The organism is Pseudomonas sp. Fl5BN2 (assembly GCF_009908205.1).
In the GTDB taxonomy this organism is placed as follows: domain Bacteria; phylum Pseudomonadota; class Gammaproteobacteria; order Pseudomonadales; family Pseudomonadaceae; genus Aquipseudomonas.
This window is the reverse complement of sequence record NZ_JAAARL010000023.1, coordinates 1-57,671: the sequence shown is the minus strand read 5'-3', so window position 1 is coordinate 57,671 and position 57,671 is coordinate 1. Positions and strand designations below refer to the sequence as shown.

Annotated in this window: 37 protein-coding genes and 2 pseudogenes (1 of these 39 running past the window's edge); 17 read left to right on the top strand and 22 right to left on the bottom strand. The window is 63.4% G+C overall.

The window, feature by feature from the left end:
* Positions 1 to 4,977, top strand: the 3' portion of a protein-coding gene (locus tag GV819_RS26615; RefSeq protein ID WP_434738443.1) for an amino acid adenylation domain-containing protein. 2,820 nt of this gene lie to the left of the window's left edge; 4,977 of the gene's 7,797 nt are visible here — the last part of the coding sequence; its start codon lies off the left edge, out of view; the stop codon is at positions 4,975 to 4,977.
* Between the two features lie 145 nt (positions 4,978 to 5,122).
* Here the strand turns inward: GV819_RS26615 and GV819_RS33330 are convergent.
* From GV819_RS33330 to GV819_RS26600, 3 genes and pseudogenes are all read right to left on the bottom strand, one after another.
* Positions 5,123 to 5,793 (bottom strand): annotated as a pseudogene (locus GV819_RS33330) (transposase); the annotation flags it as partial.
* Complete coding sequence (locus GV819_RS26605) at positions 5,774 to 6,322, bottom strand: N-acetyltransferase (protein ID WP_161759023.1); 549 nt, start codon at positions 6,320 to 6,322, stop codon at positions 5,774 to 5,776. The gene GV819_RS26605 and the pseudogene GV819_RS33330, both read right to left, overlap by 20 nt.
* Before the next feature lie 28 nt (positions 6,323 to 6,350).
* Complete coding sequence (locus GV819_RS26600; RefSeq protein ID WP_161759022.1) at positions 6,351 to 6,719, bottom strand: hypothetical protein; 369 nt, start codon at positions 6,717 to 6,719, stop codon at positions 6,351 to 6,353.
* Between the two features lie 568 nt (positions 6,720 to 7,287).
* Here GV819_RS26600 and GV819_RS26595 point away from each other — a divergent pair.
* Both GV819_RS26595 and GV819_RS26590 read left to right on the top strand, forming a co-directional pair.
* Positions 7,288 to 9,132: an S-type pyocin domain-containing protein gene (locus tag GV819_RS26595; RefSeq protein ID WP_256667604.1), complete on the top strand. Its 1,845-nt coding sequence runs from the start codon at positions 7,288 to 7,290 to the stop codon at positions 9,130 to 9,132.
* An 8-nt stretch (positions 9,133 to 9,140) separates the two neighbouring features.
* Positions 9,141 to 9,416 carry a bacteriocin immunity protein gene (locus GV819_RS26590; protein WP_161759021.1) on the top strand — a complete coding sequence of 92 codons (276 nt, stop codon included), beginning with the start codon at positions 9,141 to 9,143 and terminating at the stop codon, positions 9,414 to 9,416.
* Positions 9,417 to 9,614: 198 nt separating this feature from the next.
* Here the strand turns inward: GV819_RS26590 and GV819_RS26585 are convergent.
* The 3 genes and pseudogenes from GV819_RS26585 to GV819_RS26575 all read right to left on the bottom strand — a co-directional run.
* Positions 9,615 to 10,161, bottom strand: a pseudogene (locus GV819_RS26585) (transposase); the annotation flags it as partial.
* A gap of 166 nt (positions 10,162 to 10,327) precedes the next feature.
* Complete coding sequence (locus tag GV819_RS26580) at positions 10,328 to 12,694, bottom strand: TonB-dependent siderophore receptor (RefSeq protein WP_161759020.1); 2,367 nt, start codon at positions 12,692 to 12,694, stop codon at positions 10,328 to 10,330.
* 153 nt (positions 12,695 to 12,847) lie between these two features.
* Positions 12,848 to 14,506: a cyclic peptide export ABC transporter gene (locus GV819_RS26575; RefSeq protein ID WP_161759019.1), complete on the bottom strand. Its 1,659-nt coding sequence runs from the start codon at positions 14,504 to 14,506 to the stop codon at positions 12,848 to 12,850.
* Between the two features lie 222 nt (positions 14,507 to 14,728).
* Here GV819_RS26575 and GV819_RS26570 point away from each other — a divergent pair, with 222 nt between their 5' ends.
* A complete protein-coding gene (locus tag GV819_RS26570; RefSeq protein WP_161759018.1) occupies positions 14,729 to 15,556 on the top strand; it encodes a N(5)-hydroxyornithine transformylase PvdF in 828 nt (275 codons plus the stop codon).
* Positions 15,557 to 15,598: 42 nt separating this feature from the next.
* Here GV819_RS26570 and pvdO read toward each other — a convergent pair whose 3' ends face one another.
* Genes pvdO through pvdM form a run of 3 tightly spaced genes read right to left on the bottom strand, consistent with a single transcriptional unit; the run spans position 15,599 to position 19,212 of the window.
* Positions 15,599 to 16,489: a dihydropyoverdine dehydrogenase gene (gene pvdO, locus GV819_RS26565; RefSeq protein WP_161759017.1), complete on the bottom strand. Its 891-nt coding sequence runs from the start codon at positions 16,487 to 16,489 to the stop codon at positions 15,599 to 15,601.
* A 47-nt stretch (positions 16,490 to 16,536) separates the two neighbouring features.
* Positions 16,537 to 17,829 carry a pyoverdine-tailoring periplasmic protein PvdN gene (gene pvdN / locus GV819_RS26560; RefSeq protein WP_161759016.1) on the bottom strand — a complete coding sequence of 431 codons (1,293 nt, stop codon included), beginning with the start codon at positions 17,827 to 17,829 and terminating at the stop codon, positions 16,537 to 16,539.
* 33 nt (positions 17,830 to 17,862) lie between these two features.
* Positions 17,863 to 19,212, bottom strand: coding sequence for a pyoverdine-tailoring dipeptidase-like protein PvdM (pvdM, locus tag GV819_RS26555; RefSeq protein ID WP_161759015.1), 1,350 nt, complete (start codon positions 19,210 to 19,212; stop codon positions 17,863 to 17,865).
* Positions 19,213 to 19,386: 174 nt separating this feature from the next.
* On the opposite strand from pvdM, the gene pvdP reads away from it, so the two are divergent.
* Positions 19,387 to 21,018 carry a pyoverdine maturation tyrosinase PvdP gene (gene pvdP / locus GV819_RS26550; protein ID WP_161759014.1) on the top strand — a complete coding sequence of 544 codons (1,632 nt, stop codon included), beginning with the start codon at positions 19,387 to 19,389 and terminating at the stop codon, positions 21,016 to 21,018.
* A 51-nt stretch (positions 21,019 to 21,069) separates the two neighbouring features.
* On the opposite strand, the gene GV819_RS26545 is transcribed toward pvdP, so the two are convergent.
* The 5 genes from GV819_RS26545 to GV819_RS26525 all read right to left on the bottom strand — a co-directional run bounded on the left by GV819_RS26545 (position 21,070) and on the right by GV819_RS26525 (position 26,630).
* Complete coding sequence (locus GV819_RS26545; protein ID WP_161759013.1) at positions 21,070 to 21,507, bottom strand: SMI1/KNR4 family protein; 438 nt, start codon at positions 21,505 to 21,507, stop codon at positions 21,070 to 21,072.
* 133 nt (positions 21,508 to 21,640) lie between these two features.
* Positions 21,641 to 21,979, bottom strand: coding sequence for a DUF7668 domain-containing protein (locus GV819_RS26540; RefSeq protein WP_161759012.1), 339 nt, complete (start codon positions 21,977 to 21,979; stop codon positions 21,641 to 21,643).
* Between the two features lie 75 nt (positions 21,980 to 22,054).
* Positions 22,055 to 23,476 (bottom strand): efflux transporter outer membrane subunit, encoded by a 1,422-nt coding sequence (locus tag GV819_RS26535; protein WP_161759011.1) that lies wholly within the window; start codon positions 23,474 to 23,476, stop codon positions 22,055 to 22,057.
* A gap of 7 nt (positions 23,477 to 23,483) precedes the next feature.
* Positions 23,484 to 25,457, bottom strand: coding sequence for a MacB family efflux pump subunit (locus GV819_RS26530; protein WP_161759010.1), 1,974 nt, complete (start codon positions 25,455 to 25,457; stop codon positions 23,484 to 23,486).
* Positions 25,458 to 26,630, bottom strand: coding sequence for an efflux RND transporter periplasmic adaptor subunit (locus GV819_RS26525; protein ID WP_161759009.1), 1,173 nt, complete (start codon positions 26,628 to 26,630; stop codon positions 25,458 to 25,460).
* A 327-nt stretch (positions 26,631 to 26,957) separates the two neighbouring features.
* Here GV819_RS26525 and GV819_RS26520 point away from each other — a divergent pair, with 327 nt between their 5' ends.
* From GV819_RS26520 to GV819_RS26500, 5 genes are all read left to right on the top strand, one after another.
* Positions 26,958 to 27,440 carry a sigma-70 family RNA polymerase sigma factor gene (locus GV819_RS26520; RefSeq protein WP_161759008.1) on the top strand — a complete coding sequence of 161 codons (483 nt, stop codon included), beginning with the start codon at positions 26,958 to 26,960 and terminating at the stop codon, positions 27,438 to 27,440.
* A gap of 135 nt (positions 27,441 to 27,575) precedes the next feature.
* Positions 27,576 to 28,913, top strand: a complete 1,338-nt coding sequence (locus GV819_RS26515; protein WP_161759007.1) for a lysine N(6)-hydroxylase/L-ornithine N(5)-oxygenase family protein — start codon at positions 27,576 to 27,578, stop codon at positions 28,911 to 28,913.
* A gap of 707 nt (positions 28,914 to 29,620) precedes the next feature.
* Complete coding sequence (gene mgtA / locus GV819_RS26510; protein WP_161759006.1) at positions 29,621 to 32,386, top strand: magnesium-translocating P-type ATPase; 2,766 nt, start codon at positions 29,621 to 29,623, stop codon at positions 32,384 to 32,386.
* A 202-nt stretch (positions 32,387 to 32,588) separates the two neighbouring features.
* Positions 32,589 to 33,305: an MgtC/SapB family protein gene (locus GV819_RS26505; RefSeq protein WP_161759005.1), complete on the top strand. Its 717-nt coding sequence runs from the start codon at positions 32,589 to 32,591 to the stop codon at positions 33,303 to 33,305.
* 405 nt (positions 33,306 to 33,710) lie between these two features.
* A complete protein-coding gene (locus tag GV819_RS26500) occupies positions 33,711 to 34,163 on the top strand; it encodes a response regulator (protein ID WP_161759004.1) in 453 nt (150 codons plus the stop codon).
* A 72-nt stretch (positions 34,164 to 34,235) separates the two neighbouring features.
* Here GV819_RS26500 and dkgB read toward each other — a convergent pair whose 3' ends face one another.
* The gene (gene dkgB / locus GV819_RS26495; protein ID WP_161759003.1) at positions 34,236 to 35,039 is read right to left on the bottom strand and encodes a 2,5-didehydrogluconate reductase DkgB; all 804 of its coding nucleotides are present in this window, start codon (positions 35,037 to 35,039) and stop codon (positions 34,236 to 34,238) included.
* A 196-nt stretch (positions 35,040 to 35,235) separates the two neighbouring features.
* Positions 35,236 to 36,144, bottom strand: a complete 909-nt coding sequence (locus GV819_RS26490) for a LysR family transcriptional regulator (protein ID WP_161759063.1) — start codon at positions 36,142 to 36,144, stop codon at positions 35,236 to 35,238.
* 96 nt (positions 36,145 to 36,240) lie between these two features.
* Here GV819_RS26490 and GV819_RS26485 point away from each other — a divergent pair, with 96 nt between their 5' ends.
* The 4 genes from GV819_RS26485 to GV819_RS26470 all read left to right on the top strand — a co-directional run bounded on the left by GV819_RS26485 (position 36,241) and on the right by GV819_RS26470 (position 40,144).
* A complete protein-coding gene (locus tag GV819_RS26485; protein ID WP_161759002.1) occupies positions 36,241 to 37,116 on the top strand; it encodes a pirin family protein in 876 nt (291 codons plus the stop codon).
* Positions 37,117 to 37,261: 145 nt separating this feature from the next.
* Positions 37,262 to 37,888, top strand: coding sequence for an isochorismate family cysteine hydrolase YcaC (gene ycaC, locus GV819_RS26480; protein WP_161759001.1), 627 nt, complete (start codon positions 37,262 to 37,264; stop codon positions 37,886 to 37,888).
* Positions 37,889 to 38,134: 246 nt separating this feature from the next.
* The gene (locus tag GV819_RS26475; protein WP_161759000.1) at positions 38,135 to 39,577 is read left to right on the top strand and encodes a mechanosensitive ion channel family protein; all 1,443 of its coding nucleotides are present in this window, start codon (positions 38,135 to 38,137) and stop codon (positions 39,575 to 39,577) included.
* Between the two features lie 126 nt (positions 39,578 to 39,703).
* Entirely contained in the window at positions 39,704 to 40,144 is a 441-nt protein-coding gene (locus tag GV819_RS26470; RefSeq protein WP_161758999.1) for a carboxymuconolactone decarboxylase family protein, read from the top strand.
* 12 nt (positions 40,145 to 40,156) lie between these two features.
* On the opposite strand, the gene GV819_RS26465 is transcribed toward GV819_RS26470, so the two are convergent.
* The gene (locus GV819_RS26465) at positions 40,157 to 40,921 is read right to left on the bottom strand and encodes an AraC family transcriptional regulator (protein ID WP_161758998.1); all 765 of its coding nucleotides are present in this window, start codon (positions 40,919 to 40,921) and stop codon (positions 40,157 to 40,159) included.
* A 100-nt stretch (positions 40,922 to 41,021) separates the two neighbouring features.
* On the opposite strand from GV819_RS26465, the gene GV819_RS26460 reads away from it, so the two are divergent.
* From GV819_RS26460 to GV819_RS26450, 3 genes are all read left to right on the top strand, one after another.
* Positions 41,022 to 42,155 (top strand): MFS transporter, encoded by a 1,134-nt coding sequence (locus GV819_RS26460; protein WP_161758997.1) that lies wholly within the window; start codon positions 41,022 to 41,024, stop codon positions 42,153 to 42,155.
* Positions 42,156 to 42,319: 164 nt separating this feature from the next.
* Positions 42,320 to 43,393, top strand: coding sequence for an NAD(P)-dependent alcohol dehydrogenase (locus tag GV819_RS26455; protein WP_161758996.1), 1,074 nt, complete (start codon positions 42,320 to 42,322; stop codon positions 43,391 to 43,393).
* A gap of 91 nt (positions 43,394 to 43,484) precedes the next feature.
* Complete coding sequence (locus GV819_RS26450; protein WP_161758995.1) at positions 43,485 to 44,396, top strand: universal stress protein; 912 nt, start codon at positions 43,485 to 43,487, stop codon at positions 44,394 to 44,396.
* A 37-nt stretch (positions 44,397 to 44,433) separates the two neighbouring features.
* Here the strand turns inward: GV819_RS26450 and GV819_RS26445 are convergent, their stop codons facing one another.
* The 5 genes from GV819_RS26445 to GV819_RS26425 form a co-directional block, all read right to left on the bottom strand.
* Entirely contained in the window at positions 44,434 to 45,834 is a 1,401-nt protein-coding gene (locus GV819_RS26445) for a flavin monoamine oxidase family protein (RefSeq protein ID WP_161758994.1), read from the bottom strand.
* Positions 45,835 to 45,925: 91 nt separating this feature from the next.
* The gene (locus tag GV819_RS26440) at positions 45,926 to 47,167 is read right to left on the bottom strand and encodes an amidase family protein (RefSeq protein WP_218579777.1); all 1,242 of its coding nucleotides are present in this window, start codon (positions 47,165 to 47,167) and stop codon (positions 45,926 to 45,928) included.
* Positions 47,168 to 47,252: 85 nt separating this feature from the next.
* Positions 47,253 to 47,996, bottom strand: a complete 744-nt coding sequence (locus GV819_RS26435; RefSeq protein WP_161758993.1) for a Crp/Fnr family transcriptional regulator — start codon at positions 47,994 to 47,996, stop codon at positions 47,253 to 47,255.
* A 68-nt stretch (positions 47,997 to 48,064) separates the two neighbouring features.
* Positions 48,065 to 56,755 (bottom strand): glycoside hydrolase family 94 protein, encoded by an 8,691-nt coding sequence (locus GV819_RS26430; protein ID WP_161758992.1) that lies wholly within the window; start codon positions 56,753 to 56,755, stop codon positions 48,065 to 48,067.
* Positions 56,756 to 57,054: 299 nt separating this feature from the next.
* The coding region (locus GV819_RS26425) for a T6SS immunity protein Tli4 family protein (RefSeq protein ID WP_256667603.1) at positions 57,055 to 57,671 on the bottom strand (617 nt) is incomplete at its 5' end.

Below are 57,671 nucleotides of genomic sequence, written 5' to 3'. Positions count from 1 at the left end.
AAGCAGCGGGCCCTGGAGGCCCAGGCGCACCAGGACCTGCCTTTCGAACAACTGGTGGAGGCCCTGCAGCCGGAGCGCAGCCTGAGCCTCAACCCGCTGTTCCAGGTGATGTTCAACCACCAGACCGACAACCAGCGCAAGGAGTCCGGGCAACCGCTCAGCGACCTGCGGGTGGAAGGCCTGGAATGGGACAGCCAGACCGTGCACTTCGATCTGGACCTGGATGTACATGAGTCGGCCGATGGTCTCTTGGCTTCGCTGGGCTATGCCACCGATCTGTTCGAGGCCTCGACCATCCAGCGCATGGCCCGTCACTGGCAGAATCTGTTGCAGGCCATGGTGGCCGATCAGCAGCAGAGCATTGGCCAGTTGAACCTGTTGGATGTCGATGAGCAGCAGCACATCCGTCAACTCTGGGACCGCAGCCAGTCGGGCTTCCCGGCCGGGCGCCTGGTGCACCAGCTGGTGGAAGACAGTGCCCGGCGTACCCCGGACGCGGTGGCGGTGATCTTCGATGACCAGCACCTGACCTACGATCAGCTCAACAGCAGCGCCAACCGCCTGGCCCGGGCCCTGATCGCCCGTGGCGTGGGACCGGAAGTGCGGGTGGCGATCGCCATGCCGCGCAGCGCCGAGATCATGGTGGCGTTCCTGGCGGTGCTCAAGGCTGGCGGCGTGTATGTGCCGCTGGACGTGGAATACCCCGAGGACCGCCTGCTGTACATGATGCAGGACAGCCGTGCCCGGCTGCTGCTGACCCATACCGCCGTGGCGCACAAACTGCCGATCCCCGAGGGACTGGCGAGCCTGGCGGTGGATCGCCGCGAGGACTGGGACGGTTACAGCGACACGACCCCGGCAGTGGCCCTGGACGGCGACAACCTGGCCTACGTGATCTACACCTCCGGCTCCACTGGCATGCCCAAGGGCGTGGCGGTGTCCCACGGGCCGCTGGTGGCGCACATCATCGCCACTGGCGAACGCTATGAAATGACCCCGGCGGACTGCGAGCTGCACTTCATGTCCTTCGCCTTCGACGGTTCCCACGAAGGCTGGATGCACCCGCTGATCAACGGTGCGCGGGTGCTGATCCGCGATGACAGCCTGTGGCTGCCGGAATACACCTACGCGCAGATGCACCGTCACGGGGTGACCGTGGGCGTGTTCCCGCCGGTGTACCTGCAACAGCTGGCCGAGCATGCCGAGCGCGACGGCAACCCGCCGGCGGTGCGGGTGTACTGCTTCGGTGGTGATGCGGTGGCGCAATCGAGCTATGACCTGGCTTGGCGCGCCTTGCGTCCGACCTACCTGTTCAACGGCTACGGCCCCACCGAAACCGTGGTCACGCCGCTGTTGTGGAAAGCCCGTGCCGGCGATCGCTGTGGCGCGGTCTACATGCCGATCGGCACCTTGCTGGGCAACCGCAGCGGCTATGTGCTGGACGCCGAACTCAACCTGCAGCCGATTGGCGTGGCCGGCGAGCTGTACCTGGGGGGCGAGGGTGTGGCCCGCGGTTACCTGGAGCGTCCGGCGCTGACTGCCGAGCGTTTTGTGCCCGATCCGCATGGCGCACCGGGCAGCCGCGCCTATCGCAGCGGCGACCTGACCCGTGGCCGTGCCGACGGTGTAGTGGATTACCTGGGCCGGGTCGACCACCAGGTGAAGATCCGCGGTTTCCGCATCGAACTGGGCGAAATCGAAGCCCGTCTGCGTGAGCAGGAATCGGTGCGCGAAGCGGTGGTAGTGGCCCAGGAAGGGCCGAGCGGTAAACAGTTGGTGGCTTACCTGGTGCCCCTGGACCCCACTCAGGTCGATGACCTGCAGGCCCAGGCCGATTGCCGTGAAGTGGTACGCCAGGCATTGAGAGCGCGGCTGCCGGATTACATGGTGCCGGTGCACTTGCTGTTCCTGGCGCAGATGCCGCTGACGCCTAACGGCAAGCTGGACCGCAAGGGCCTGCCGCAGCCGGATGCAAGCCTGATGCAGCAAGCCTATGTGGCGCCGCAGAGCGAGTTGGAGCAGCAGATCGCGGCGATTTGGGCCGAAGTCCTGCGCTTGCCCCAAGTGGGCTTGAACGACAACTTCTTCGAGCTGGGCGGGGACTCGATCATTTCCATCCAGGCGGTCAGCCGGGCTCGTCAGGCGGGTATCCGCTTCAGCCCCAAGGACCTGTTCCAGCACCAGACCGTGCACAGCCTGGCGGCTGTGGCCCGCCAGGGCGAGGAGGGGCTGGTGATCGATCAGTCGCCGTTGAACGGCGAATTGCTGTTGTTGCCGATTCAGCAAGCGTTCTTCGAGGACGATATCGTCGAGCGTCATCACTGGAACCAGTCGGTGGTGCTGCGGGCCCATGAGCGCCTGGACCCGCTGTTGCTGGCGCAGGCACTGCAGGCGTTGATCGTGCACCACGACGCCTTGCGTTCGCAGTACATCCAGCAAGACGGCACCTGGCAGGCCAGTTATCGTCCGGCCCAGCAGCACCAGGCCGAGCAGGTGCTGTGGTGCCGGACATTGGGCGGTGCCGAGGAACTCGCGGTGCTGGGCGAGGCCGCCCAGCGCAGCCTTGATCTTGGCCAGGGCCCGTTGCTGCGGGCGGTCCTGGTGGACCTGGCGGACGGTTCCCAGCGCTTGCTGTTGGCGATTCACCACTTGGTGGTGGATGGCGTGTCCTGGCGGATTCTGCTGGAAGACTTGCAGAGCGCTTATCGCCAACTGGCCCAGAGCCGCCCGGCGGTGTTGCCGGCCAAGACCAGCTCGACCCGGGCCTGGGCCCAGCGCTTGCAGAGCCATGCCCAGGGCGAGGCCCTGCAACGGCAACTGGGGTGGTGGCAAACGCAGCTGCACGGGGCCGAGGCCGATCTGCCGGGAGTCAATCCGGCGGCCAGCCTGAGCAACCGCTACGCCTTGAACGTCACCACGCACCTGGATCAGGCCTATACCCGCAAGTTGCTGCAAGAGGTGCCGGCGGCGTATCGCACGCAGATCAACGATGTGCTGCTGACCGCCCTGGCGCGGGTCATGGGGCGCTGGACCGGCCACGCCTCGACCCTGATTCGCCTGGAAGGCCACGGCCGTGAAGACCTGTTCGATGACGTCGACCTGACTCGCACCGTGGGCTGGTTCACCAGCATCTATCCGGTGCAACTGGTGCCCGCCTCGACGCTGGCGGACTCGCTCAAGGGCATCAAGGAACAGCTGCGCAGGATTCCCGATAAAGGCATCGGCTTTGGCGCCCTGCGCTACCTGGGCAGCGCCGAGATCCGTGAGGCCCTGAGTCGGTTGCCACGTCCGCGTATCACCTTCAACTACCTGGGGCAGTTCGACGGCAGTTTCGACGATGGGCAAAGCGCAGGCTTGTTTGCGCCCTCTGGTGACTACAGCGGGGCGGACCAGAGTCCTGATGCGGACTTGGGCAACTGGCTGGAAATCAACGGCCAGATCTACGCCGGCGAATTGAACCTGAACTGGAGCTTCAGCCAGCAGATGTTCGACGAGGCAAGCATCCAGCACCTGGCCGATGACTACGCCCGGGAACTCAAGTTGCTGATCGAGCACTGCTGCCAACCGCAGCACCACGGTGCGACCCCGTCCGACTTCGCCCTGGCCGGATTGCCTCAGGAACAACTGGATGCCTTGCCGCTGGCGCTGGAGCAGGTCGAGGATCTGTACCCGCTGGCGCCGATGCAGCGGAGCATGCTCAATCAGGTGGTGCACAAACCGCGCGCCGGTGACTACATCAACCAGATGCGCATCGATGTCCAGGGCCTGGACGTCGAGCGTTTTTGCGCGGCCTGGCAGGCCGCCATGGACCAGCATGCAATTCTGCGTACGGGGTTCCTCTGGCAGACCGGCCAGCAGCCGCTGCAAGTGGTCTACAAACATCGGCAACTGCCTTGGGTCGAGCATGACTGGCAGGATCGGGCCGATCAGGTACAAGCCCTGGAAACCCTGGCCCAGGCCACCCGCATCCAGGGCTTCGCGCTCGACCAGGCGCCGCTGTTGAGTCTGGTGGCGGTGCGTACCGGTGCCAACCGCCATCATCTGATCTACACCAGCCACCACTTGCTGCTGGATGGCTGGAGCGGTTCGCAACTGTTTGGCGAGGTGCTGCAGCACTACGCGGGTGAGAGCTTGCCGGCGCGCATCAGCAGCTATCGCGATTACATCGCCTGGCTGCAACGCCAGGACCGTGACGCCAACCAGGCCTTCTGGACCGAGCACCTGGCGCCATTGCACGAGCCGACGCGCTTGCCGGGCAGCGCCGTGGTCGTGCCCGGGCAAGCGCGTGCGGCCAATGCTGATCACCGCTTGACGTTCGACCTCAAGCAGACGGCCTGGCTCAAGGCTTCGGCGCAGCGCCACAAGGTCACCCTCAACACCCTGGTACAGAGTGCCTGGCTGTTGCTGCTGCAGCGCCACAGCGGGCAGGACAGCGTGGCCTTTGGGGCCACTGTGTCGGGTCGCCCGGTGGAGTTGCCAGGGATCGAACAGCAGGTCGGGCTGTTCATCAACACCCTGCCGGTGGTGGCTTCACCCCGTGGGCACATGGCCGTGGGCGACTGGCTGCAGCAGGTACAGGAACAGAACGTACGCTTGCGCGAGCAGGAACAGACTGCGCTCTCGGACATCCAGCGTTGGGCCGGCCGGGCCGGCCAGGAACTGTTCGACAGCGTGCTGGTGTTCGAGAACTACCCGGTGTCCGAAGCGCTGGAGCAAGGGGCACCTTCGGGCCTGCAGTTCGTTGACGTGCAGAGTCTGGAGCAGACCCACTATCCATTGACCGTCATGCTCTGGTCTGCGGACACCCTGCGGCTGGAGTTCAACTATGACCGCGAGGTCTTCACGGCGGCGGACATGGGCTACCTGGCTGGGGATTTCCAGCAGTTGCTGCTGGCCCTGGCCGACGAGACGCTGCAACGCCTTGGCGATCTGCCTGCAGCGGAGAGCGTCGAGCCTGAGCCGCTGCTGCAGGTGTAAGGTCGCAAGCGGCGCCGGCGGATGTTCGCCCGGCGTCGGCTGCGGCGATGATGCACAAGCCCCCGGTCACGGACAGTGACCGGGGGCATAACGAGCAACTGTCTTGCCAGTCAAGCCGTGTGGATGGATTCATCCCACGGCTTTCCTGTTTTGCGACGGCGTTGAGAATGGTCACCAGCTTTCGCATACAGGCAACCAGAACAACTTTGTTCGGCTTACCTGTGGCGACGAGTCGTTGATAGAAGGCCCCGATTACTGGGTTGAAGCGAACAGCCGCTAACGTCGCCATATGCAGCATGCGCCTGACCGCTGCATATCTACCGAAGATCATTCGCTTGCCGCGAAACGTTCCTGAGTCGCGGTTAAAGGGGCTACCCCGATCAACGCATTGACCTTCCGTCGTATCAGTTTGCCAAGCTGCGGCAAGTCGGCGATCTCCGGGCACTTGACACTGTGCACCGGGTTGCCACCGGCGATGGCATTGTTCTCCAGGAGGTGATCGAACACGCTGGCCAGTGCCGCCAGTTTGCGGCGGATGGTGGCCCCGGCCAGGCTGGGGTTTTCGAGCTGGGCGCACCAAGCCAAGACGTGGGCCCGGGTCACGGCACGAAACTCATCGGCGCCGGTGAGCCCGACAAAACCGCAAAAGTCCTCCAGGTCGTTTGGATAGGCGCGCCGAGTGCGCGGGTTGTCGATATTTGCTAACCACTCCACCGCTGCCGGCACGACGGCCAGTTGCTGAAACTGGGCTGCGGTTAGACGGTGCTCAGCGGCGTCGCCTGCGGTATTAGCTGATTCATGATTGCTCCCGGGCAGCCCACGCGCTCTGGATGGCTGGCCATTCGGGTGATGCCTCGATTTCCCGAATCTTGGCCAGGTGTTCGGGCTCGGGAATCAGGTGCCTCCAGCGGTCTTGCTCGGCGTCCTGATCGCCGGTACGGATATCGCGCGTGAGCTCGACGCCGGCGCCGGCGAAGCGCCTGCGGACCTTGTCCCAAAAATCGACCGAGGTAGCAACTTCGTGCATGGGCGTCAGCGGTACCTGGTACAGACACCAGATCCGCCACAGCGCGGCCTGGCCACTGCCCTGCCGGCGCTGTGTGTCGCTGATCTTGAAGTCGCTGATGTAGACCCGATCCTGGAGCGGGCTTTGGCCGTAGCGGATGGAGCCGACAGGTTGGCCATCACGCAGGATCGAAGCGGTAATGGTGGGCCCGGGGAAAAAGAAATTGTCCCGCACTACTGCGTTGTGCTCGATCTGGATCTGCAGGCCCAGGGCGGACTGATCGAGCTTGGCCGCCTTGCGGCGCTGGAAGAAGTCGCGGAGGGGGTCGAACAGGGGCATGGGGCTATCCGTTGGCTGGGTCACGGTGTTAGGGCACGCGGTTGAAATAGCGATCGGGCTCGACGGTCATACTGCCGAAGCCCTGCAGACCCAGGTACCACTTGTTGCCTTTGCCCATGGCTTTGTTGGAGCCCATTACCCGCAGGACGCCGCCGTCCAGGTCATGCTCTTGGTAGATGTAGTCGCCGGGTTCCAGGTGTTGGGCCTGGTAACGCACCACCAGGGCGGTATTGCCGGCGTCGTCGGCCAGAGCGATCAGCACGGGGTGGCCGCAGGCAGAGCACGTCCAGTCGCGTTCGTTGAGGTCCTGGTCGAAATCGAGGTTTTCGGTGTCGCAGGTGCTGCAGGCGTAGGACTGGTCGAATCCGGTGGTGATACGGTGGGGGCGGGGGGCCATCAGTCATCCTTGATAGAACGTGTTGATAACCTATTTTATCGTCACTTTGCTAACAGAGTGAGCAGTGCGTAGCGTTTTGTCATTTAGTGACTAAGAATTCTGATTTGCTCGCAGAGTGAATCAAGGTTGGTGAATACAGGGTTCTAATCATGAACCGCCGAAATTTCCCTCGGCTGACCTGACGATCATCCGGCAGATGGCAGAAAGTCTCGTTTACGGGGCTGAGGTCCAACGGAATGAAAACGTACGTCAAGGTCAGCCTTAACCCCTTTACGCAGCCTGAGTCGCTGCGACTGTTGTCCAAAAAAGTCGCCATTAATAGCAATGTCATATCATCACTGTATGTCGCATTTTATGCATAAATGCATATTTTCTGTTCCTTTTTACACTGGGTTTATATACAGTGTCTGTGCACCTTGATTTCTTTGCTAGGGACTCAGGGACTCAGGGGATCTGGAGGGCTGTTATAGGCACCGAAGCTAGAAGGCCTAGGTACGAGCCTCTGAAGCACAAATATTCACACCTATCATTTGGGTGTGGGCACTATCGAAATTAAAGGATTATTTATATGTCAACTGACTATGCAGGGCCTGGTGATATACAGACGGGGCCCGGCTCTTACGTATTACCGCCATCTACAGTTACGGGTTATCGGCCACAAGAGTTTGGAGCTGGCTCCGGAACGAGTAGCCCGTTTAATCCTGGTATGGCTCAGGAAACGATTAAGTTCATGCAACGACGCAGAGAGTATATTTACCGTTATTATCCTGCTGTTCTGGATCAAGCCGTAAAAACTCAAGAGTTGGCATACTCGGAAAAACGTCAGTCTATACCCGAGAATGTTGGAATAGTTACCATAACTATATTAGGTTCTGGTGCTCCTGATAGTAAAGGCTCGAACCTGGATTCGATAAAGCAAGAGATTTCCAATAAAGAAAATAAAGTGGCGCAAAAAACAATCGAATTGCAGTCGCAAAAAGTTATTGCTAATCGTTTTTATAATGGCGATTTTTTTAGTCGTAAAGTCTATGTCTTTATGTCGTGGGCAGTTGCTTTGGAGGCTGGCAATGATTCTTCTGCCGAAGAAGCTTATGAAAAATGGCAGGAATCGCTACAGGCGGCCTATAAAGCTAAACTCATCAATGATGAAATCCAATTCTTAAATGAACAAATTATTTGGATGAGGGGGCAAGCTACGGCTGCCGCCGAAGCAGAGACCAAACGCATCGCTGCTGAAGTCGAGGCTAAAAGAGTGGCTGAAGCTAAGCGTGTTGCGGAAGAGCAAGTCCGTTTGGCGATGGAGGCTCAAAAAGCGGCCAATACCTTTCGAGCTCAAGGATCAGTCGCAGCAACACAACCTCTGTTTATCGTCTCTTCTGGTGTAATTGCTGTAGCGGAAGCCACTGCAACACTGCTTGCAGCAGCGATCCGTTCGGCGATTGTTGGTCTGGCGAGTGTCGTTGTAGGCTCGGCATCAGCCGTTGCTGTGGGTGTATTCGCGCTTCTGGTTCCATCAAAAATGGGCAATGGTGAACTGCCAAAGCGCTATACCTTTAGCACGCCGCTTTCCGATTTGGCACCGAACCTTAGCTCGCAGGAGCTGCAAGCAGCGGCAGCAGCCGGCAGCACTGTCGATATGCCGTTCCGTTTCAGCTCGAAAGCAGCTGAAGATGGCCAATCCGAGGTTTTTGTTGTTAAAACCGATGGTGTAGCTATTCCTTCCAAGGTCAAGGTGATTGCCGCAACCTACAACGCTGGACAGAACGTCTATACGGCCACCACCGCAGACGTGCCGCCTAGGACCTTGACCTGGACACCTATTGTTTCGCCAGGGAACAGCTCTACGACCTCTCCTGCTGAACAGCCGCAACCACCCATCTACACTGGAGCAACGATTACACCCGTTGAAGGTCGGATCGATACATTCCCTGCTGTAGTCGGAGCCAGTTTTGACGATTGCATTTTGATCTATCCGGTAGGTTCAGGATTTGTTCCTATCTATGTGATGTTCAGGGATCGTCGAGAGGATCCTGGTATTGCAACTGGTGTTGGGCAACCTGTATCGGGGCTCTGGCTGGGGGCCGCTTCGCAAGGCCAAGGGGCGCCCATTCCGTCGCAGATTGCGGACCAGTTGAGAGGGCGGCAGTTCAAGAACTGGCGTGAGTTTCGAGAGGCACTATGGAAGGCTGTAGGTAATGACCCTGAACTCTCTATTCAGTTCATCCCATCAAATCTTACATTAATTAAATCGGGGAACGCTCCGTATGCAGTCCCAAGTGAACATGTAGGTGGGCGAGAAGTATTTGAAATTCATCACGTCATACCTCTCAAAAGCAACGGTGGATTATATGATATTGAAAATATGCGAATCATGACACCTAAGCTGCACATTAAAACTCACGCCAATAAATAGGAAAAAAAATGAAACTGAAAAATAAATATGAGGAATATACTGAGGCCGAATTCTTGGACTTTCTTGATGAGTTCTTTAACAATAAGACAAATCTTGATGGTGAGGCGTTTGGTAAATATCTACGAAAACTTGCTAAGCATTTTGAGGAGATTACGGAACATCCAGAAAAAAAAGGACTCATTTATTATCCTAGTGAAGGAGTAGAGAATAGTCCGGAGGGAGTTTTAAAAGCTGTCAAGGCGTGGCGAGCCGCCAACGGTAAGCCAGGCTTCAAAACAGCGTAATCACGGCCAAAAGGCTCAGTCACCGAAGAACATCGATGGCTGAGTTTTTCGATTTTTGAAGCCCTTGAATACGTCATGATAGATCCCTGTTTTTATGCATAAGTGCATGGTATAGACTTTGTTGGAACGTACGACCGAGACGCACCAGTTGCAACATGACGGTGTCTTTTCAAGGTGGTTGTCGCATCAACCGTCCAACTATGCTGCTCTTTTATCGACCTGTTGCTCTCGATCCGGGTTCAACTGCACGGTGCCCATCGGTCACCTGTTACGTGTTCGACCCGACCACCGTTCTGGCTTTTTCTTTTTGGCTCGTTCGTACAGCTCATGTCGCTGGGCCAAAACCTGGCGGTCCAGTTCTTGATGCCGCTCAGCCGGTGTGACGAAGCGGATCCGGCTATGCCGATGTTCGTTGTTGTACCGGCGCATGAAACCCCTCACCCAAGCCCGTGCGGTGTCCAAACTGGCAAAGCCATCCTGCGGCCATTGTGGGCAGTATTTCAGTGTTCTAAACAGCGACTCCGAGTAGGGATTGTCGTTGCTGATCCGTGGTCGGCCCCGCGAGGGCGTGATGCACAGTTCGTACATCTTGCTCAACAACATTACTGATTTCACCGGCGCTCCGTTGTCCGAGTGCAGCACAGTGGTTCGTGTAAACACTGCTCGCCGATCACGCGGCGTTGCAGCAGCGCGCGGCGGCATTCTCACCGCTTTCCGTGCCGTAGACCTCCCAGCCCACGGCCTTGTAGCCGCCGCACGCCATGGCGAGGCGATGAAAGGGCCCATTCGGATTTGTTTGAGGATGTTGTGCCCGGCTGCAAGGCGCCGGTATCGAGGGGCAGAGAGGAGGGGGGAAACGAGATGCGCCGCTGCACAAGAGCCTTGTCCAGCGGCGCGGGGAGAATCCGGGATCAGAAGTCCCAGCGGGTGGTGACCATGAAGCTGCGGGGTTCGCCGTAATAGGCGGAGTTGAAGAAGCCGGTGTTGGAGTAGTAGGTCTTGTCGAACACGTTGTTGACGTTGAGCGTGGTCGAGACGTTATCGGTGACCTGGTAACGGGCCATCAGGTCCACCACCGAGTAGGGGTCCTGGCTGACCTTGACGTCGTTGCCGTTGACTTTGAGGATGTTCCACGCCGTACCCTGCCAGCGCAGCCCGCCACCCAGGGTCAGGCGGTCCAGATCGCCGGTCAGCTTGTAGCTGGTGTAGAGGCTGACCAGGTCCTGGGGTTCCCAGGTAGAGACCTTGGTTCCGGTTTCGTCACGGATCACCTTGTGGGTGTAGCCGGCCTTCAACTGCCAGCCGGGAGTCAGCTCGCCGGAGATTTCCGCCTCGTAGCCCTTGGTCTTGGCGGTGATGGCCTTGGATGCATAGGCAAACGGATGGATAGCGTTGTAGTCGACATCGTCTACGGCACGGTTTTCCTGGTGCAGTTCGAAGTAGGCCAGGCTGGAGTTCAGGCGGCCTTCAAAGAACTCGCCCTTGATCCCCAGTTCGTAGCTCTTGCCTACATCGGGCTCCAGCACCTTCTTGTCGGCGTCACGAGCGCTCTGTGGATTGAAGATCTCGCTGTAGTTGGCGTAGGCAGAGAAGTGCTCGTCGATGTCGTAGATCAGGCCGGCATAAGGCACGACCTTGCCGGTGTCCTTGAGGTCGCTGGTGCCGGTCAGGCTGTAGTAGACCACACGGCTGCCGAGCAACAGCTTGAGGTCATCCATCAGGCTGAATTGCGCGGTGATATAGCCAGCGTTCTGGCGGGTTGTTTGATCGGTCTTTTCGTCCAGTGGACCCCAGTCCGACGGCTTGCCCGCTTTACCGTCCCAGTTGTAGAAGTCGTAGCGGTTGGTTTCGACGAGGGTCGGCCTCCAGTAGTCGTAGCCCTTTTTGTGGGCGTTGGAGCTAGCCGCACCGATCACCAACTGGTGCTCGCGCCCTAGCAGGCTGAAGGGGCCGCTGACATACATGTCGAGGCTGTCGCTCTTGGTCTCGCCATCGAAGCTGTTGATGTTGATGGTGGTCATGCCGTCCGCGGTCGGCTGCTTGAGGGTGTTCACGTGGGCGTCATAGCCGCTGATCATGTGGCTGTACTGGCCCTTGGCAACCCAGCCGTTGGCAAAGCTGTGCTCCAGGGTGGCGAACACGTTGCGCGTGTACTGCTCCCAGGAAGCCCAGCGGGCGCCGCTGTTGAAGGAGCGCGGAAGATCCATGCGATTGCCGGCCTTGTCGAACAGCGGCGCGGCACCGGCCCAGCTGGAACCCTTGGGAATGCTGTCCTGGTAGTCGACGCCGACGCTCAACTGGGTGTCCGGCGACAGGTCGAAGTCGAGAATGCCGTAGTAGACATTGGTCTTGTTCGAGAAGTTGTCCATGAACGAGTCTTTGTCCTGGTACACCGCCACCGCTCGACCGCGGATGTTGCCGGTTTCGTTCAGGGGACCGCTGACATCGACCTCGGTACGGTAGTTGTTCCAGGAGCCGAACCCCTGGCTGGCATGGCCCTGGAATTGGCTGGTGGGTTTCTTGCGGATCAGGTTGATGGTGCCGCCGGGGTCGCCGGCGCCGGTCAACAGGCCGCTGGCGCCCTTGAGCACTTCCACCCGGTCATAGATCGCCATGTCGCTCAGGGTCTGGCCGCTGGCATAGACCGCGTCGCGGATGGTCGGGATGCCATCGATCTGGAAGTTCTGCACCGAGAAACCACGCGAGTAGTAGTCACTGCGCTGGGTGTCGTAGGCGTTCACGGTGATGCCCGGGGTGTGGCGCATCACGTCGTTGATCGAGGTGAGGTTGAAGTCGTCCATCGCCTGGCGGGTGGTCACCGAGATCGACTGCGGGGTTTCCCGCGGGCTCAGCACCAGGCGCGTGGCGGTGGCGATGGTGCCCGGGGTATAGGAGCCCGAGCCTTCGGTGATGGTGCCCAACTGGTCAGCGCTGACTTTGGTGACACCCAGCTCCACGCCATTGGCGGTCGCGGCATTGATGGTCAGCGAATTGCCGTTGAGGCTGTAGGTGGTGCGGGTGCCATTGAGCAGGGTCTTGATTGCCTGCTGCGGCTCCATCTTGCCCTTCACCGAGGTGCTGCGCTGGCTCTGGATGTCTGTCGGGTTGTAGAGAACCTGCAGGTTGGCCTGGCGACCAAACTCCTGCAAGGCGCTGCCCAAAGGCTGCGCAGGAATGTCCAGCTCGATCTCCTGGGCCTGGACGTAGCCCGCCACCGGTAGCGATACCGCAAGGGCGAGGGCGCTCGGCAGGAGGTTGATGTGCAGGGCCCGTCGCATGGATAGCGCTTTACTCAGGGGACTGAGACCGAGTAGTGCTGACATGGATGCTTTCTCTTCTATGTATTAGGTTGGCTGTTATGGGTATCTATTGCGTTTAATTCTCATTACCACTAGTGAGACGTTCTTCCTTGAACAAACCGGAAAAAAAACTCAGGCCGATTCCAATGCGTGTTCGTGCACGACCTTGCCGGCGCGCAGGCGCACCAGTTGGTCGGCAATGTCGAAATAGCGATCGTCGTGACTGATCACGATGATGGTCTTGCCCAGGCGCTTGAGGTCCGGCAGCAGCTCGGTGTAGAAAATCCGCCGGAAGGCCGGATCCTGGTCCGCGGCCCATTCGTCGAACACCAGCACTGGGCGTCCTTCGAGCCAGGCGTTGACCAGGGCCAGGCGCTTGCGTTGCCCGGTGGACAGGTCGGTGGTGCTGAAGGCGCCGTCCTTGATGCTGACCTTGTGGGCGATTTCCAGGCGGTCCAGGTATTGCGCGGCGTTGTCCAGCGAGCCCTGGCCGCTGCCCTGGACCATATCGTCGAACAGGAAGTAGTCGGAGAACACGGTGGTGAACAGCTGGCGGTAATCGTCCCGGGTGCGCGCGACCACAGCCTCGCCATTGAGGTGGATGTCTCCTGACTGGGGTTGGTAGAGGCCCAGCAGCAGTTTGATCAGGGTGGTCTTGCCGCAGCCGTTTTCACCGACGATGAACACGATGTCGCCCTGCTTGATGCTCAGGTTGATCGGCCCCAGGTGGAACGGTTCGCTACCTTCCACTGGCGGCGGACTGTAGCTCACGCCGCGCAGTTCAAGGCTGTTGACCACCGGAGTCGGGGCCTCGGCGTCGTCCATCAGCAGATGCGGTTCCGGGGAAGAGAAGCGCTCGGACAGTTCACGGATGCGGTCGAAGGCGATCTTTGCCCGGCCGATGATCGGCAGGTAGCCGACCACGTGTTCCAGGGGGCCTTTCATGTACAGCAGCACCAGGACGAAGCCGGTGATCACCGCAGGATCGGGATTCGGGTTGTAGGCCTGCATGGCCAGGGCCAGGCCGATGACCACGAAGAACAGCATCGAGCCGAAGGTCTTGGCCATGATGTAGATGTTCACCGAGCGCACCTGGATGTCACTGATGCGATCCGCGGTTTCCTGGATGCGGTGGGTGTTCATCCGATAGCGTCGAGGCCGGTGCATGCGCAACTCCTTGGCCCCCGAGGCGATGGCCGAGTAGTAGCGCTGCAATTCGTCTTCCTGGTCGCGGGCCTCATCGAAGCCCCTGATGCCCTTGGCGCCGGCGATGAACTGCACACTGCTGCCGATGATGATGGCCACGATCATCAGTACGAACATCGGCACCGACAGGTAGGCCAGATAGCCCAGGCAGCCCAGGGTGACCGTGAACGCGATGGCCAGTGGGGTGAAGGCAAAGGAAAACTCGCTGATGGTGTCGACATCGTGGGTCAGCACGGGAATCAGTCGATGGCTGCGATAGCGCTCGATCTGTTCGATCGGTGCGCACAGGACCCTTTCGCCCAGGTCTTTGCGCAGCGCGGCAATGATCCTTTGACCGACGTAGTTGGTGCCGATGTCGGAGACGATCGAGCTGGTCAAGGCCAACAGGCACAGGCCGGCGAAGGTCAGGATCACCGCCTGGTTCATGCCTGTGGGCGAGTGCAGGGCATTGTTGATGGTGGCCAGCAATAGGGTAATAGCCAGGCCGCCGGCCATCCCTAAGGCAACGGAGATCACCACGGTGGTGCGAAACGGCCTGAGCAATGCGAGCAGCCCGCGAGATGCGCCGCGCTTAGGGTCGGTCATAAGTACTTCCCAAAATTGTGGATAGAGGGTCGAGGCATGCAGACCCTTACCCATGACAAACGAAACATTGGCGCGAGTATTTAGCTCGGCATGCAGGCATTGCCGGGGGAGGCCCGGGAAGCGGCGCGGGGACTGATAAATTGCCCGCTGCCTGGTTCGTTCTTGTTCTGTGGGCGCACGTGTATCGACGCAGTGCCTGATCCATTCAGCGAGAGCGAGCAAATGACGAAGAAGAATCTGGTGTATGTCTGGTCCCTGAGAAATGCCGCTGCCGACAAGGCCGGGCAGCCAGTGGCCTACAAGGACCACGAGCGCTACATGAAATCGGTGCTGGAGTTCCTGGCGGAGTCGTTGAACCAGACGCCGCTGGGCGATCTGTACAACCTGGTGGGCGTGGTCTATGACGACGATCCGCAGTCGCCACGGGACCAGCAGTTGGTGGCCGACTATGGCTTCGCCTATCAGCCCGGCCGCCAGTGGCTGTACCCGGCGGACCTTGCGGTGCAGGGGCGCAAGGTCAATGACCTGCTGCTGAGCGTGCCTTCCACCTATCGCCGTCACCCGCGGGGCACGGCCGAGCACATTGCCGGCAAGCAGGATTTCGAACGCCGCCTGCATGACACGCTGGTGGAACTCAAGGCCGATATCGTGGTGCTCGATGGCCTGCTGGTGATCCTCGACGAGCTGGTGCGTCCTGGTGCGCCATTCGCCCGGCGGATCATGAATATTCACCCGGGCATCACCCGGATCGAATCGCCTTACGAGCGTCGCGGTGCCTACGCCACCTGGAATGCCTTGTACGGTGCCCGCGGGCAGAAGGTGGTGGACTGGGCGACCAAGGCAACCGTGGCGGTGGAGCCGCTGTATCTCACCGGTGCGTCCTTCCACTACGTGGACAATGGCATCGACTCCGGTGAAGTGTTCCACGACGTGCTCAAGACCGAGATCGGCCCTGAAGACAGCATCCTCGAACTGCGTTGGAACAACTTCAACAACAGCCTGTTCCCGGCCCTGCACGAAGGCCTGGAGTTGCTCGCCAAGCAAGGCTGAATCAGCGTCAGCCGGGGCTTCGGGCCCCGGCTGTCGGAGGGCTTACAGGCTGCGCACTACGCGAAAACCGATCCAGTCGCCGCGCGTCTCCGGGTAGATGTTGTTGCGGTTGCCGGAACGCGAGAACACCGGTGCTTCGCCCCAGTCATTGCCGCGGATCTGCAGTGATTTGCAACCAGGCTCGACCCAGGCGCTGCCGTCAGTGGGGGCGCCGACGTAGTTGGGGTGTTCGCAGTCGGCGAGCCATTCATAGACGTTGCCGTGCATGTCGTACATGCCGAAGGCGTTGGCCGGGTAGCTGCCCGCCGGGGAGCTGTAGCTGTAGCCGTCGGCCGGCCCGTAGGTGTTGGCGTGCTTGGCGATGCTGTATCCCTTGCCTTCATCGAAAGGAAAGGGGAATGGCCCGCTGGAGCCGGCGCGGGCGGCGTATTCACGCTGCGACTCGCTGACCATCCGGTAGTCGTGGCCGGTCTTGTGTGACAGCCAGGCGACATAGGCCTGCACTTCCGGGAAGTTCATGCACACCGCCGGCTGGCGCGGGCCTTGTGCATAGCGCGGTTTGCTGGCCACGCACTCACGGCCGGGGCGGGTGTCGCCGTTGGGAATCTTGACCCCGGTCTGGCGAATGTAGCTGTCCCATTGCGCCGCGGTGATCTGGAAGCGGCTCATGGCAAAGGGCTTGGCAAAGGTCACGTCGTGCATCGGGCCTTCATCGGGCTCGCGGCCGACTTCATCGTCCGGGGTGCCCATGGTGAACGTGCCGGCCGGCAGCACGACCATTTCCGGGCAGTCCTTGCAGTCTTTGAAAACCTTGCCCGGTTGCGGTTCGCCAGCCTGTGCGAGATTGGGCAGCAGGCCGCCGAGCAGCGCCACCAGGGCAACGCTGGCCAGGGGTTTGAAGGGGAAGCCAGCGGGGGGAAGAGCCTGGTTCATGAATGATCTCGTTCAAGGGGTTTGGGCGCAGGCGGCTGCCTGCGCGGTCAGAGTCTTTTGCTCAGCAGGGCCATGAAGCGTTCGATTTCGTCTTCGTTGTTCAGCAGGCCCGGCGCGGTGCGCACCACCGGGCCGACATCGCGGTCCACGGCATCGGCCACCACCCGGTTGTGCATCAGGTAGGCCGCCACCTGGTCGCAGTTCTGCCCCTTGACCCGGAAGAAGGTGAAGCCCGCCGACAGCTCGGGGCTGGGCGGAGTCACCAGCTCGATGTTCGAGTGCGCCTGCAGGCGTTGCTTGAGTTCGCTGTTGAGCTGGTGGATGCGCGCCTGGACCTTGGCCTTGCCCAGTTGCAGGTGCAGCTTGAAGGCTTCGTCCAGGGCCCAGCGGTGCTCGAAGGCGTGATAGCCGCCAGGGGTCATGGAGGTGGCGAAGCTGTGGTCTTCGGAGAAGGTCGGGATGGTCGGCGTCAGGTCCTTGAGCTGTTCGGAGCGAGCGCAGATGATCCCGGTGCCGCGCGGGCCGAACATCCATTTGTGGGTGCCGGCAATGAAGTAGTCGCAGTGCATGTCGGGGAAGTCCAGGTTGTCCACGCCGAAGCCGTGCACACCGTCGACCACGTAGAGGATCCGGTCCTTCTCGTCACGGTTGCGGTTGAGTTCCGCCACCAGCTTGCCGATCTCGCCGATGGGCAGTTTCACTCCGCTGCCGGACTGCACCCAGGTCATGCCCAGCACCCGGGTGTTGGGGCGAATGCTGCGCTTGATCGCCCCCAGCACTTCGTCTACCGAGACCCGGTTGGGGTTCTCGAACAGCTTGATCTTGCGCACCTGGGTGCCTTGCTTCGCGACGCGGAAGTTCAGGCTGTATTCGGTGGCGTAGTGTTCATGCTCGGTGGTGAGGATTTCCTGATCCGGGCGCACGTGCAAGCCGCCGTAGATCATCGCCAGGCCCTCGCTGGTGCTGCCGGTGAGGGCAATCTGCCCGGGCTTGGCCTGCAGGTAGCGGCCCGCCCAGTCGCGCACTTGCGCCTCGCGCTTCCAGGTTTCCTGCAGGTCCCAGTCCATGGCCAGGCCCGGGTTGCGATCGATGCGCGCGCGGTGCATTTCAATGGCATCGCGCACCGGCTTGGGGTGCGAGGTCACCAGGAAATTGGAGAAGTGGATGTAGTCCGGGTCCTGGTTGAACAATTGGCGAAACGCCGGCCAGGAGTCCGTGGCAGCAGCCTGCGGCGCTGCGCCGTTGGCTGCCAGTGCCTGGCTGTTGAGGGCGGCGGCGCCCAGGGGCAGGCCTGCAACGAGGATGCCGGCCTGCTTGAGAAAACTACGACGATCAGTCATGAATGCATTGCGCTCCTGGGCAGTGAAGGAAGGTCAGCGCTGGGTCACGGGCTTGGAGGATTTTTGCACCTGCTCCCAGACCCGCAGGAAGTTGCCACCCCAGAGCTTGGCGATATCGGCTTCGCTGTAGCCGCGGGTCAGCAGTTCGGCGGTGACGTTGCGGCCCTCGCTGACATCCTTCCAGCCATCGATGCCGCCACCGTCGTTGAAGTCCGAGCTGATGCCGACGTGGTCGATGCCGATCTTCTTCACCGCGTAGTCGATGGCGTCGCCGTAGTCCTTGAGGGTGGCCTTGGGCTCTTTCTCGACGATGCCGTACAACGCACCGGCGTACTCGCCGAAGCGCTGCTCGGGCCACACGGTGATGATCGCGTCGCCGGGCATCAGGGCCATTTCCAGGCCGGTCAGCGGTTGCAGGTCAAAGCGCGTGCGCAGGGCGTTGAGCTTGTCGCGGCTGGTCTGGCTCAAGGGGCGGATATAGGTGGCGAAGCCGACGATCTGCACCACGCCGCCGCTGTCCTTGATCAGCTGCATTTCCTTGTCGCTGAGATTGCGCGGGATATCCACCAGGGCCCGGGGCGCCGAGTGCGAGGCCACGAAGGGCGCCCGGCTGAGCTGGCTGACCTGCTCCAGGGCCTTGGTCGACATCTGCGACACGTCGATGATGACCCCCAGGTCATTGAGGCGGTGTACCGCCTGCTTGCCGAGGTCGGACAGGCCGCCGAGGGCGTCCGGGGTGTCGTTGAAAAATGGCAGCGGACGCGACGAGTCGGACCAGGCGTTGTTGCCCACATAGCTGAAGCCGAACATGCGCATGCCGCGGTTTGCCCAGAAGTCCAGCTGGTTGAGGTCGGTGCCCAGGGGGTAGGCGTTGAGCATGCTGAGGAATACCGCGAACTTGCCTTCGCCATTCAGGCGCCTGAAATCGTCCGGGGTGTAGGCGATGGCCACCTGGTTGGGGAAGTCGCGGACCATGCCGGTGATGATCTTGTAGCGCGCTTCCTGTTCGTTGCGGGCGGCGTCGACAAAACCCGCCGTGGGGCGGTGCGGAGCGTTCGGGCCGTTCCAGATTTCCGGCCAGCCGAAAATCGTCAGTGCGGCACCGGACAGGCGTCCGCGGCCGGCCTTGGCCAGGTCGAACTGGCCCGAGCCGTCCTTGTCGGCTTCGTTGCCGGCGCTGCCAAAGTCCAGGGGCACGGTGACGTGGCTGTCGAAGGAGAGGAGGCGCTCTTGCAGTTCTTCGGCCTGCTTCATCACCTTGATCGGGTAGCCGGGGTTGTTCCTGAAGCCGTAGTCCCAGGCCAGAAAGCCCGCGCCGGCGGTCAGCACCAGGGCCAGCGGCAGGCCGATGTAAAGAGCCTTTTTCGAACGTGGTTTGGTCATTGCCATCTCAGTCGCAGTTGCGGTCAAAGTGCAGGCACAGGGGGCCTTTGCTATCTGGGAAGAACGAGCGACGCAGCGGAAAATTTAAGCGTGCTGCGGCAACGGTAAATTTCTTCCTGCAACGTACGTTCTAGCTTGGATAAAGCCTGCTTCAGGGCTGACACAGGTAGGGCAATGACGATTTCTCGACGAGGGTTCATGGCGGGCTTGGCGCTGACCGGCGCTGCAGTGCCAGCAGCGTTTTATGTGCATCGCAAGTTGACGCGTGAGGAAGAGTTTCCGATCACTCCGGGCGAGGCCACGGTGGATCTGGCGGACACCGCCGGGCAGCAGCTGGCGGACCAGTTGCGGGGCATCTGGAGTATTCGTTTCCTGGGGCGTGATGCCGGCCTGGAGGGCCTGCCCCGGCAAGGCCTGGAGCTGTTCATCGACATCGCCCAGCGTGGCCGTGGCCTGCGTGGTTATCTGGACACCCCCCAGGGGTTGCGCGCCGCAGCAGCCCCGCGTTATCAGATCATCGGCGACCTGGTCAGCCCGAAACCGGCGCAGATGTACTGGCGGCTGATCAGCAGCGCCGCGCCGGACGGGGTTGCCGCCTATGAGTTCAAACTGACCCTGGACGAGGTCTGGGCCGATTTTGGCAACGCCGGCAGCGGTACCCTGAGCGGCAGTGTGCAACGCCTGGACCGGCCTTTGGGGCTGGCGGAACTGGACAATCGGTTTGTCGCCACCAAGCAGCGCTTTCCTGAAGCACGGGAGCGGATCGGCCTCAATCCGACCCTGCAGGCCTGGCTGATTTCCCCCGAGCACCGGTTGTTCCACCAGCTCTGGCACGCCACCCGGGACAAGTGGCACCGGCTCTCCGAAGAGAAGCGCGATGCCTTGCGCGGTATTGGCTGGCAACCCGGCCCGCGCGGTCAGGAGCGTGATGCTCGTGGGCTGAAGAAAGACCGCAACGGTTCCGGTATCGACTTCTTCTTCATGCACCGGCACATGCTGGGTACGGCGCGCTCCATGCAAGACCTGCCGTCCTGGGCGCATTTCCCCATGCCTGCACCTGAGCTGCAGCGCGACCGCCTGGGTTTTGCCCGTTACTTCGATAACCACGACGGCGGCTCGCTGCCGCCAACCTGGCTGGCCCACGGCGATGACGAATACAGCCAGTGGGTCAGCGATATCAAGGCGGGCGAGACCTACCACAGCAACTTTGAAGTCTGGGAGTCCCAGTACCGTGACCCGCGCTACCTGGCGAAGCTGACCCTGGGGCAATTCGGTTCGGAAATCGAACTGGGCCTGCACGACTGGCTGCACATGCGCTGGGCTTCGGTGCCCCGTGATCCTTCCAGCGGCGCGCCGGTGCCCCTGGCCCGGGATCCGGCGGATTTCGCTGCGCGCTGGTACCAGCCGGAAAACGATTTTCTCGGTGATCCGTTCTCGTCCCATGTGAGCCCGGTGTTCTGGCGTTTCCATGGCTGGATCGACGATCGTCTGGAAGACTGGTTCCGCGCCCACGAGCGCTTTCATCCCGGTGAACTCAAGCGCCAGGAAGTCAACGGCGTGCCCTGGTTCGCCCCGGGGCGTTGGGTCGAGGCGGGCGACCCCTGGCTGGGCCCGCTGACCCATGGTTGCAGCACCATTCCCGGTTTGCAGATGGGCAAGACGGTGGAGATGGACCCGGAAACCATGAAGCTGGCGCTGCGCATCACCTTTATCGATGACGAGAAGCAGCTGGCCGATCTGTTCCGCAAAGTGCCGCGTCGGCCCTGGTATGCGCGGCATTTGAAGCTCAGGGAGCGGCTGCTGTAGCCACGTCGGACCTGCCACTGCCTGTGGGGCTGAAGACCGCGGGCAGGACCTTCAGTTGGACAGGGCAACCTCGGCTAGAAAGCTCAACAGGTTGCGGTATCCGGTTTCCTGCCACTCTGCGCTCGCGTGATCGAAACAGAAGATCTCTGCCCGGCATTGGTGGTTTTCTATCTTGAAACCGTAGAAATCGCCGCAGCCGTTTTCCGAAAACAACAGATGGTCCTGGGCAATCACCGGGTGTGCCCGATTGATGCGGGGCAGATTCAAGTCGCTGGCTTCATCCAGCGAATAGACGATTCCCAGTGCAAAGTAGCCGCCGCCAAATGCCTTGAGAAACTGCCTGTAGTCGCCAGGAAGTTGCAGCCCCCACGCTTGTTCAAATCCACTGATGTCGTCTTCGCTGGCGCAGCGGTCCGCAGGCAATGCAAACCAGATTGGCTGGTCGCATTTGCGCTTGGCCAGCAGTTGTTTGAAGTCGCTGTCGTTCATGGCTCGGTGCTCTTGAGGCGTTGGATAATCAGCAGTGTCAGGATTTCACTGGCAGCGTGCCGCTTCAGCAGTGCTTGCGCGCATCCACTGCGGTAGCTTGCGGCTTGTTGTTGGTCACGGCTTCAGGGGGCGCTCAGAGTACCCGAAGGTCGGTCATTTGCAGCCTTGATCCGCGCGGATCCACGAGCAGTTCCAGAGACAGGGTCAGATCGCTGATTCCTTCCTCTTCGGTCCACAAGGGGATATCCAATGCCCAGCCGGAGCCGTCGCGGTATTCATGGAGGTCGACATTTTGCAGAAAGGGGGTAGGTGGCAGGACCAGTCTTTTCCCATACTCGTCAATTCGCTGCGCGACATCCTGCACGGCCAGTCTGCCAAGCCACTGGTTCGCTGAAAGCTTGTCGAAGTCGGCGCAGGACAATGCCTCGATCAGTTCAAGAATTTCCAGTTCGAAGCGCTCGCTGATGGGCAATTCGGTCTTCCAGGTTTAGGGGTGAGTGCTCGGCATAGTACGGGGTGGCGCCAGGAAGACCTATCGGCCATGAGCCTATAGCGGCCTGTGTGCCGGAGTATTATCGGGTTCCTGCCAGCCACCCCCCAGGGCTTTGTACAGGGCAATGCTCGACTGCAATCGCGACAACCGCAGTTGCACGTTCTGGTCCTGGGCCGCGTACAGGGTGCGCTGGGTTTCCAGCACGCTCAGCAGGTCTTCGGCGCCGGCCTGGTAGCGGCTCTGGGCGATCTCGAAGGCCCGTTGCGCCTGGTTCAGCTCTTCACCCTGCCACTGCCGTTGCAGGTCCAGCCCGCGAATGCTGGTGAGGGCTTTCTCCACATCGGCAAAACCGTTGATGATCGCCCCGCGATAAGTTTCCAGCAGTTCCTCCTGGCGCGCCGTGGCCTGGTCGCGCTGGGCGCCCAGGCGGCCGTTGTTGAAGATCGGCGCCACCAGGCCGGAGGTGAGGCTGTAGAAGGGGTTGCGTAACACGTCCCCCAGCTTGTCCGCACCCGAGCCGAGGTTGGCGGTCAGGGTCAGGGTTGGCAGCATCGCCGCTCGCGCTACGCTGACATCGGCCTGGGCTGCGGCCAGCCGGGCCTCGGCGCTGGCGATGTCGGGACGCCGAAGCAGCAGGTCGCTGGGCACCCCGGCGTCGATGCTCGGCCAGTTCAACTGGGCGAAGGGTTGGTCGTTCAGGGGCAGGCTTTGTACTGGCCGTCCCAGCAGTGCGGCGAGGGTAATCAGGGTCTCCTCGGCCTGTTGCCGCACCTGTGGTACTTGGCGCTGCTGGGCGGCGACCAGGCTTTTTTGCTGGGCCAGTTCCAAGGCCGTGGCCGAGCCCGAGTCGTAGCGGGTCTGTACCAGTTGCAGGACATGCTGCGCATTGGCCAGGTTGAGTTCGGCGATCCGGCTCTGCTCTCGCAGCGACAGGACCTGGGCATAACTGTTGGCCACGCCGCTGAGCAGGGTCAGCTCCACCGTCGACTGGTCGAATGCGCTGGCCTGGAGCCCTAGCACGGCGCTGTCGCGGGCGGCGCGGCGGCCGCCCCAGAAGTCCACTTCATAGGTGGCGCTGAGGCCGACATTGAAGTAGTCCACGGTCTTGTTGTTGCTGTTGGCGTCCAGTTGGCTGTAGCCGTTGCTGCGCAGGAGCTTTTGGCGGCTGGCGTTGAAGGTGCCGCTGACTTCCGGCAGCAGCGGCGCACCGGCAATAATCGCCGTGGCCTGGGCCTGGCGCACCCGGGCCGTGGCGGCTGCCAGGTCGTGGCTGCCGTTGCGGGCTTCGGCGATCAGGCGGTCCAGCTCCGGGCTGCCGAACCGGGCCCACCAGCGCGGGTCCTGTTGCCGGTCGCTGTGGCTGGCGGGTGAATGCCAGGCTGGCGGTGCTTGCAGGCCGCTGTCCGGGCGCGGCTGGGGGCTGCTGCAGGCCGCTAGCATGACGCCGGCGGCCAGGAGGGTCAGGTGCACTTTCATAGATCGATCATTCACTGGTAAGGGCCGTGACCGGGTCGAGCCGGGCAGCCTTGCGGGCGGGCATGAAGCCGAAGATGACGCCGGTGACCAGGGCACAGGCAAAGGCCCCGGCCACTGCGATCAGGGAGAAGGCCACGGCTACTTCGCTGAGGATCAGCACGCCACCGATGAGCAGCGCCAGGGCGATGCCGGTCAGGCCGCCGACCACCGAGAGCATCACCGCTTCGGTGAGGAACTGGCGCAGGATGTCGCGCTGGCGGGCACCGGTGGCCATACGGATACCGATCTCGCGGGTGCGTTCGCGGACGGTCATGAGCATGATGTTCATCACCCCGATACCGCCCACCAGCAGCGAGATCGCGGCAATCGCGCCGAGCATCAGTGACAGGGTGTTCTGGGTCCGGGCCTCGGCCTGGATCATTGCCGCATTGTTGGTCAGCTGGTAATCGCGCTTGCCGTTGTGCAAGTGCAGCATCAGCTCATCGATGGCCTGTTCGGCTTCCTTGACCTTGCTCGCGTCGGCGGCGGCTATGGCCACGTATTCGGGGTTGCGGCTGCCAAACAGGCGGGTGCTGGCGGCGGAGTAGGGCACGGCGATGCGGTCGTCGCTGTCCTGGTCACCGGAGCTGGCGCCCTTGCCAATCAGTACGCCCACCACCTGGAAGGGCACGTTCTCGATCAGGATGTATTGGCCGATGGGATTGGCGACGTCGTGCAGGAGCTTTTCCCGGACTTTGCGGCCGATCACCGCCACGGCCGCCGCCGAGTGTTCGTCGGCATCGCTGAAATAGCTGCCCTCGACCACTGGCCAGTTGAAAATGTGCGGAAAGTTGGTGTCGTTGCCGCCGACGTAGGCCATGTAGTCGCGGTTGCCGTAGCGCACACCGGCTTCGGCGCCATTGACCGGCATGATGCGCTTGACCTGGGGCAGGGCGGCCACGGCGGCGACCTCGTCCAGGGTAATGATGCCCATGGGCGCACGCGGGTTGGGCGAGTGTCCGCTCAGGTAAATGATGTTCGAGCCAAAGGCTCCCATCTGCGCCATCACCTGGCGCTTGCTGCCTTCGCCCACCGCCAGCATCACCACCACCGAGGCCACGCCGATGACGATCCCCAGCAGGGTCAGGGCGGTGCGGAAGCGGTTGATCCACATCACCCGCCAGGCGGCCTGTATCGCTTCCAGCAGTTCGCCTTTCCAGGCCCCGCTGGCTTCGCTGCCATCGACCAGGCGCTGACGCAGGTCCACGGCTTGCAGGGCGCCGCTGTTGGCGCTGGTTTGCACCGACGGATCGTGGTCGGCGGTGTCGCTGATGATCTCGCCGTCGCGGATCTCGATGATGCGCTTGGCCCGGGCCGCAACTTCGCGGTCGTGGGTGATCAGGATCACCACGTGGCCCTGGCTGGCCAACTCGTCCAGCAGGGTCATGACCTCGGCGCCGCTGTGGCTGTCGAGGGCACCGGTGGGTTCGTCGGCGAGGATGATATGGCCGCCGTTCATCAGCGCGCGGGCGATGGACACCCGCTGTTGCTGGCCACCGGACAGCTGGTGCGGGCGGTTGCCGGTTCGGTCGCTCAGGCCCAGGCGCTCCAGCAGAGCGGCGGCGCGGGCGTGGCGCTCGGCGGGTGGGGTGCCGGCGTAGATGGCCGGCATTTCGACGTTTTCCTGGGCCGAGGCCGAGGGAATCAGGTGGTAGCCCTGGAACACGAACCCGAAGGCCTCGCGGCGCAGCCAGGCCAGTTCGTCGCTGTCCAGTTGGGCGACGTTTTCCCCGGCGAACAGGTAGTCGCCGGAAGTGGGGCGGTCGAGGCAGCCGAGAATGTTCATCAGGGTCGACTTGCCGGAGCCCGAGGCGCCAACAATGGCGACGAATTCGCCGGCGTGGATCGACAGGTCGATACCGCGCAGCACATCGACTTGCGGGGTATCGCCACCACCGTAGGACTTACGGATGTTCCTGAGGTCGATCAGCGGAGTCTGCATTCAACCCCCGCTGCTGTTGGCCGGGCCGATCAACAGGTGATCGCCTTCGCTCAGCCCGTCCAGTACCTGGATGCGCAGGCGATCGCTGATGCCGACCCGCACTTCGCGTTCATCGATCGAGCCGTTCTTGGCCACTACCCGGGCGACCTGCCGGTCCGCCGTGGTGCTGCCCTGCAGGGCGGCGATGGGCGCGGTGAGGACGTTTTTCGCCTGGCTGGCAACGAAGAACACCTGGGTGGTCATTTGTGCCATCAGCGCGTTGTCGGCGTTGTCCACGTCCAGCAACACGGTGTAGAGCACCACCCGGCCGCTGCCGCTCTTGCTGGTGCTGGCGGGGCTGCCACCGCCCTGGCTGGTTTCATTCAGGGGCTTGGGCGGGATCGGCAGGATTTGCCGCACGGTGCTGGTCCAGCGCCGGCTGCCACCGCTCAAGGTGGTGAAATAGGCGCTCATGCCGGGTTTGACGTGGCCAATGTCGGCTTCGGAAACCTCGGCCCAGACGGTCATCGGCGAGAGCTTGGCGATGCGCAGGATCAGCGGCGTTTGTTGCTGGGCGTTGAGGGTCTGGCCTTCACGGGCGTCCACCGCCACCACGGTGCCGGACATCGGCGCGTAGATGCGCGTGTAGCCCAGTTCCGCCTGGTCGCTGCGCAGGCTGGCCTGGGCCTGGCGGATCTGGGCCTTGAACATGTCGATCCGCGCGTGGGTGGCCTTGAGCTCGGCCTGGGCGGCCTGTACGTCTTCTTCGCGGGTGGCGCCACCGGCGGCGAGGTTCTGCTGGCGCTGGTATTTTTGCCGCGCCAGCTGGTTCTGCGCGTTCTGCTCCTGCAGCTGGGCCTGCAGGTTCTCGATGGAGAAGCGGCTGGCGTCGAGTTTTGCCTGCTGGGTGGCCGGGTCGATTTCCACCAGTAACTGGCCTTCCTTCACCGTGTCGCCGGCTTCCACGTGGATCTTGCGGATCTGCCCGGAGGCCTGGGCACCCACATCCACATAGCGCCGCGGTTGCAGGGTGCCCAGGGCGGTGACGCTGCTTTCGATATCGCCTCGGCTGACTTGCACGGTGGCGAACTGATTGCGATCGGGAGGAATGAGTTTCCAGGCCGTAATGGCCACAACGGGGAGCAGACACAGTGCGACAAGCAGGGCGCGTCGGGTGGGTCGAGGACGTTTCATGCAGGGTTCCGGCCAGGGGATATCGGCCCGTCACCGCCGCCGGGTCACGTGAGGTACGCCAGGCTTGCGACTGCCGCGGGAGCGGCAGAGACGGGGAGCTGTCAGGTAAACGAGATGACGCGGGGTGAATTTAAGTGTCGACACATGGCGTTACAGCTGTCGAAACACTGAAAATAAACCCTGCGCGACACTGCGGTACTTTAAATCTATATGAGAATTACTATAAATTACGCTGCGGTTCTAAACTGCCATCATTGAATCATCGGGCGTAACCGGCCATCGCCGGTCTTGCTCAAGGACAGAATCGCCCTGTGGCGGTCGGGAGCCATGTTGGAAAGTTACTATCGCGAGCTGATGGGCTTCCTCAATGCCAAGCTGGGCAATCGCCAGGTGGCCGAGGATGTGGTGCACGACGCGTATGTGCGGGTGCTGGAGCGCTCCAGCGCTACGCCGATCGAGCAGCCGCGAGCGTTTCTTTATCGCACGGTCCTGAACCTGGTGATCGATGACCATCGGCGCAACGCCTTGCGCCAGTCCGAGCCCCTTGAGGTGCTGGACAACGAAGAACGCTATTTCAATCCGTCGCCGCACACCTCTCTTGATCAGGGCCAGCGCCTGGAAATGCTCCAGCGGGCATTGGCCGAGCTGCCTCGGCTGTGCCGCGAGAGTTTCCTGCTGCGCAAGCTCGAAGGCCTGTCCCATCCGCAGATTGCCGAGCAACTGGGGATTTCCCGCAGCCTAGTGGAAAAACACATCGTCAACGCGATGAAACACTGCCGGGTTCGACTCCGTCAGTGGGACAGCCACTGAGTCTTATTTCGTTAAATTTTTTTTCATTGTCCTCGTCCCTACTCAACAGACGATCTGCTGTGCTGCACGGGCCAGTCGGGTCACCGAGACACTTTATCCCCCGCGTTGAGGCGGTTTATCCAGAGGACACTGGAAATGACACAGGCAATTGCATCGGCCAACGTTCACGATTTGATCGGTATCGGTTTCGGCCCCTCGAACCTGGCGCTGGCCATTGCGCTGGAGGAGCGCGGGCAGGAGCACGGTCCGCTGGACGCGCTGTTCCTCGACAAGCAGGCCGACTATCGCTGGCACGGCAACACCCTGGTGACCCAGAGCGAACTGCAAATCTCCTTCCTCAAGGACTTGGTGACCCTGCGCAACCCCACCAGCCCCTATTCCTTCGTCAACTACCTGAAACACCACGGGCGCCTGGTGGACTTCATCAACCTGGGCACCTTCTATCCTTGCCGCATGGAGTTCAACGACTACCTGCGCTGGGTGGCCGGGCATTTCCAGGAACACAGCCGCTACGGTGAAGAAGTGCTGGGCATCGAGCCGGTGCTGCAGAATCAGCAGGTCGAAGCCCTGCGAGTGATTTCCCGCGACGCCCAGGGCACCGAGTTCGTGCGCACCGCCCGTTCGGTGGTGGTCAGCGCCGGCGGCACCGCACGGGTTCCGGAGACGTTCAAGGGGCTCAAGGACGATCCACGGGTATTCCACCACTCCCAGTACCTGGAGCGCATGGCCACCCAGCCGTGTGTCAACGGCAAGGCGATGAACATCGCGATCATCGGTGGCGGGCAAAGCGCTGCCGAGGCCTTCATCGACCTCAACGACAGTTTCCCTTCGGTACAGGCCGACATCATCATGCGCGGCTCGGCGCTCAAACCCGCCGATGACAGCCCGTTCGTCAACGAAGTGTTCTCCCCGGCCTTTACCGACCGGGTGTTCCAGCACAACGGCAGCGAGCGCGAGCGCCTGGTCAGCGAATACCAGAACACCAACTACTCGGTGGTGGACATCGACCTGATCGAGCGCATCTACGGGATCTTCTACCGGCAGAAGGTGTCGGGCATTCCACGTCACACCTTCCGTACCATGACCACGGTGGAAAAGGCCACGGCCACGGACCTGGGCATCGAGCTGATCCTGCGCAACAGCGCCAGCGGCGAGCGCGAAGTGCGTCACTACGACGCGGTGATCCTGGCCACCGGTTACGAGCGGCAGATGCATCGCCAGTTGCTGGCACCGCTGCAAGCCTACCTGGGTGATTTCGAAGTGGACCGCAACTACCGCCTGTTGACCGATGAACGCTGCAAGGCGGGGGTCTACCTGCAGGGCTTCAGTCAGGCCAGCCATGGCCTGAGCGATACCTTGCTGTCGGTGCTGGCGATCCGCGCGCAAGAGATCGCCGACTCGCTGTACGAGCACGGCAAGACCCGCGGCCAGAGCCGCTCGGTGCGTGACATGCTGCTGGCTACCGCCAGCTGATGCGCTGCTAGGCGCCGCTTGCCGGTGAAGGAGGCTCTTGCGGGCCGCTTCGCCGGCAGTCCAGTACCTGTACAAGGGGCTGCGGCGAGCATTCCTGAACCTCGGCTGAAGAAGTTTTCAATTCCCCCCGGCCGGGGTTTTTCAGCGGTTTACTCTGCAAATAGTGCGGCGTAAGCTGCGCGCGTTTTCAATCAGTGGAGACCCAGTGTGGGTACTTGTTCGAGTGACAGGAGTCAGCCGGTTTCCATAGCCGGCGCAGTCTCGGCAAGATAACGCGCAGCCTTTTCCTGCCGTTGTCTCGCCGTCCAGCGAGATGCGGCATCCCGATCGCGAGCTTTACGGTTCGCCTCCCGACGTCACTTCTTGATGACTCTCAATTGCCTGCGATCCGGCTTTGCGCCGCGTCGTGGCTGCACCGATGCGCGGCTCTTGCGACCCGCGTGCCAGGCTGGCCGGGAGGATTCATCGCCTTCAGCAGCCCCGGCCGTACCTGCCTGCGGATTTCCCAGCGCCGTCCATCCGGGGGAACAGCCATGGGTTACATCAGCCTGCGTCACCATCGCCAGCAACATCGTCCATCACTGACGGTGCGATTGCTTCGGGCGTAAGCCCAGCCCTGTCCTGCTGTCTCTCCACCCCGCCTGTTTCGTTGCAACGCTGGTGCCCCTTGAGCCATTGCTCGGGGCGCCAGTGCAGGAGTCATCACCATGAAGCTCAGCTTGTTGAAAGAGTTCTTTGCCGGCTTTCTGCGGACCCGGCATTTCGCCCGGCACTTCCGCCGCCTGGCCCTGTTGGAAAGTTTCAGTGATGCCAGTGTCAGCCGCGATGTGCCGCCCACCCTGGCACAGACCCTGGTGGCTGCGGCCAACAGCGACGCCGCGCACATGCTGGACCAGCTTGGCAGCCACACCGATGGCTTGAGCACCCAGGAAGCCGAAGCCCAGCGTGAGCGCTACGGCCTCAACGAAGTCGAGCATGAGCAGGCGCTGCCCTGGTGGACTCACCTGTGGCACTGCTACAAGAACCCCTTCAACCTGCTGCTGACCCTGTTGGCGCTGATCTCCTGGTTGACCGAGGACATGAAGGCCGCCACGGTGATTTTCTCCATGGTGGTGCTCTCGACCCTGCTGCGCTTCTGGCAGGAGGCCAAGTCGAACAAGGCCGCCGACGCGCTCAAGGCCATGGTCAGCAACACGGCCACGGTGATGCGCCGGGACACGCCGCCGCAGGAGGCACCGATGCTCGGGCGCCTGCTGGGCGCGGCTGCCGAGGCCAAGGGCGCGCAGCGCATCGAACTGCCGATCAAGGAACTGGTGCCCGGTGACCTGATCGTGCTCTCGGCCGGCGACATGATTCCCGCCGATTGCCGGGTGCTCAGCGCCAAGGACCTGTTCGTCAGCCAGGCGGCCATGACCGGTGAATCCATGCCGGTGGAGAAGTTTGCGCGCCAGCAGGACAGTGACACCAGCAACCCCCTGGACCTGGACAACATTCTGTTCATGGGCACCAACGTGGTTTCCGGTGCCGCCACGGCGGTGATCCTGACCACCGGCAACAGCACCTATTTTGGCACCCTGGCATTGCGTGTGAGCGCCACCGACCGCACGCCGACCTCATTCCAGAGCGGCGTCAACAAGGTCAGCTGGCTGCTCATCCGCTTCATGTTCGTCATGGCCCCGCTGGTGTTGTTCATCAACGGTTTCACCAAGGGCGACTGGATGGAGGCGCTGCTGTTCGCGCTGTCGGTCGCCGTCGGCCTGACCCCGGAAATGCTGCCGATGATCGTCACCTCGACCCTGGCCAAGGGCGCGGTGTTCCTGTCGCGCAAGAAGGTCATCGTCAAGCGCCTGGACGCGATCCAGAACTTTGGTGCCATGGACGTGCTGTGCACCGACAAGACCGGCACCCTGACCCAGGACAAGATCTTTCTCGCGCGGCACGTGGACGTCTGGGGCGAGGACTCCGATGACGTGTTGGAGATGGCCTACCTCAACAGCTACTACCAGACCGGGCTGAAGAACCTACTGGACGTGGCGGTACTGGAGCACGTGGAAGTGCACCGTGAGTTGAAGGTCGGCACGGCGTTCCAGAAGGTCGACGAGATCCCCTTCGACTTCAACCGCCGGCGCATGTCGGTGGTGGTGGCGGAACAGGAGCGTCCGCACCTGTTGATCTGCAAGGGCGCGGTGGAAGAAGTGCTGGCGGTGTGTCGCAACGTGCGCCACGGCGAAGCCGAAGAGGCCCTTACCGAAACCCTGCTGGCGCGGATTCGCCAGGTCACCGCCGACCTCAACGAAGAGGGCCTGCGGGTGGTGGCGGTGGCCGCGCGGCCGATGATCGAGGGCCGTGATACCTACAGCCTGGCGGACGAGCACGAGTTGACCCTGATCGGCTACGTGGCGTTCCTCGACCCTCCCAAGGAAAGTACCGCGCCGGCGCTCAAGGCCCTGGCCGAGCATGGCGTGGCGGTCAAGGTGCTGACCGGCGACAACGAGTTGGTCACCGCGAAGATCTGCCGTGAAGTGGGCCTGGAGCAGCAAGGGCTGCTGATGGGCAATGACATCGAGCGCATGAGCGATGAGCAACTGGCCAAGGCGGTGGAAACCACCAACGTCTTCGCCAAGCTGACCCCGACCCACAAGGAACGCATCGTCCGCTTGCTCAAGGCCAATGGCCACGTGGTGGGTTTCATGGGCGACGGGATCAACGACGCGCCGGCACTGCGCACCGCTGACATCGGCATTTCCGTGGACAGTGCGGTGGACATCGCCAAGGAAGCGGCGGACATCATCCTCCTGGAAAAAAGCCTGATGGTGCTGGAGGAGGGCGTGCTGGAAGGGCGCCGGACCTTCGCCAACATGCTCAAGTACATCAAGATGACCGCCAGTTCGAACTTCGGCAACGTGTTCTCGGTGCTGGTGGCCAGTGCCTTCATCCCGTTCCTGCCGATGCTGCCGATGCACCTGCTGGTGCAGAACCTGCTGTACGACATTTCGCAGATCGCCATTCCCTTCGACAACGTCGATGACGAGATGCTGAAGAAGCCCCAGCGCTGGCAGCCGGCGGATGTGGGGCGTTTCATGGTGTTCTTCGGGCCCATCAGCTCGATCTTCGACATCGCCACCTTTGCCTTGATGTGGTACGTGTTCGATGCCAATACCCCGGACCACCAGACCCTGTTCCAGTCCGGCTGGTTCGTGGTGGGGCTGCTGACCCAGACCCTGATCGTACACATGATCCGCACGCCGAAGATTCCGTTCCTGCAGAGCCGTGCGGCCACGCCGTTGCTGGTGATGACCGGGATCATCATGGCGGTGGGGATCTTCCTGCCGATGGGCCCGCTGGCGCACTACTTCAAGCTGCAGGCGCTGCCCTCGCTGTACTTCGTGTTCCTGCCGTTCATCCTGCTGGCCTACATGGCCCTGACCCAGGCAGTGAAGGGCTACTACGTGCGGCGTTTCGGCTGGCAGTAATGCTGCCCTGTAGGAGCCAGCTTGCTGGCGAATGCTGTCCTGTAGGAGCCAGCTTGCTGGCGAAGGCGTCCTGACGGGCCTCTTCGCTGGCAAGCCAGCTCCTACGCAAGCCGCCAGGTCACGCGTGGTTCGACAGACGTTCATAGACCGCTGCTAGAGTCCTCGGGTGCCATTTATGCCATCCCGCTCAAGGACTCGTGCCATGCAAGCCATCCACAACATCAACCTGGACTCGTTGGTCGACACCCTGGTCAGCCTCAGCGCGGCCTTTATCCTCGGCGGCCTGATCGGCTTCGAGCGCCAGTACCGGCAGCGCACCGCCGGCCTGCGCACCAACGTGCTGGTGGCAGTGGGGGCGGCGATCTTCGTCGACATGGCCAACCGCCTTGGCGGTGCCGACGGTGCGGTACGCGTGGTGGCCTATGTGGTCTCGGGCATCGGTTTTCTCGGTGCCGGGGTGATCATGCGCGAGGAGGGCAATGTCCGTGGCCTGAACACCGCCGCAACCCTCTGGGCTTCGGCGGCGGTGGGGGCCTGCGCCGGTGCCGACCTGATCCTCGAGGCACTGCTGGGGACCTTGTTCGTCCTGGCGGCCAATACCTTGCTGCGGCCCATCGTCAACAACATCAACCGCCAGCCCCTGGACGTGATCTCCGCCGAGGTCACCAACATCGTCTATGTGATTGCCCATCGCTCGAAACAGAAAGCCGTGTTTGCGTTGCTGGAAGCCGAACTGGAGCGCAGCAACTACCCGGCCAGCGACGTCGACGTGCATGCCTTTGGCAATGAGGACGTGGAGATCGAGGCGACCCTGGCCACCACCTCGGTGGACGGCGACGAGCTGGATGCGCTGGTGGCTCGGTTATCTGCTTCGGCGCTGGTGCAGCAGGCTTTCTGGAGCCCGAGCACCACCGAATGACGGCGTGTGCTGGCGAGGGAGTTGTTGCGGTATCGCCAACTTCGAGCGCTGCCGTCAGCACCTTGGCCCAGGCTCAGGGTAAAACAAGCCCTTTGTGCCCGCTCCTGTAGGACGTGATAAGCCTCGCGTGGGAAAGAGCTTGTGCTACGACGAGAGCTTTCTCGCCTGCTCCCCTCTGCTAAAAACCATGCGTGACAATTAAGATAGGGCAGTGTTTTGCGGCTGACTTAGAGACATTACTGAGAGCACTAGCTGATGAGTCCGAAAAATGGGCTGCCAGGCTTACCGTGTTTAGAATTTCAGAATAATCCTACAGAAAACCCATGAGCACTTCCCTAGCCTTCTACCGATCTAGGAGGATAAGACTGGTATTCACCGGTCCGTCTCATTTGCAGGATCAGGAACATGCCCAATAGAGCGCTGCGTATATTGATTGCCGATGATCAGCATTTTCACCGGATGCAGATTGAGAGAACGCTGAACCAACTGAGTTATTACCGAGTGGCTCCCGTGCATCGGCTGGAAGAGCTGCTGACCTTGGTGGAATACGCTTGCGACCCATTCGACCTGTTGATCATCAACGGCGGCTTGGCCACTCACAGCGGTTTTGACCTGCTGGCTTTCTGCTTGGACAACCCGCAGATCGATCACGCACTGATCTACGGCAACCAGCGTTTCCCAGAGATCCCCAGTAGCCGCCGGCACAAGGTCCAGTGCAGTCGCGCCGAGTCGCTGGACAGTGAGGCCGTCAAGCGCCTGATGCTGTTCATCGATCCACCGCAGTTCAAGGCCCCCAGGCCAGGTATCCAATGGCTACCCGACCTGCCGCAGGGCAACTGGAGTGCCAGCGCCAGTTGAACGTCCCGCGCACTCTTTAAAACGGCATCCCTCGAGGGTGCCGTTGTGCTTTCTGTCTCAGTCAATCACCACTCAGTCCCACTGCGGCGCAATACCCGCGGGGCTGGTCAGGCGCTGGCCGCGCTCCAGGCTGGCGATACGTTGCAGGTCGTCGGCCCCCAGGGTCAGGTTGCAGGCCAGCAGGTTGCCTTGCAGGTTGGCGCGGCGGGTCGAGGAGGGGATCACCGCGTAGCCCGATTGCATGGCCCAGGCCAGCACCACCTGGGCCGGCGTGGCCTGGTGGGCCTTGGCGATCTGGGCGATCAGCGGGTCCTTCAGCACTTCGCCGTAGGCCAGGGTCATGTAGGAAGTGATGTGGATGCCCTGGCTGCGGGCGAACTCCACCACCTTGCGGTTTTGCAGATAGGGATGCAGCTCGACCTGATGGCTGGCGATCTGCTCGGCGCCGACGGCATCGATCGCTTCCTGCAACAGCGCATTGGTGAAGTTGGACACCCCGATCTGCCGGGTCAGGCCCTGGGCCTTGGCCTCCAGCAAGGCTTGCATGAACTCCGCCACGGGCACCTGGTTGTCCGGCGACGGCCAGTGGATCAGGGTCAGGTCCAGGTAGTCGGTGCGCAGCTTGCGCAGACTGTCCTTGAGGCTGGGGATCAAGCGTTCGCGGGAAAAGTTGGCGACCCAGATCTTGCTGGTGATGAACAGTTCTTCACGGGGGATCGCGCTGTCGGCGATGGCCTGGCCGACATCGGCTTCGTTGTCGTAGATCTGCGCGGTGTCGATGGCGCGATAGCCCAGTTCAAGGGCCGTGCTCAACGAGTCGATGAGCACCTGGCCCTGCAGGCGAAAAGTGCCGAGGCCAAAGGCGGGTACAGACATGGATAACTCCGGACATTGCAGTGGGAATGGCCCGCAGTATCCGCGCCCGATCGTTGCAGAAAAACCGCCGTTGGCACAAAGGAATATTGCTTCCTGGTCACGAATCTTCCTGCCTGTTAAGCGCGCAGAGGCTAGTCGACTTCCGGGTTTGGCGAGGGCCTGGGTGAGCCCTCCAAGTCCTGGTATGTCGCGGCCCTCAAGCCATGTCGCTGTGATTGAATTCCTCGCCCAGGAAATCGATCAGGCTGCGTACCGAGGGCAGCAGGCCACGGCGCGAGGGGAAGATGGCATGCACGATCCCGCAGCGCGGCGCCCAGCCGGGCACCAGTTCTCGCAGGCGTCCCGCCTCCAGGTCTTCGCGCACCACCACTTTGGGCAGATGCGCGATGCCGATGCCTGCCAGCACCGCGTGGCGCAAGGCGAGCAGGTCGTCGGTGACCATGCGCGGGCGATGACGGATCTGCGCTTCGGCCCCGTCGGGGCCCAGCAGTTGCCACTGGTACTCGCGCTGCGCCGCTCCCCAGTGCAGGCTCGGCAGGCCGCTGAGATCGGCCGCCGAAGCGGGGCTCGACAGACGCTGCAGAAAGTCTGGATGCCCCACCAGGCACTGGGTGCTGTTGCCCAGCACTTTCATTACCAGGTCGGTGCTTTCCAGGGGCGGAAAACGCACCCGCAGGGCAATGTCGAAGCCTTCGTGGATCAGGTCGACCCGGCGGTTGGTGCTCTCGATGAACAGTTCCACCAAGGGGTACTTGAGCATGAAGCGGGTGAGCATCGGCCCGACCCAGGAGTTGAGCAGGGCCGTGGGGCAGGCCACCCGCACCAGGCCCTGGGGTTCGGAGCGGTTGCGCTCGATGACTTCCGCCGCGCCCTCGGCTTCCACCCGCATGGCCAGGCAGCGCTGGTAATACGCCTGGCCGATCTCGGTCAGCGAACAGTGCCGGCTGGTGCGCTGGATCAGGCGCACGCCGAGGCGTTCCTCGAGCTGGGAAATCCGTCGGCTGAGCTTGGACTTGGGCATGTCCAGGGCCCGCCCGGCAGCGGCAAACCCTCGGTGTTCCACCACCTGGGTGAAGTAGTAGAGGGTGTTCAGGTCTTCCAAGATCGTTCTCCAAATAGAACGCTAAGGGCGATTTTTGCAGTCTAGCGCAGCAAAGGTGTGAGATTTAAGGTGGTCCATCAGAAAGTTCTGGAGGACGACATGAAAAACATCATCGGCATCTACACCAGTCCACGGCCCCATTGGGTGGGCGACGGCTTCCCGGTACGCACCCTGTTTTCCTACGACAACCTGGGCCAGCACATCAGCCCGTTCTTGCTGCTGGATCACGCCGGCCCCGCACAGTTCAGCCCTACCAGTGCCCGTCGCGGGGTTGGCCAGCATCCGCACCGCGGTTTTGAAACCGTGACCATCGTCTACGACGGTGAAGTGGAACACCGTGACTCCACCGGCAGCGGCGGCAAGATTGGCCCCGGCGATGTGCAGTGGATGACTGCGGCCTCGGGGATTCTCCACGAGGAGTTTCATTCCGCCGACTTCGCCCGGCGTGGCGGCAACCTGGAAATGGTCCAGTTGTGGGTCAACCTGCCGGCCCGGGACAAGCTTGCGGCCCCCGGTTACCAGACGATTGTCGCGGCCGAGATTCCGCAGATCCCGTTGCCGGGCAATGCCGGCAACCTGCGCCTGATCGCCGGTGAGTTCGCCGGCCAGCAAGGACCGGCCCAGACCTTCACCCCGATCGACGTATGGGACATCCGCCTGCACGCCGGCAAGCACCTGGACCTGGAGCTGCACGCGGGTCGTAACACGGCGTTGGTAGTGTTGCGCGGCACCGTGCAGGTCAATGGTCTGGAGCCGGTGCGTGAAGGCCAGCTGGCGTTGCTGGCCAGGGACGGTGAGCGCATCAGCCTGGAAGCCAACAACGACGCGATTGTGCTGTTGCTCAGCGGCGAGCCTATCGACGAGCCCATCGTCGGCCATGGCCCGTTCGTGATGAACAGCGAAGAGGAGATTCATCAGGCTTTCGTCGATTTTCAATCGGGACGTTTTGGCCGGATGGACGCCGCCGATCACTGATCGGCAGCGCTGGCGCGACGCGTTTGGGCAACTAGGCTCTGCGAGTCGCGCGCTACACCTTGACGCCTGCCGTTACGGCGGCGGTGCGTGCAACGGATTTCACTCAAGCCGGGTTCCGGCATCGATCATTAGCGAGGACTTCACCATGACTAACGCCTACAAACGTCTCGACAAGGATAACGCTGCCGTTCTGCTGGTTGACCACCAGGCCGGCCTGCTGTCGCTGGTCCGCGATATCGAGCCCGACCGCTTCAAGAACAACGTGCTGGCGCTGGCCGACCTGGCCAAGTACTTCAAGCTGCCGACCATCCTCACCACCAGTTTTGAAACCGGCCCCAACGGCCCGTTGGTGCCGGAGCTCAAGGCCCTGTTCCCCGAGGCTCCGTACATCGCCCGCCCCGGCCAGATCAATGCCTGGGACAACGAAGACTTCGTCAAGGCGATCAAGGCCACCGGCAAGAAGCAGTTGATCATTGCCGGGGTGGTCACCGAAGTCTGCGTGGCGTTCCCGGCGTTGTCGGCCCTGGAAGAAGGTTTTGAAGTGTTCGTGGTCACCGATGCTTCCGGCACCTTCAACGCACTGACCCGCGACTCGGCCTGGAACCGCATGTCCAATGCCGGCGCCCAACTGATGACCTGGTTCGGCCTGGCGTGCGAGCTGCACCGCGACTGGCGCAACGACATCGAGGGCCTGGGCACGTTGTTCTCCAACCACATCCCTGACTATCGCAACCTGATGACCAGCTACAACACCCTGACCCAAGGCAAGTGAGTCCCCTGGCGGCGCCAATCGGCGCCGCCGCTTTGCTGTCGTTTGCCCTGGGTCCTGGCCACTCGGGTCCAAGGGCGTGCGGGCTGCTCGGGCGGCTGTGGCCTGACGCGGGGCTGGCCGAATCCGACCTGGATTTACGGCGACGACAAACACCCTGGCCAGGCTCCGGCGTTGGTCTTTTCCAGCTATACCTGCTCCTGCATCTTTTGTGCGATCTTGCCGTCTTCGTCCTGCCGGAGCTTCTTGATGTTCTCCCTGTTCGCCAATCACCCGCTGTTGGCCGCACTGTTCCTGTTGCTCCTGGATGTCGTGCTCTGGCGCCTGATCGGCGGTCGCGGCGAGCACTGGAAACTGGCGGTGCGGGTACTGATTTTTTCTCTCTACAGCCTGATGCTGTTCAACCAGGGCATGAACCCCATGCAGCCTGCGCCCTGGCCAGACGATGTGCCCCTGCATCTGGCGGCTACGGGATTGCAGATCGGCTGGTGGCTGTTTGGCGCGCGGACCCTGACGGTGCTCCTGGGCACCCTGATGATGCAGCGGGTCGGGCACACCGGGCGACTGCTGCAAGACTTGATGGGCGCGCTGATCTTCCTGATCGCGATCATTGCCGCCCTGGCCTATGTGCTGGACCTGCCGGTCAAGGGCGTGCTGGCCACCTCCGGAGCCCTGGCGATCATTGTCGGCCTGGCGCTGCAAAGCACCCTCAGCGACCTGTTCTCGGGCATCGTGCTCAATACCACCAAGCCGTATCAGATCGATGACTGGATCGCCATCGACGGCACCGAAGGCAAGGTGGTGGACATCGACTGGCGCGCGACCCGCTTGCAGACTTCACAGGGCAGCATGGTGGTGATCCCCAATTCCCTGGCGTCCAAGGCCAAGATCACCAATTTCAGCCGGCCCAGGGACCTGTACGGGATTGCCGTGAGCTTGCAGCTCAGCCCCCACGCGCGCCCGCAGAAAGTCATCGAGGCGCTGGAGCGGGCGATGCTCGGCTGTCGGTTCCTGTTGAGTGTCCCAGCCCCCAGCGTGGCCCTGAAAAGCTCCGGCAGCAGTGGCGTCGAGTATGAGATCAGCGGTTTCGTCGCGCAGATGGGGCACAAGCGCGAGGTGCGCAACCAGCTGTTCGACCTGGCGTTCCGGCATCTGCAGGCCAGCGGCATCAGCCTGCTGTCCACGGGCGAGGCGGCGCAGTCGACGAACCTGTCGCGACCCAGGGCGTTGCTGGACCGCTCGAGCATCTTTTCCACCTTGCGCCAGGAGGAGAAGGACACCTTCAGCCAGAACATGCAGCTGCAGACCTTCCGTGCTGGCGAAACCATCCTGCCCGCAGGCGAGGTCAGCGATCACCTGTTCATCATCGAGTCCGGCGTGGTGACGGTCAGCATGCAACGCGACGGCAAACCCTTCGAAGCCGGGCGCATGGGCCCGGGCGAAGTGATTGGCGAAGCGGGCCTGGTGGCCGAGCAGGCCACCGTGGCGGAGTTCTCGGCGAAGACGTTCTGCAGTCTGTACCGCATCGACAACGAGTTCCTCAAACCTTGCCTGGATGCCCGCCACGACATCGGCGACGCGATGAAGACCCTGCTGGATTTCCGCCAGCACATTGCCTTGAGCCTGGCCCAGTCCTCACCCAAGCCAGTGGCCAAGAAGGGCTTTATGCAATGGCTGCGCAGCCGCACCTGATCCGTGCCCTCGCCGCCGGCGGCAGCGGCTGCATTGGTCTATTGAAGTTCTGCGGGATTGGTCATTGGTCAGCGCACGGCCGGGACGTAAGGTGGCAGCATGTCGACTGATTCCGGAGCTTGAACCTTGCAACCTCGTCTCGATTTCTATACCGCCTCCCCAGAGGCCCTGAAAGCCATGATCGCCCTGGAAACTGCGGTATCCAGGCTGCCCCTGGAAAAATCCCTGGTCGAACTGGTCAAGCTGCGGGCGTCCCAGATCAATGGCTGCGCCTTCTGTGTCGACCTGCACAGCCGCGATGCCCTCAAGCACGGGGAAACCGAGCGCCGCCTGTTTGCTGTAGCGGTGTGGCGCGAGAGCCCGTTCTTCACCCCGCGCGAACGTGCGGCCCTGGCCTGGACCGAAGCCCTGACCCGGCTCAGCGAAACCCATGCGCCGGATGCCGATTATGAATGGTTGACCAGCCAGTTCAGCGCCAGTGAATGCGTCGACCTGAGCATGGCGATCTCCACCATCAACAGCTGGAACCGCCTGGCGGTGGGCTTTCGCAAACTGCCTCAGGACTGAAGCCGGCGCCCGTTACTTGAAGTAGGCGCGCGGCGTGGTGCCGGTCATGGCCTTGAAGAAGGCAATGAAGATGCTGTCGCTGGCAAAGCCCAGTGCGAAGGCGCTGTAGCCGATGCTGCGGCCGGTGGACAGCAACTCGATGGCGCGCATCAGTCGCCACTGTTGGCGCCACTGCTGATAGCCGAGGCCGGTTTCGCGCTGGAAAATCCGGCCGATGGTACGGCTGCTGGCGCCGACCCGGGTGGCCAGTACCTGCAATTCTGGCGGCAGCTGCTGCAGGTCTTCCAGCAGGGGTTGCAGACGTTTGTCCCGGGGCAGCGGCAGGGACAATGGCTGCTGCACGGCCTCGCGGATTTCTTCCAGGCACAGCCCCAGCAAATGGGGGTAGCGGCCCTGGCTCCAGTCGCTGTCGAATGGCGCCAGGGCCATGGGTTCCAGCACGGCGCGCAGCAGCGGGCTGACGTCGATCACCGCCACCTGCTGCGGCAGGCTCGCCGACAGTTCGGCGCTGAAGTACAACGAGCGGTAGTCCACGCTCTGTTGCATCTGCGCCCGATGCCGGACCTGGGAAGGTATCCACGCCGCGCGTGACGGCGGCAACAGGCACAGGCGATCGGCCAGGGTGATGCGGGTGCAGCCCTGGCGGGTATAGAGCAATTGCCCGCGTCGGTGCTGGTGTAGACCTGAGTCGTGGTCGCCCAGGGTCGCGGCGATACCGATCACCGGCACCTGGAAGCTGTCGGGATCAAAACGTGCCTGAGCGTCGAGCCATGCCATGCTTGTCCGATTTCCACTGTTAGTTGGCAAGGTTGCGATAATACGCCACGAGCAGGTGCCTAGAATCGCCGGCATCGTTTTTTTGCCGAGTGTGTAGCTGATGAAATCCCTTCCCCTATTGCTGTTGGCCATGGCCCTGCTGATGTTTCCGCAGCTCGCCCAGACCCTCTACAGCCCGGCCCTGGTGGATGTTGGCCGGGCGTTTGGGGTGACCCCGGAGCAGGCCGCCCAGAGCCTGTCGGTGCTGGTGTTTGGCTTCGCCCCCGGGGTCGTGCTCTGGGGCTGGCTGAGTGACCGCTGGGGCCGGCGCCCGGCGCTGCTGGGAGGGTTGGCGCTGTATGCCTTGGCGACGCTGCTGGCGTTGGGGGCGAATAGTTTTGCCGGTTTTTTGCTGGCTCAGGCCCTGGCGGCGCTCGGGGTCGCGGCGGCGTCGGTGGTGACCCAGACCCTGTTGCGGGACTTGTTCAAGGGGCAGGCGTTGATCCGGGTGTTTTCCCTGGTGGGCATGGTCCTGGCGGCCAGCCCGGCCATCGGCCTGTGCGCCGGGGCTGGCCTCAGCCGGGCCTGGGGCTATTCGGGCGCATTGGCGGGCTTGCTGGTGCTGGCCCTGTTGCTGCTGGGCTGGTGCGTCCGTGCGTTGCCGGAAACCCGCCCGGCGTTGCAGGTTCCGGCGCCTCTGGGGGCGACCCTGAAGCAGATGCTCGGGGATCGTGGGATCTGGTGTTCGGCGCTGTTGGTGGCGTTGTTCAATGTTGCCCTGCTCAGTTACTACAGCCTGGGCCCTTTCCTGTTCCGCAGCCTGGGGCAGGGCGAGGCCTGGTTCGGCTACAGCGGCGCCTTGCTGGCCCTGGGCTCCGGTTTCGGCGCCTGGCTCAACCGGCGTTTGCTCGGCCAGGGCTGGCGCAGCGAACGCTTGCTGGTGCTGGCGACCCTGGCGGTGCTGATGGGTGGGGTGGGGGTTCTGGGGCTGCGCCACAGCCTGTGGCTGGTGGCGCCGATGTTCGCCGTGGTGCTGGGTTTTGGCCTGGCGATTCCGAACATCCTCGGCTCGGCGCTGGTGGCCTACAGCGACCGCCTGGGCAGTGCGGGGGCGTTGTTCGGCCTGTTCTATTACCTGCTGATTGGCGCGGGCTTGCTGCTGGTGGGCTGGGGCCAGGCCCTGGGGCCGAGCCTGATCCTGTGCGGCGCGGTGGCGCTGTTGTTGAGCCTGGTCCGGGCGCGCAATGCTGGCTAATGGCCGACCCAGAGCCTTGGGGCTTTCCGACCTACGGTCGGCCCATTGCCCCTGAAGGTTGCATTGTTTGACCATGATCAAGCCTTCCCCCGGGGTATCCGCGCAGCCTGTCAGCTGAGCTGTGCAGTGGCGCAGACCCCTTCCCGGCAATGGAGATCGGCAACATGGCCAAGATGAAAGCAGCGGTATTCGTGGAAAAGAACCGCATTGTGCTGGAAGACAAGGACATCCCCGAAATCGGTCCACAGGACGCCCTGGTACGCATTACCACCACCACCATCTGCGGCACCGATGTGCACATCCTCCGCGGTGAATACCCGGTGGCCAAGGGCCTGACCATCGGCCACGAGCCGGTAGGCATCATCGAGCGCCTGGGCTCCCAGGTCCGTGGTTTTCATGAAGGCCAGCGGGTAATCGCCGGGGCCATCACCCCCAGCGGCCAGAGCTATGCCTGCCTGTGTGGCTGCGGCTCCCAGGACGGCCCCGACACCCGCCACGGCTTCAAGGCCAGCGGCGGCTGGAAGTTCGGCAACACCATCGACGGCTGCCAGGCCGAGTACGTGCGCGTACCCGATGCCCTGGCCAACCTGTGCCCGATCCCCGACGGCCTTAGCGACGAAGAAGTGCTGATGTGCCCGGACATCATGTCCACCGGCTTCTCCGGTGCCGAGCGCGCCGAAGTGGCGATTGGCGACACCGTGGCGGTGTTTGCCCTGGGGCCGATTGGCCTGTGCGCGGTGGCCGGGGCCCGGCTCAAGGGCGCTACCACGATCATCGGCGTCGACACGGTCGCGGCGCGCATGAGCGTCGCTCGCGAACTGGGCGCTACCCATGTGGTGGACTTCAAGCAGGGCAACGTAGTGGAACAGATCATGGCCCTGACCGACGGCCGTGGGGTCGATGTGTCGATCGAGGCCCTGGGCACCCAGGGCACCTTCGAGTCGGCACTGCGGGTCCTGCGGCCGGGCGGCAAGCTGTCGAGCCTGGGGGTGTATTCCACTGATTTGCGTATCCCCCTGGATGCCTACGCTGCCGGCCTCGGCGACCTGAGCATCCTCAGCACCCTGTGCCCGGGCGGCAAGGAGCGCATGCGGCGCTTGATGGAAGTGGTCGCCAGCGGCCAGGTCGATCTCAAGCCGTTGGTGACCCACCGTTTCAAACTCGACGACATCGAGGCCGCCTACGAGTTGTTCGCCAGCCAGCGCGACGGGGTGATGAAGATTGCCGTGACGCCTTGATCCGCGAGCCGGGCGCCTTTGATGCATATCAAGGCGCCCGGGCCCGCTAGGCTCGACACTCAAGGTCAATCAACGTCCAAGGAGGTGCACCATGAGCCAGTACCAGCGTCTATTGCTGATCGCCGATCCCCAACAGCATCAGTCTCCTGCCGCGCGCCGCGCCGCTGCCCTGGCCCAGGCCAGCGGCGCGGCCCTGCATGCGCTGGTGTTCGTCGAGCCACCGGCCCGTACCTACCTGTGGGAAGAGCACCTGGAGGACAGCGAGCGCGAGGCCTACCTGAAGCGTCATGAACGCTGGCTGGAGGTAGAGGCGCAATGGATGCGCGAGCAGGGCGTGGAGGTCACCACCCAGGTGGTCTGGAGCACTCAGGTGCTCAAGGACATGCTGCAGTACATCGCGGAGTTCCAGCCTGACCTGCTAATCAAGGACGTGACCCTGGAATCGGCCCTCAAGCGGGTCTTTGTCACCCCGCTGGATTGCCACCTGCTGCGCGACGCGCCGGTGCCGGTGCATCTGGTCAACGACGCTCCGCACAAACTGCCACGGCGCATCGTCGCGGCAGTCGACCCGGCCCAGTCCGACACCCAGATCAGCGGCCTCAACGCGCTGATCATCCAGACCGCCAACGCCCTGGCCCTGCAATGTGATGCACAGCTGCACCTGCTGTACGCCTATGACCTGACGCCCATGCTCGACGGTGTGGCGCCGGTGGCGTCCACCGCCTGGAGCGTCAATTGCCTGGACGAGTTGCGCGATTCCTTGCACAAGGAGTTCGAGCGTTTGGGGGATGCGTACAACGTGCCCCAGGAGTTTCGTCACTTCATCATGGGGCCGCCGGTGCCAGGTATCGCCCAGTTCGTCGACGAGTACCTGGTGGATGTGGTGGTCATGGGCACCGTGCATCGCACCGGCTTTGGCCGGCTGATCGGCAGCACCACCGAGCGCGCCCTGTACTCGATGCCAGGCAGTATCCTGGCGGTCAAGTCAGGGGGCGAGGCCTGAAACCGGCGCCGGCCCGGGGGCTGATGCGGCGCCCGGGTCAGCGCCCGGGTTCGGCGATCGATACCGCCAGTTCGACCCCCGGCAGCAGCCGGGCCGCTTCACGCAGGCCGGAGCAATAGGCGCCATCGACATAACCGAAACGTTCGCTTGAGGTGGCTTCTCCCGCCAGCAGCACCCGGCCCCAGGGCGCAGCCAATTCGGCGATGTCCTGCACCGTAGCCTGTGGCGTCAGGTGCAGGTAGGCGCCACGGCTGTAGGGATCACTCAACCAGTTGGTACGGTGCACTGCGGTGGGTGTCGGCAGCGGACCGCCGCAGGCCGTGGCCAGCACTTCCAGAGCCAGGGCCAGGGCAGCCGGATCATCCAGCTTGGCCAATTCCCGGGCCGGAGGCCCCGACACGTGGGCGGCCAGGGTCGGGGTGCCAGTGAGGGGCGACAGGTCGATCCAGTAGGGGAAGACCGGCTGGTCCTTGATCAGCAGCCCGCTGCAAGCACCTTCTTCAGCGGACCAGAACGGCTGGTCGAAGCTCAGCAAGAGCTTTTCGAAGGCGCCGAACCCCAGGCGTTGAATGGCCGTCAATTTATCTGCAGGCAAGGCGGGTGAAAACTCGATGGCCTCGGCCTTGAGCACCCCCAGGGGCACGCTCAGCAGCACATGGGAGCCAGACTCGCGGCGCCCGTCGGCGCATTCCAGGGTCACCCCATGGGCGTCGCTGTTGATCTTTGCCACGGGCCAGTCGGTGCTGATGGGCAGGCCCTCGGCCAGGCCCGCGAGCAGGTTCAGGTAACCGCCGCTGATGCAGCGGTCCGCGCCCTCGTAGTCGCACTCCAGGCTGTAGTTGAGCAGGGCAATGTCCCGGGCGGGGGCCGCCAGATCGGCTTGCAATCCAGTCTTGATCACGAAGTGCACCCAGTCCCGCAGAACAGGATCGGCAATGTCCTGCAGGCGTTGCTCCAGCCATTGCTCCAGGGACAGGTCGGCCGGGTACTGAGCGGCATCCTCCATCAGTTCGGCCTCGATGCTGTCGGCCAATTCCAGGATCTGCGTGCGCCGCGCCGGGGGCAGGGGTTGCCCCTGCGGATCGATCAGGGCCATGCCGGCATACAGCTCGGCGATGGAGAATTCACGGGTGCCCAGGCCCATGAATCGGGCCAGCTCGCTCAGGGGATTGCCTTCAGGGTCGTGAATCCACGAGCCGCCGGCATCCACCCGGGTGTTGCCCAGGGCCAGGGTCTGGGTGCGGCCGCCGATGCGTGGGCGAGCCTCCACTACCAGCACTTCGATCCCGGCGGTCATCAAGGCGTTGGCGGCGGCGAGGCCGGCGAAACCGGCCCCTACGACCAGGACCCGGGTGACTGCGCCGGGCACTGCTTCCAAGGGTGCAGGGCAGGCCACCGGCAGCAAGCGGCGGGATGTTGCGAAAGGATCTGAAGACATCTGCGGTGCTCTTGTGGGTCAGGAGAGAATCAGCGGCAGGCGCCCAGAGTAGCGTCTGCCTCGAAGGCCTGTCATGGACAAGCCGTGGTTTTCAATCTGCAGCGAACAACGCGCGGGCCGCGGCCAGCAGGAACAGATCCTGGTAGTGCCCGGCAACCAGGGACAGGCCCACCGGCAGGCCCTCGACCTGGCCCAGCGGAATGGAAATCTCCGGCAGTCGGGCGACCCCGGCAAAACAACTGACGGCCATGCAGCGGTCGTAGAAGTCCATGATCGCCTGCGGATCCTGCAACTGGCCTTTGCCCGGTGGCAGCAGCGGCACCGTGGGAAAGCAGAACAGATCGCCGGGGCCGGTAAAGGCCCTGACCGCGGCAAACAACTGCTCGCAGTGTTGCAGTGCGAGGTTGATCCGACTGCGATCGAGCTGTTGGACATTGGCGAAGGCGGCCTGGAAACCAGGGCTGCATTGAGGCTGGAAAACGTTAAGCCAATGACCGATGGCGTTGCCGGTTTCGGCGCTCTGCAGCAGGCGCAGCGCCTGTTCATTGCAAGCCTTCAAGTCCCAGTCGCCCTTGACCAACTGCGCGAAAGTCAGCGGCTGGATATTGATGGGCAGACGGTGCTGCAGCGCCTGCAACTGTTCGCGCAGCAGCGCCTGGATTGCCGGGTCGGCCAGCGCCATGGCGTCCTCCAGCACATACAGCGTGCCGATGGCCTGGGGTTGCGCATCAGGACTGCTCAGCAGCACCGGCATGACCCGGCTCAGGCTATCGAGGCTATTGGCCAGGACTCCAACGGTGCTGACGCTGGGCACCGAGGGCAGTACGCCGGCGGCAGAGATGCGCTGCGCAGTCGGGCGCATGCCCCAGACCCCGCAGAAGCTTGCCGGCACTCGCACCGAGCCTGCGCAATCGGTGCCCAGGGCGAAATCCACCAGGCCGCAGGCCACTGCCGAGGCCGAGCCGCTGGACGAACCGCCGGGTATGTGTCCCGGGGCCTTGGGGTTGAGCGGCGTACCGAAGAAGGGGTTCTCCCCTTGCAGGCTGTAGGTGAATTCGTCGCTGACGGTACTGCCCAGGCAAGTGGCCCCGGCGCTGAGCAACTGCTCGACACACAAGGCGTGATGGCTCGCCGGCGGGTGTGCGGCGCCCCAGGCTGGGCTGCCATAGGAGCAGGTCAGGCCCTTGAGGTCGATGTTGTCCTTGACCGCGAACGTGAGTCCCGAGAGCGGGCCCTCGGTGTAAGGGGCAAAGGTCTGGCGAGTGACGAAGGCACCACTGTCAGTAAAGGTATCGGGCGTCATGTACTTGGCCATGGCTGGAGAGAAGGGCACCTGCACAGGCCTGGCGCAGCGCCGGGCATGCGCGGAATCTGCCGAGGATTCTCCGCCTCTGGCGCGAGGTTTCTATCAGGAAATTTCAGTCCGGCGGCTTTTGCGCCTGATTTGCCATGGGCAGGTACGGTAGCAGCCGCGCGGTTTCATTGCGCACCACCGCGTAGCACTCGCAGCTGTGCTGTTCCAGGCGCGGTCGGTCGAGTACGTTGATGCGCCCGCGGCTGTACTCGATGATGCCCTGGCGTTGCAGCTTGCCTGCGGCCTCGGTGACCCCCTCGCGGCGTACCCCTAGCATGTTGGCGATCAGCTCCTGGGTCATGATCAGCTGGTTGCCCGGCAGGCGGTCCAGGGACAGCAAGAGCCAGCGGCACAGTTGCTGGTCGATGGAGTGGTGACGGTTGCACACCGCAGTCTGGGCCATCTGGGTGATCAGCGACTGGGTGTAGCGCAGCATCAGCAAGAGCATTTCGCCGTGGCGGTTGAACTCCTCCTTGAGGCGCTGCCCGGGCAGGCGCAAGGCATGCCCGGCACTCTGCACGATGGCCCGGCTGGTGGTGCTTTCGCCGCCCATGACCAGGGCCACGCCCACCAGCCCCTCGTTGCCGACCACAGCGATTTCCGCCGAAGCGCCGTTCTCCATCAGGTACAGCAGCGACACCACTGCGTCCGTGGGGAAGTAGACGTGGCCTGGTACATCCCCGGATTCGTAGAGCACCTGGCCGAGGGTCAGGGCCACCGGCTTGAGGTGAGGCAGCAGGCGCTCCTGCACTTCGACCGGCAGTGCATTGAGCAGGTGATTGGGCCCGAGCCCAAGGTTTTCGAACATGTCATAACCACCGGATAGCAAGGCGTCAGCGCCCACTCAGGGTAGTCCAGGGCTGTGCCCGGAGTCCTTCATGGCGCTGACTCAGTGATGGCCGCGGCCTGGGAATGCCCGGTCCCGGCGGGCATGGCGGTCGCGGGCCAGGTGAGCAACACCCGGTGCGGGTTGCCGTCATCCAGCAGCGGCACCGCCAGCCCCACCAGGGGCCGGTCGTCCAGGCTCAGGCTGAGGGTTGCGCCGGGGTTCTGGCGGACTTCGATACCGTACAGCGTGGCACCGAAGCGATAGTCCAGGGTGTAACCCGGCCAGTGCGCCGGGATCACCGGCTCGATGTACAGGCTGTCGCCTTCACGGCGCAGCCCCAGCAGCGACTCGACGATCAGCCGGTACATCCAGCCCGCCGAGCCGGTGTACCAGCTCCAGCCGCCGCGCCCGGTGTGGGGGGGCACGCCATAGACGTCGGCGGCCATCACATAGGGTTCGACCCGGTAGGTGGCGACCTGTTCGGCGCTGCGCCGGTTTACCGGGTTGATCATGCGCAGCAGTTCCCAGGCCCGGGCACTGTCCCCCAAGCGGGCAAAGGCCATGCTGGCCCAGACCGCCGCGTGGGTGTACTGGCCGCCGTTCTCCCGTACCCCGGGCACGTAGCCCTTGATGTAGCCGGGGTCCAGGGGGCTGTGGGCGAACGGTGGGTCCAGCAGCAGCACCACGCCGCTGTCCCGGCGTACCAGGTACTGGTCCAGGGACTGCATGGCCTGGTGTTGGCGCGCGTCGCTGGCGGCAGCGGACAGCACCGACCAGCTCTGGGCGATGGCGTCGATGCGGCACTCCAGGTTGCTCGCGGTGCCCAGGGCCTGGCCGTCGTCGAACCAGGCGCGGCGGTACCACTGCCCGTCCCAGCCGTGGGTGTCGAGGGCGGCCCGCAGGGCCAGGGCCTGATCCCGACACTCCCGGGCAAAGTCCGGGTCGTTGTGCTGTTCGGCGGTGAGGGCAAAGCGTTGCAGTACCTCATGGCTGAAGAAGCCCAGCCACACGCTTTCGCCCTGGCCCCGTTCCCCGACCCGGTTCATGCCATCGTTCCAGTCCCCGGTGCCCATCAGCGGCAAGCCGTGGACGCCGCGCCGGCTGCCGTGCTCGATGGCGCGCCGGCAGTGCTGGTAGAGGCTTTCGCGCAGCGCGCAAGCCTGGGGCAGGTCGTAGTAGGACTCTTCCCCGGGGTTGAGCGGGCGGCCTTCCAGGTAATCCACCTCGACCGCCAGCACGCTGCGGTCGCCGGTGATCTGCACATAGCGGCTGGTGGCCAGGGGCAGCCAGAGGAAGTCGTCGGAGCAGCCGGTGCGCACCCCGCGATTCTGCGGCGGGTGCCACCAGTGCTGGACGTCGCCTTCGGGGTACTGATGGGCGGCGCAAAGCAACAGGTGCTCGCGGGCCAGGGCCGGCTCGGCGTGGATCATCGCCATGCTGTCCTGCAACTGGTCGCGAAAGCCGATGGCGCCACCGGACTGGTAGTAGCCGCTGCGGGCCCAGAAGCGACAGGCAATGGTCTGGTACATCAGCCAGCCGTTGGCCAGCACGTCGACGGCCGGCTCCGGCGTGCGTATCTGCACCGTGCCGAGGCTGCGCTGCCAATGCCGGTGCACCGCTTCAAGCTCGGTCTGCGCCATCTGCGTGCCACGGTATTGCAGGACCCGCCTCGTAGCGGCCTTGGCATCGACTTCGGCGCCCAGGCGAAACAGCACCTCCTGGCTCTGGCCGTCCGCCAGCTCCAGGCCGACCTGCATCGCCGCGCACGGGTCGAAACCGGCGCCGGAGCGTCCGGACAAGCGCCCTCGGGTCAGTGCTGCGGGGGCCGCAAGGCTGCCGTTGCGGCCGAGGAATTCGCTGCGGTCGCCGCTGAAGCTGCGCACCTGGGAATCGGTGTCGAGAAACGCCACGTGCCCGCAGAACTCCATGTTGTAGGGGTTGCGAGCGAACAGCGCACCGCTGACCGGATCGCTTTCGGTGACCACGTGCATGGCCGAGCGACTGCGCAACTCCCCCAGCACCCATTCCACGTAGCAGGTCACCGACAGCCGCCGCGGCCGGCCGCTGCGGTTGCAGATCTTCAGCCGCGAGAACTTGATCGGCGCTTCCAGCGCCACATACACCGTGAGTTCGCTGTGGATGCCGTTCTCCTCATGCTCAAAGACGCTGTAGCCGAAGCCGTGGCGCGTGCGGTAGCTGCCGCTGCCGGGGCAGGGCTGCGGAGTCGGCGACCAGACCTGGCCGCTGTCTTCGTCACGCAGGTACAGGGCCTCGCCGCTGGGGTCGCTGACCGGGTCGTCGTGCCATGGGCTGAGGCGGTATTCGTGGGCGTTTTCGCGCCAGGTGTAGGCGCTGCCGCTTTCCGAGATCACTGTGCCGAACAGCGGGTTGGCGAGGACGTTGGCCCAGGGGGCCGGGGTCGGCTGTCCGGGGTTGAGGGTGATCAGGTATTCGCGGCCGTCGCTGCTGAAACCGCCATAAGGCGTCTGCAGAATCAGCTCCGGCAGCGGTGCGGGCGCAGCGCTGATGGCGGGCTGCGGCAGACGCACCAGAGGCGCTTCCAGGCGCGGCAGCGACGGATCGGCACGACGCCGATGGACCTGCTCGGCGAGGCTGCCGCGACTGTCACTGATCACCAGCCGCGCCACCGCCAGCATCAGCGTGCGGTCTTCGCTGGACAGTTGCTGGGCCGGGCGCACGAAGATGCCGCCCGAACGATCGATCAGGCTCGCCTCGCTGCCGGAAGTCACCAGGCCCATGATCAGGTCCTGGAGTTGCTGGCGGTAGCCGATCTGATCCTCGTTCCAGATCACCAGGTCCACCGCCAGGCCTTTCTGCCGCCAGTAGGCGTGGGCCTTGATCAACTGCTGCACCAGCGTGATGTTGGCCAGGTCGCCGACTTGCAGCAGGACGATCGGCAGATCGCCGGAAATGCCCTGGCCCCAGAGCCCCGACTGGCTGCGCCGGTTGGCCAGCAGCAGGCTGCTATCGGCGCGCAGGGTGGCGTTGGCGTAGAGCAACGATGCGGCCATCTGTTGGAACAGCCGGGCTTCTGCCAGGGAGGCGTTGAGTTGGCGCAACAGCACCTGGCTGTGGGTCCAGGCCAGGTCGAAGACCCGGTCTGCCAAGTGTCGGTCGCGGTATTTGTGGATCAGTTGCAGGCACTGTTCGCGGCTGTCGCCGACCCCGGTGACCAGGTCGATGGTGGCGCTCTGGCCGGGATCGAGGGTGATCCGGCAACGGATCGCCACGATCGGATCCAGCACCGGTCCGGCCGTCCCCGAGAGCCGCTCGATCTGCGGGTCCAGGGCCAGGGGGGCGGCGAGATCGCGGCCACGGCCGATGAAGCGCGCACGGTCGGTTTCGTAGGAAATCGCGTCGATATCGACGCCGTGGGCCGCCAGCAAGTGGCACATCCAGGGCACCGGCTGTTCCTGGGCGCGGGGTCGGCGGCTGCAGACGATGGCCTGCAACGGCAGCAGCAGCTCGGTCTCGATGAACAGGTTGCTGAAGGCCGGGTGAGCGGCATCGCTCTGGGCCGGGGCCAGGACCACTTCGGCGTAGCTGGTGAGCTCGATGCTGCGGCGTACCCGGGCACGGTTGCTGATATGCAGGCGGCGCAGTTCGATCGGGTCTTCGGGGGACACGACAATTTCCGTGTGGCTGTCGAAGTCCCGCTCGCGCACCCGGAACTCGGCCCGGGCATCGGTGAAGATCGCTTCGAAGCTTTCCGGGCGGTGCCGGGTCGGCTGGTAGGCGGCGGACCAGAAGTCGCCGCTGGCGACGTCCCGCAGGTAGCAGAACTGGCCCCAGTGATCGCGGGTCGGGTCTTCGTGCCAGCGGGTCACCGCCAGCTCGTTGCAGCGGCTGTAGCCACCGCCGGCACTGCTGAGCATGACGTGGTAATGGCCGTTGGAAAGCAGTTGCACCGCCGGGCGCTTGCGGTCCGGGTCGGCGAACACCCGCAGTTTGTTTTCGTGGGCCCGGGCGGCCTCGTCGGCCGCTGGAGCACCGGCGGCGTGCAGGTACTGGGCCGCGGTTTTCGGCACCCGTTCTTGCAGCAGCAGGGCGATGGCCTGGAACTGCGGATCGGATTCGAAGCGCCGTTGCATCGGCTGGTCCAGCAGTAGCCAGGCCAGGGCCAGCAGGCTCATGCCCTGGTGATGGGCCATGAACGATTGCACCAGCACGTGGTTCTGGCCGCGAGGCAGGCGCGATTCGGTGTAGTCGACGGCTTCATAGAGGCCGAAGCGTCCAGCCAGGCCCAGTTGCGCCAGGCGTTGCAGGTTCTGGCAGGCGGCCTGTGGCGCCACCATCAGCGCCAGGACGCTGGCATAGGGCGCCACCACCCGTTCCGCACCGAGGCCACGCTTGAGCCCCAGGCCCGGCACGCCGAATGCCCGGTACTGGTAGTTGAACTGGCTGTCGAGGGTGTTGTAGCCCGACTCGGATACGCCCCAGGGTAGGCCCAACTGCTGGCCGTGCTCGATCTGCAAGGCCACGGCGGCGCGGCAGGTCTGGTCCAGCAGGGTGCCCTGGTAGCTGGGCATCACCAGCATCGGCATCAGGTACTCGAACATCGAGCCGGTCCAGGACAGCAGCACCGGGGTGCCGGCGCTGCTGGTGAGCAGGCGGCCGAGGGCGAACCAGCTTTCCTGGGGCAGTTGTCCCTGGGCGATGGCGACGTAGTGGGTCAGGCGCACTTCCGAGGCCAGCAGGTCGTAGTACCCGGCATCCAGGCGTCTTTCATCGGCGTTGTAGCCGATCACCAGCAGATGACGGCGGTTGTCGTAGAGAAAGCCGAAGTCCATCTGCGTCATGCCGACCAGGCCTTCGAGCAACTGGTTCACGCAGGCGATGCGCTCCAGTGCCAGTTCCTTCAGGGTTGCGATTCGTTGACGGTGCATCGCCAGCCAGTGCGCGGGGTCCAGTTGCGCCAACTGGCGCCAGCTGAGGACGCCGAGCCGGCGGCCATCGGCCATCGGCGGCAGGGTGCGCCATTGCAGCTCGTCGTGCAGGTCGCGGCATTGCGCGGCCAGGGCCTCGCGCCAGAAGGTGACATCATCGGTGGCCTCGGCCTGCGCCTCGGCGGTGCCCTCGGCGATCCGTTGCAGCAGCCCCAGCAAACCGCCGGCGCCGGCATCGGCATGCAGGCTCAGGTGTTCATGCACGGCTCGTGTTTCCAGGCGCCAGCGCAGCACTGGCGCGGTGTCCTGGGCGGCGGCCGTCAGGGCGTCCTGGTAGACATCGAGGCTGTCCAGCAGGCCGTTGGCGATTTGCAGCAGCGCTGGCGCTGTCTCCACCAGGGCCAGCAGCCCGGGACGCAGGGTCAGCAGCATGCCCGCCAGGTTGCCGCTGTCCACGGTGGACACATAGCGCGGCGGCAAAGGTTGCAGGCTCTGGGTGTCGTACCAGTTGTAGAAGTGCCCGCGATAGCGCTCCAGCCGGCCCATGCTGGCCAGCATCTGCTCCAGGCGCTGCAACAGCCGGCGGCTGCTCAGGTAGCCGAAGTCATGGGCTGCCAGATGCGCCAGCAGGGCCAGGCCGAGGTTGGTCGGCGAGGTGCGATGGGCCACCCGATGCTGGGGCTGCTCCTGCAGGTTGTCCGGGGCCAGCCAGTTGTCCTGGGGCCCGACGTACTGGTCGAAAAAGGCCCAGGTGCGTCGAGCCAGGCTCTGCAGGAAGCGCCGTTGGCTGCTGGACGGCACGAACTCGACCTGGGTCGCGGGCCGGCTCAGCCACCAGGCCAGGGCCGGGCCGGCCAGCCAGGCGAGAAGGAACGGTGCGGCCATCAGCAGTTGTGGGCGCGGCCCGAGCAGCCCCATCAGCAACAGGGCCAGGAGCGGGCCGATCGACATGCGCCGGTAAAGTTGGAGCAGGCTGTCATCAGGACCGCGTTCGGCTTCCCGGGACGGCTGCCATTGCAGCCGGTGCTGTTTGCTGATGCCCATGCGCCACAGGGCGCGGCCTATGGCGTCCAGGCTGTAGGCGGCTTCATAGGGCAGCCAGGCCAGGGGCAGCAGGGCCCGGGCCAAGTGCTGGCCGGCACTGCCCAGGGCCGCGGCCAGATGTTGTTGCAGCGGTACATCCGGGGTCTTGTGCAACAGCTCGCGAAAGGCCGCCGACAGTGGCAGCACCAACAGCAGGATCAACACCGCCAGGGTCCAGGCCAGGGGGTGGCTGGCTCCCAGCCAGCCCCACAACAGCATGCCCAGCAGGGCCATGGGTTCCAGGCTGCGGCGCAGGTTGTCGAGAATCTTCCAGCGCGCCAGGGGACTCAGGCGATTGCTTTCCAGGCCGCCCGCTGCCTTGGGCGACCAGGGCAGGAGCCAGGGCAGCAATTGCCAGTCGCCGCGGATCCAGCGCTGGCGACGCTTGACGTCGGCGCTGTAGCGGGCGGGGTATTCCTCGAACAGCTGCACATCGCTGAGCAGCCCGGAGCGGGCGTAGCAGCCCTCGATCAGGTCGTGGCTGAGAATCCGGTTGTCGGCGAAGCGTCCGCCCAGGGTCTGTTCGAAGGTGTCCACGACATAGATGCCCTTGCCGACGAAAGAGCCTTCCTGGAACAGGTCCTGATAGACGTCCGACACCGCGCGGGTATAGGGATCGATCCCGGCGTCGCTGGCGAACAGCCGGGCGTAGGCTGCGCGGGCGGTGCTCGACAGGCTGATGCCGACCCGCGGTTGGAGAATCCCGTAGCCACTGACGATGCGCCCGCTGACGGGGTCCGCCTGGGGCCGGTTCAGGGGGTGGTCCATGGCGCCCACGCATTGTTGGGCCACGTCCCGGGGCAACTGGGTGTCGCTGTCCAGGGTGATCACATAGGTGATGCTCGGCAGCGCCTGGATATCGCCGACGATCAGCGAAAAACGCTCCCGGCCGCGGCCGCGCAGCAGGGCGTTGAGGTCTTCGAGCTTGCCGCGTTTGCGCTCATGGCCCATCCAGCAGTGCTCAGCGCTGTTCCACTGGCGCGGGCGGTGCAGCAGGTAGAAGCGCTCAACGGCCTCTTCGGGGTATTTCAGGTTCAGCGCCTCGATCCGTTGTTGGGCCAGCACCAGCAGGCCGGCGTCGCTGTCCAGGGTTTCGCTGGGGGCGTCGAGAAAGTCGCTGAGCAGGGCGAAGTACAACTGGGCATCGCGGTTGGCCAGAAAGCGGACTTCCAGGCCTTCCACCAGCTCCTCGACATCCGCCGCGCAACCGATCAGGCAAGGTACCGCCACCAGGGTCCGGGCCCTGGGCGCAATGCCTTCGCTGTAGTCCAGGCGCGGCAAAATCCCCGGAGCCACGGTCAGGGTCACCAGGCCATTGATCAGGCCGATGGCCAGCCGACTGCTGAGCAGCAGGGCGGGTACGGCCAGCAGGGCCAGCCAGTAGCTGCCGGGCTCGGCCTCCTGGTACAGCGCGTCGAGAAAGTGCCAGGCGAACAGCGCTGAGAGCAGCATCACCGGCACCAGGAAAAAGCCCAGGGGGGCTTGGGTCAGCAGGCGCCGGCCGCGCTCTGCCAGGGGCACCCGGGCGCCGATCTGCTGCTCCAGGGTGCGGCGTCCGGCGCCGATCAGGTAGTGCCCGACGTGCCCGGCCACGGCTTCGGGGGTGTCGGCCCGGTAATGCGCACGGGCCAGTTCGATGCACTGGCGGGCCACCTGTTCCTCACTGTGGGGACAGTGCCGGGCCAGGCGTTCGAGCACATGCCGGTAATGGTCGCGGGTGGCGAAATCCATATCGGCATAGACCCCTGCCGGGTCCTCTTGCAGTACCTGTTCGACCCGGCTCATCAGCTCGACGAACTCGCGCCAGTTGCTCGCCGAGAGCAGGCGCAGGCTGGAAATGCTGTTGCTGATGGACACCTGATCGGCGGCCTGTTGCTGGGCGTCGAGCTGCACCAGGCGTTCGATGTTCAGGCCGGTCTCTCCCAGCAACTGCTCGATCCAGGCCAGGGGCAGCACCAGGGCCGCGTTCTGCCCTTGCAGGCGCCGCGCCAGTTCGGCGACGAAGGACGCACTCATCGGCGGTGCCGAGCGCGCCATGTCGGCCACTGCCAGCACCACGCTCTTGGCGTCCTGTTCGGCGGTTTCCATCAAGCGATCGGCCCAGTCGTTGGCCAGATTGCGTTCGGCCCAGTTGGCCATGACCCGAAAGGCCACCCGGCGCAGGTTCTCGATCAAGGCCAGGCGCAGCATGATCGGGATCGCCCACAGCTCGCCGAGCTTGAGTGGCGTGACGCTCTGGTAGCTGTCGACGAAGCGTCCCAGGCTGTCGCTGTCGACCCGGCCGTCGCCGTGGGAAATGGTTTCCAGGGCGATGTCATAGACCCGTGGCAGGCCCGCCGACTGCCCATTGGCCAGGCGCGGCAACTGCCGGCTGTAATCCCTTGGCAGGTGCGTGCGGGTGATGCGGATCTGTTCTTCCAAGAGGTAGTAGTTATCCAGCAGCCATTCGGCGGCGGGGGTGGCGCGGGGTGAAGTGCGGGTGGCGGCGGTCAGGCTCTTGCAGCAACTGGCCAGGGCGCTGGCGTTGTCCGCCAGGCGAGCCAGCAGCCAGTCCGGAGTACGGCTCTGGCTCAGGCGGTGCTGTTGCGCCAGCAGGGTACCGTGGCTGGCCATCTGTTCACTGCTGAACAATTCCGAGCGCAGCGGCGCCTCGTATTCGACGGTCTTGCGCGAGGCCTTCCATTGACCATATCTGGCGGCGGGCAGACGCCAGAACCTCAGGAATGCGTGGGTCCAATGACTGTCCATGTTTTCCTTGGCATAACAGAGCCATCCCTCGGCACAGGGTGCGAAGGAGGGCCGGGAGCGGGGCGTGCGGTCAAATCCATGCACCGTCGCGACGGGCGTGTCAGGCAAAAATGTTCAACCGTGAAGGTTGCGCGGCTGCGGGGGTGTTGTCTGTGCGTTGGGGCACATAGGGGGCACATATCCGTTGCTGCGGTCGCGGCGGCTGGCGGTTTCGCCCTTACGGCCAGCCCTTTCCAGGCCTTTGCTCAAGGCTGCTTCTCTGGTTTTGCAGCCTTGAGCACCCGGTTACTGCCGTCGCCTTAAGGCGTCGATACCGGACGCAGGCGAATTGAATCGATGATGGCGTCCCACAGTTCCAGTGCTGCTTTATCGGATTTGAAAGTCGGAGCCGGTGGGTTGCCATGTTCATCGGAGCTTCGTTCCTCTACGCTCAATTCCGCCTTGAGGTGGGGTTCGCTGACCGACTCGTCCTTGCCCTGGGCCTCCCAGAGGAAGGTATAGGCGCGCTGCCCCTTTGTGCTGCCTGCCAGCAGATACTCTTCGCCTGGAACTGCACCGTCACGCTCTCTTTTGCGCAGGGTCTCGATGCCTGCAACCAGCTTGGCCGCCCCCATCAGAAATCCCCCCACTCGGTCCAATAACCGATCTTGTTCGGCTCCGGTGCTGGATCTGAACGACAAGAAGGCCCCAGGGTGTTCCGGGAAGGTCACGCCAATCCCGAAGTCTTCACTTTGAAAACTATTTCCCGCGATATAGGCCCGGTCCATACAGAACCCCGGCTCGGTGGGGATCTCATTGGCTTCGCGAGAGCGTAGGTTGCGGGCTAGAGAGGTAGCGATTTCAATGCCCCGACGCTCTCTATCGACTGATATTTCTCCTTTTCGATAATATGCCCGACCCTCTGGTTTAGACACGA

Coding starts and splice junctions, on each gene's coding strand:
- GV819_RS26455 (WP_161758996.1), top strand. CDS start 42,320: ATGGCCAAGATGAAAGCAGCGGTATTCGTGGAAAAGAACCGCATTGTG.
- ycaC (WP_161759001.1), top strand. CDS start 37,262: ATGACTAACGCCTACAAACGTCTCGACAAGGATAACGCTGCCGTTCTG.
- GV819_RS26435 (WP_161758993.1), bottom strand. CDS start 47,996: ATGTTCGAAAACCTTGGGCTCGGGCCCAATCACCTGCTCAATGCACTG.
- GV819_RS26605 (WP_161759023.1), bottom strand. CDS start 6,322: ATGCCCCTGTTCGACCCCCTCCGCGACTTCTTCCAGCGCCGCAAGGCG.
- GV819_RS26475 (WP_161759000.1), top strand. CDS start 38,135: ATGTTCTCCCTGTTCGCCAATCACCCGCTGTTGGCCGCACTGTTCCTG.
- GV819_RS26520 (WP_161759008.1), top strand. CDS start 26,958: ATGTTGGAAAGTTACTATCGCGAGCTGATGGGCTTCCTCAATGCCAAG.
- pvdO (WP_161759017.1), bottom strand. CDS start 16,489: ATGAACCAGGCTCTTCCCCCCGCTGGCTTCCCCTTCAAACCCCTGGCC.
- pvdP (WP_161759014.1), top strand. CDS start 19,387: ATGACGATTTCTCGACGAGGGTTCATGGCGGGCTTGGCGCTGACCGGC.
- GV819_RS26460 (WP_161758997.1), top strand. CDS start 41,022: ATGAAATCCCTTCCCCTATTGCTGTTGGCCATGGCCCTGCTGATGTTT.
- GV819_RS26450 (WP_161758995.1), top strand. CDS start 43,485: ATGAGCCAGTACCAGCGTCTATTGCTGATCGCCGATCCCCAACAGCAT.
- GV819_RS26485 (WP_161759002.1), top strand. CDS start 36,241: ATGAAAAACATCATCGGCATCTACACCAGTCCACGGCCCCATTGGGTG.
- GV819_RS26465 (WP_161758998.1), bottom strand. CDS start 40,921: ATGGCATGGCTCGACGCTCAGGCACGTTTTGATCCCGACAGCTTCCAG.
- GV819_RS26505 (WP_161759005.1), top strand. CDS start 32,589: ATGCAAGCCATCCACAACATCAACCTGGACTCGTTGGTCGACACCCTG.
- GV819_RS26595 (WP_256667604.1), top strand. CDS start 7,288: ATGTCAACTGACTATGCAGGGCCTGGTGATATACAGACGGGGCCCGGC.
- GV819_RS26590 (WP_161759021.1), top strand. CDS start 9,141: ATGAAACTGAAAAATAAATATGAGGAATATACTGAGGCCGAATTCTTG.
- GV819_RS26600 (WP_161759022.1), bottom strand. CDS start 6,719: ATGGCCCCCCGCCCCCACCGTATCACCACCGGATTCGACCAGTCCTAC.
- GV819_RS26535 (WP_161759011.1), bottom strand. CDS start 23,476: ATGAAAGTGCACCTGACCCTCCTGGCCGCCGGCGTCATGCTAGCGGCC.
- GV819_RS26500 (WP_161759004.1), top strand. CDS start 33,711: ATGCCCAATAGAGCGCTGCGTATATTGATTGCCGATGATCAGCATTTT.
- pvdN (WP_161759016.1), bottom strand. CDS start 17,829: ATGACTGATCGTCGTAGTTTTCTCAAGCAGGCCGGCATCCTCGTTGCA.
- GV819_RS26545 (WP_161759013.1), bottom strand. CDS start 21,507: ATGAACGACAGCGACTTCAAACAACTGCTGGCCAAGCGCAAATGCGAC.
- mgtA (WP_161759006.1), top strand. CDS start 29,621: ATGAAGCTCAGCTTGTTGAAAGAGTTCTTTGCCGGCTTTCTGCGGACC.
- pvdM (WP_161759015.1), bottom strand. CDS start 19,212: ATGACCAAACCACGTTCGAAAAAGGCTCTTTACATCGGCCTGCCGCTG.
- GV819_RS26430 (WP_161758992.1), bottom strand. CDS start 56,755: ATGGACAGTCATTGGACCCACGCATTCCTGAGGTTCTGGCGTCTGCCC.
- GV819_RS26525 (WP_161759009.1), bottom strand. CDS start 26,630: ATGAAACGTCCTCGACCCACCCGACGCGCCCTGCTTGTCGCACTGTGT.
- GV819_RS26570 (WP_161759018.1), top strand. CDS start 14,729: ATGACGAAGAAGAATCTGGTGTATGTCTGGTCCCTGAGAAATGCCGCT.
- GV819_RS26580 (WP_161759020.1), bottom strand. CDS start 12,694: ATGCGACGGGCCCTGCACATCAACCTCCTGCCGAGCGCCCTCGCCCTT.
- dkgB (WP_161759003.1), bottom strand. CDS start 35,039: ATGTCTGTACCCGCCTTTGGCCTCGGCACTTTTCGCCTGCAGGGCCAG.
- GV819_RS26445 (WP_161758994.1), bottom strand. CDS start 45,834: ATGTCTTCAGATCCTTTCGCAACATCCCGCCGCTTGCTGCCGGTGGCC.
- GV819_RS26515 (WP_161759007.1), top strand. CDS start 27,576: ATGACACAGGCAATTGCATCGGCCAACGTTCACGATTTGATCGGTATC.
- GV819_RS26575 (WP_161759019.1), bottom strand. CDS start 14,506: ATGACCGACCCTAAGCGCGGCGCATCTCGCGGGCTGCTCGCATTGCTC.
- GV819_RS26530 (WP_161759010.1), bottom strand. CDS start 25,457: ATGCAGACTCCGCTGATCGACCTCAGGAACATCCGTAAGTCCTACGGT.